This is a genomic window from Thioclava dalianensis, assembly GCF_000715505.1.
Lineage (GTDB): Bacteria > Pseudomonadota > Alphaproteobacteria > Rhodobacterales > Rhodobacteraceae > Thioclava > Thioclava dalianensis.
Genome location: NZ_JHEH01000025.1, coordinates 1 through 43,432, shown reverse-complemented (window position 1 = coordinate 43,432; position 43,432 = coordinate 1). Strand labels below are relative to the sequence as shown.

At 64.5% G+C, this 43,432-nt stretch carries 42 protein-coding genes; 26 read left to right on the top strand and 16 right to left on the bottom strand.

The window, feature by feature from the left end; translation table 11 throughout:
- Both DL1_RS15830 and DL1_RS15825 read left to right on the top strand, forming a co-directional pair.
- Nucleotides 1-1,031: Hint domain-containing protein (locus tag DL1_RS15830; protein WP_038068170.1), on the top strand; the 1,031-nt coding region annotated here is incomplete at its 5' end.
- A 199-nt stretch (nucleotides 1,032-1,230) separates the two neighbouring features.
- A complete protein-coding gene (locus DL1_RS15825) occupies nucleotides 1,231-1,989 on the top strand; it encodes a Hint domain-containing protein (RefSeq protein WP_162178766.1) in 759 nt (252 codons plus the stop codon).
- A 171-nt stretch (nucleotides 1,990-2,160) separates the two neighbouring features.
- Here DL1_RS15825 and DL1_RS21680 read toward each other — a convergent pair whose 3' ends face one another.
- On the bottom strand, nucleotides 2,161-2,349 hold the full coding sequence (locus DL1_RS21680; protein WP_038068169.1) for a DUF1127 domain-containing protein: 189 nt from the start codon (nucleotides 2,347-2,349) through the stop codon (nucleotides 2,161-2,163).
- Between the two features lie 89 nt (nucleotides 2,350-2,438).
- On the opposite strand from DL1_RS21680, the gene DL1_RS15815 reads away from it, so the two are divergent.
- Nucleotides 2,439-3,851 carry an aminotransferase-like domain-containing protein gene (locus tag DL1_RS15815; protein ID WP_038068167.1) on the top strand — a complete coding sequence of 471 codons (1,413 nt, stop codon included), beginning with the start codon at nucleotides 2,439-2,441 and terminating at the stop codon, nucleotides 3,849-3,851.
- 2 nt (nucleotides 3,852-3,853) lie between these two features.
- Here the strand turns inward: DL1_RS15815 and DL1_RS15810 are convergent, their stop codons facing one another.
- Entirely contained in the window at nucleotides 3,854-4,357 is a 504-nt protein-coding gene (locus DL1_RS15810) for a hypothetical protein (protein WP_038068165.1), read from the bottom strand.
- Nucleotides 4,358-4,598: 241 nt separating this feature from the next.
- Here DL1_RS15810 and DL1_RS15805 point away from each other — a divergent pair, with 241 nt between their 5' ends.
- Nucleotides 4,599-4,859, top strand: coding sequence for a hypothetical protein (locus tag DL1_RS15805; protein WP_038068164.1), 261 nt, complete (start codon nucleotides 4,599-4,601; stop codon nucleotides 4,857-4,859).
- Between the two features lie 52 nt (nucleotides 4,860-4,911).
- Here the strand turns inward: DL1_RS15805 and DL1_RS15800 are convergent, their stop codons facing one another.
- The 4 genes from DL1_RS15800 to DL1_RS15785 are packed head-to-tail and all read right to left on the bottom strand — an operon-like array spanning nucleotide 4,912 to nucleotide 9,766.
- On the bottom strand, nucleotides 4,912-6,270 hold the full coding sequence (locus DL1_RS15800) for a polysaccharide biosynthesis/export family protein (protein ID WP_081856370.1): 1,359 nt from the start codon (nucleotides 6,268-6,270) through the stop codon (nucleotides 4,912-4,914).
- Nucleotides 6,271-6,283: 13 nt separating this feature from the next.
- Entirely contained in the window at nucleotides 6,284-6,955 is a 672-nt protein-coding gene (locus DL1_RS15795; protein ID WP_038068162.1) for a YjbF family lipoprotein, read from the bottom strand.
- On the bottom strand, nucleotides 6,934-9,033 hold the full coding sequence (locus DL1_RS15790) for a YjbH domain-containing protein (protein ID WP_081856369.1): 2,100 nt from the start codon (nucleotides 9,031-9,033) through the stop codon (nucleotides 6,934-6,936). Before DL1_RS15790 ends, DL1_RS15795 begins: the two co-directional genes overlap by 22 nt.
- A 37-nt stretch (nucleotides 9,034-9,070) precedes the next feature.
- The gene (locus DL1_RS15785) at nucleotides 9,071-9,766 is read right to left on the bottom strand and encodes a sugar transferase (RefSeq protein ID WP_038068161.1); all 696 of its coding nucleotides are present in this window, start codon (nucleotides 9,764-9,766) and stop codon (nucleotides 9,071-9,073) included.
- A 444-nt stretch (nucleotides 9,767-10,210) separates the two neighbouring features.
- Here DL1_RS15785 and DL1_RS15780 point away from each other — a divergent pair, with 444 nt between their 5' ends.
- The 11 genes from DL1_RS15780 to DL1_RS15730 all read left to right on the top strand — a co-directional run bounded on the left by DL1_RS15780 (nucleotide 10,211) and on the right by DL1_RS15730 (nucleotide 22,207).
- Complete coding sequence (locus DL1_RS15780) at nucleotides 10,211-12,292, top strand: GumC family protein (protein ID WP_162178765.1); 2,082 nt, start codon at nucleotides 10,211-10,213, stop codon at nucleotides 12,290-12,292.
- Between the two features lie 53 nt (nucleotides 12,293-12,345).
- The gene (locus tag DL1_RS15775) at nucleotides 12,346-13,467 is read left to right on the top strand and encodes a glycosyltransferase (protein ID WP_038068158.1); all 1,122 of its coding nucleotides are present in this window, start codon (nucleotides 12,346-12,348) and stop codon (nucleotides 13,465-13,467) included.
- Nucleotides 13,468-13,511: 44 nt separating this feature from the next.
- Entirely contained in the window at nucleotides 13,512-13,778 is a 267-nt protein-coding gene (locus DL1_RS15770; protein WP_051693620.1) for a spike base protein, RCAP_Rcc01079 family, read from the top strand.
- Nucleotides 13,778-14,734, top strand: a complete 957-nt coding sequence (locus tag DL1_RS15765) for a phage head spike fiber domain-containing protein (protein WP_038068156.1) — start codon at nucleotides 13,778-13,780, stop codon at nucleotides 14,732-14,734. The genes DL1_RS15770 and DL1_RS15765 overlap by 1 nt, the downstream gene beginning before the upstream one ends.
- 207 nt (nucleotides 14,735-14,941) lie before the next feature.
- Complete coding sequence (locus DL1_RS15760) at nucleotides 14,942-15,874, top strand: sulfotransferase family protein (protein ID WP_081856368.1); 933 nt, start codon at nucleotides 14,942-14,944, stop codon at nucleotides 15,872-15,874.
- A gap of 4 nt (nucleotides 15,875-15,878) precedes the next feature.
- The gene (locus DL1_RS15755; protein WP_038068152.1) at nucleotides 15,879-16,673 is read left to right on the top strand and encodes a sulfotransferase family 2 domain-containing protein; all 795 of its coding nucleotides are present in this window, start codon (nucleotides 15,879-15,881) and stop codon (nucleotides 16,671-16,673) included.
- Complete coding sequence (locus tag DL1_RS15750) at nucleotides 16,666-17,934, top strand: lipopolysaccharide biosynthesis protein (protein WP_143081731.1); 1,269 nt, start codon at nucleotides 16,666-16,668, stop codon at nucleotides 17,932-17,934. Before DL1_RS15755 ends, DL1_RS15750 begins: the two co-directional genes overlap by 8 nt.
- Nucleotides 17,931-19,043, top strand: a complete 1,113-nt coding sequence (locus DL1_RS15745) for a glycosyltransferase family 4 protein (RefSeq protein WP_038068149.1) — start codon at nucleotides 17,931-17,933, stop codon at nucleotides 19,041-19,043. The genes DL1_RS15750 and DL1_RS15745 overlap by 4 nt, the downstream gene beginning before the upstream one ends.
- A complete protein-coding gene (locus tag DL1_RS15740) occupies nucleotides 19,040-19,741 on the top strand; it encodes a sulfotransferase family 2 domain-containing protein (RefSeq protein ID WP_038068147.1) in 702 nt (233 codons plus the stop codon). Before DL1_RS15745 ends, DL1_RS15740 begins: the two co-directional genes overlap by 4 nt.
- On the top strand, nucleotides 19,695-20,963 hold the full coding sequence (locus DL1_RS15735; RefSeq protein ID WP_162178764.1) for a glycosyltransferase: 1,269 nt from the start codon (nucleotides 19,695-19,697) through the stop codon (nucleotides 20,961-20,963). Before DL1_RS15740 ends, DL1_RS15735 begins: the two co-directional genes overlap by 47 nt.
- On the top strand, nucleotides 20,960-22,207 hold the full coding sequence (locus tag DL1_RS15730; RefSeq protein WP_038068145.1) for an O-antigen ligase family protein: 1,248 nt from the start codon (nucleotides 20,960-20,962) through the stop codon (nucleotides 22,205-22,207). The genes DL1_RS15735 and DL1_RS15730 overlap by 4 nt, the downstream gene beginning before the upstream one ends.
- On the opposite strand, the gene DL1_RS15725 is transcribed toward DL1_RS15730, so the two are convergent.
- From DL1_RS15725 to DL1_RS15700, 6 genes are all read right to left on the bottom strand, one after another.
- Nucleotides 22,186-23,556, bottom strand: coding sequence for a cytochrome-c peroxidase (locus tag DL1_RS15725; RefSeq protein ID WP_038068143.1), 1,371 nt, complete (start codon nucleotides 23,554-23,556; stop codon nucleotides 22,186-22,188). The two genes, DL1_RS15730 and DL1_RS15725, sit on opposite strands and share 22 nt — an antisense overlap.
- An 11-nt stretch (nucleotides 23,557-23,567) precedes the next feature.
- Entirely contained in the window at nucleotides 23,568-25,196 is a 1,629-nt protein-coding gene (locus DL1_RS15720; protein ID WP_038068141.1) for a phospholipase C, read from the bottom strand.
- Between the two features lie 194 nt (nucleotides 25,197-25,390).
- Nucleotides 25,391-26,278: an energy transducer TonB family protein gene (locus DL1_RS15715; RefSeq protein ID WP_038068139.1), complete on the bottom strand. Its 888-nt coding sequence runs from the start codon at nucleotides 26,276-26,278 to the stop codon at nucleotides 25,391-25,393.
- A complete protein-coding gene (locus DL1_RS15710; protein ID WP_051693619.1) occupies nucleotides 26,275-26,718 on the bottom strand; it encodes an ExbD/TolR family protein in 444 nt (147 codons plus the stop codon). Before DL1_RS15710 ends, DL1_RS15715 begins: the two co-directional genes overlap by 4 nt.
- A 4-nt stretch (nucleotides 26,719-26,722) precedes the next feature.
- Nucleotides 26,723-27,100, bottom strand: a complete 378-nt coding sequence (locus DL1_RS15705; RefSeq protein WP_038068137.1) for an ExbD/TolR family protein — start codon at nucleotides 27,098-27,100, stop codon at nucleotides 26,723-26,725.
- A 5-nt stretch (nucleotides 27,101-27,105) separates the two neighbouring features.
- Complete coding sequence (locus tag DL1_RS15700; protein ID WP_245739645.1) at nucleotides 27,106-27,792, bottom strand: MotA/TolQ/ExbB proton channel family protein; 687 nt, start codon at nucleotides 27,790-27,792, stop codon at nucleotides 27,106-27,108.
- Nucleotides 27,793-27,971: 179 nt separating this feature from the next.
- Between DL1_RS15700 and DL1_RS15695 the strand changes: the two genes are divergently transcribed.
- Nucleotides 27,972-28,343: a hypothetical protein gene (locus DL1_RS15695; RefSeq protein WP_143081729.1), complete on the top strand. Its 372-nt coding sequence runs from the start codon at nucleotides 27,972-27,974 to the stop codon at nucleotides 28,341-28,343.
- Between the two features lie 99 nt (nucleotides 28,344-28,442).
- Nucleotides 28,443-29,804, top strand: coding sequence for a PepSY-associated TM helix domain-containing protein (locus tag DL1_RS15690; RefSeq protein ID WP_177195344.1), 1,362 nt, complete (start codon nucleotides 28,443-28,445; stop codon nucleotides 29,802-29,804).
- A gap of 46 nt (nucleotides 29,805-29,850) precedes the next feature.
- Here DL1_RS15690 and DL1_RS15685 read toward each other — a convergent pair whose 3' ends face one another.
- Nucleotides 29,851-31,518 carry an ArnT family glycosyltransferase gene (locus tag DL1_RS15685; protein ID WP_051693618.1) on the bottom strand — a complete coding sequence of 556 codons (1,668 nt, stop codon included), beginning with the start codon at nucleotides 31,516-31,518 and terminating at the stop codon, nucleotides 29,851-29,853.
- 185 nt (nucleotides 31,519-31,703) lie between these two features.
- Here DL1_RS15685 and DL1_RS15680 point away from each other — a divergent pair, with 185 nt between their 5' ends.
- Together DL1_RS15680 and DL1_RS15675 are read left to right on the top strand one after the other, a co-directional pair.
- A complete protein-coding gene (locus DL1_RS15680; protein WP_038068130.1) occupies nucleotides 31,704-32,363 on the top strand; it encodes a response regulator in 660 nt (219 codons plus the stop codon).
- The gene (locus DL1_RS15675; protein ID WP_081856366.1) at nucleotides 32,360-33,685 is read left to right on the top strand and encodes a sensor histidine kinase; all 1,326 of its coding nucleotides are present in this window, start codon (nucleotides 32,360-32,362) and stop codon (nucleotides 33,683-33,685) included. The genes DL1_RS15680 and DL1_RS15675 overlap by 4 nt, the downstream gene beginning before the upstream one ends.
- A 10-nt stretch (nucleotides 33,686-33,695) precedes the next feature.
- Here DL1_RS15675 and DL1_RS15670 read toward each other — a convergent pair whose 3' ends face one another.
- From DL1_RS15670 to DL1_RS15660, 3 genes are all read right to left on the bottom strand, one after another.
- Nucleotides 33,696-34,673, bottom strand: coding sequence for an Lnb N-terminal periplasmic domain-containing protein (locus DL1_RS15670; protein ID WP_038068128.1), 978 nt, complete (start codon nucleotides 34,671-34,673; stop codon nucleotides 33,696-33,698).
- Nucleotides 34,674-34,748: 75 nt separating this feature from the next.
- Nucleotides 34,749-35,030, bottom strand: a complete 282-nt coding sequence (locus DL1_RS15665) for a YiaA/YiaB family inner membrane protein (protein ID WP_038068126.1) — start codon at nucleotides 35,028-35,030, stop codon at nucleotides 34,749-34,751.
- Nucleotides 35,031-35,152: 122 nt separating this feature from the next.
- Nucleotides 35,153-35,830, bottom strand: coding sequence for a PspA/IM30 family protein (locus tag DL1_RS15660; RefSeq protein ID WP_038068124.1), 678 nt, complete (start codon nucleotides 35,828-35,830; stop codon nucleotides 35,153-35,155).
- 106 nt (nucleotides 35,831-35,936) lie between these two features.
- Here DL1_RS15660 and DL1_RS15655 point away from each other — a divergent pair, with 106 nt between their 5' ends.
- From DL1_RS15655 to DL1_RS15620, 7 genes are all read left to right on the top strand, one after another.
- The gene (locus tag DL1_RS15655; protein ID WP_038068122.1) at nucleotides 35,937-36,560 is read left to right on the top strand and encodes a TetR/AcrR family transcriptional regulator; all 624 of its coding nucleotides are present in this window, start codon (nucleotides 35,937-35,939) and stop codon (nucleotides 36,558-36,560) included.
- Nucleotides 36,561-36,863: 303 nt separating this feature from the next.
- The gene (locus tag DL1_RS15650; protein WP_038068121.1) at nucleotides 36,864-37,859 is read left to right on the top strand and encodes an ABC transporter substrate-binding protein; all 996 of its coding nucleotides are present in this window, start codon (nucleotides 36,864-36,866) and stop codon (nucleotides 37,857-37,859) included.
- 115 nt (nucleotides 37,860-37,974) lie between these two features.
- Nucleotides 37,975-39,018 carry an ABC transporter permease gene (locus tag DL1_RS15645; protein ID WP_038068119.1) on the top strand — a complete coding sequence of 348 codons (1,044 nt, stop codon included), beginning with the start codon at nucleotides 37,975-37,977 and terminating at the stop codon, nucleotides 39,016-39,018.
- A gap of 10 nt (nucleotides 39,019-39,028) precedes the next feature.
- Nucleotides 39,029-40,078 (top strand): quaternary amine ABC transporter ATP-binding protein, encoded by a 1,050-nt coding sequence (locus DL1_RS15640; RefSeq protein WP_038068117.1) that lies wholly within the window; start codon nucleotides 39,029-39,031, stop codon nucleotides 40,076-40,078.
- Between the two features lie 672 nt (nucleotides 40,079-40,750).
- Nucleotides 40,751-41,266: an ImuA family protein gene (locus DL1_RS15630; protein WP_245739643.1), complete on the top strand. Its 516-nt coding sequence runs from the start codon at nucleotides 40,751-40,753 to the stop codon at nucleotides 41,264-41,266.
- On the top strand, nucleotides 41,181-42,650 hold the full coding sequence (locus DL1_RS15625; RefSeq protein WP_038068111.1) for a Y-family DNA polymerase: 1,470 nt from the start codon (nucleotides 41,181-41,183) through the stop codon (nucleotides 42,648-42,650). The genes DL1_RS15630 and DL1_RS15625 overlap by 86 nt, the downstream gene beginning before the upstream one ends.
- On the top strand, nucleotides 42,647-43,432 hold a 786-nt coding region (locus DL1_RS15620; RefSeq protein WP_038068109.1), incomplete at its 3' end, for a PHP domain-containing protein. The genes DL1_RS15625 and DL1_RS15620, both read left to right, overlap by 4 nt.

Genomic DNA, 43,432 nt, shown 5'->3' with positions numbered 1-43,432 from the left:
ATGGCGATGATGGCGACGATCTGCTGCTGGGAGGCCCGCGCGAAGACCTGCTTGATGGTGGCGATGGCAACGACACGATCCTCGGCGGGAATGCCGCGGATGAGATGTTCGGCGGCAAGGGCGACGACTCCATCAAAGGCGAAAGCGGTAACGACACCTTCGTCGGCGGTGAGGGTTCGGATACGATGATCGGCGGCGATGATCGTGACCTGTTCCTCGTGGGCTCTGCCGCTGATGGGAATGGCGACTCGATTGACGGCTCGGAGGGCGGCGACGATTACGATACGCTCGATCTGACCGGGGCGGGGCCGCTGCGCATCGACCAGCATGTCACCGATATCGATACCGATGGCACCAAGACCTATGCGGGCACCGTGACTTTCCTTGATGGCGCGGGTAATCCCGATGGCACGCTCAGCTTCGTGAATATCGAGCATGTGATCCCCTGCTTCACGCCGGGCACGCTGATTGCGACGCCTAAGGGAGAGATGCCAGCTGAGACGCTCAAAGTCGGCGACAAGGTGCTCACCCGTGACAACGGCATCCAAGAGATCCGCTGGGCCGGGCGTTGCGATCTGACCTACGACGATCTTATAGCATCAGCGCATCTGCGTCCGATCCTGATCAAGGCCGGCTCGCTGGGCAATGATCTGCCCGAGCGCGATATGATGGTTTCGCCCAACCACCGGATGCTGGTGGCCAATGACAAGACGGCGCTCTATTTCGAAGAGCACGAGGTTCTGGTCTCGGCCAAACATCTTGTTGGCAATCCGGGTATCAGCACCGTCGACGCTTTGGGCACCAGCTATCTGCACTTCATGTTCGACCAGCACGAGGTGGTTCTGGGCAACGGATCTTGGACCGAGAGCTTCCAACCCGGCGATCAGACGCTCGGCGGTATGGGCAATGCCCAGCGTCAGGAAATCTTCGATCTCTTCCCCGAGCTGAAAACCGGGGAAGGCCGCGACGAGTATCAGGCGGCCCGCAAGACGCTCAAAAAGCACGAAGCCGCCGTCCTGTTGAACGGCTAAGCCATATAGGACGCCCGATCCTTCGCGGTTGGGCGTCCGAAATTCTCAGGTTTCGGCTTTGTTGCTGAGACGGAAACGCTCAATTTCGCCATAATTGGCGAGATCTGGGCTTTTTTGCGTTTTTTTAAGAAGTATTCTGGCATAACATTCTCATGGGGGCCCAAGACTGTTCGGTAATGCCGTAAACATGGGGCTGAGTATGAGTGCTGCTGATCCACGTATCGCATTGACGGGCGCCTTGACCGGGACGCCCGGTTTCGCTGCGAGTGTTTTTCAAGATATGGGGTGCGTCTCGACGCGCAGTCTGCGTCTGGAATTCGACGGCAATGACAAAGAGCGGGGCGTGCTGCACGGCTATGACGGGCAGGGCTGCAAGCTCTATTCCGGTTCGATTGCCGAGGCGCTGAACGTCATTCCCTGTTTCACGCAAGACGCGAGAATTGCTACGGAAACGGGCGATATGCCGGTCTCTCGGCTGCGGGCGGGCATGCGTGTGATGACGCGCGACAATGGGTTGCAGGTGCTGCGCTGGAGCGGGACGCGCAGCTTCGATTGGCGCGCGCTCGGGCTCAATCCATTTCTGCGCCCGGTGCGGCTGCAGGCTTCGGTGCTGGGCGCCGATCTGCCCGATGCCGAGATCACCGTGTCGCCCAATCATCGTCTCCTGACCCAAGCGCCCGCGCGCGCGCAGACAGGCGAATGTCTGGTCATGGCGCGTGATCTGGTGGGCTTGGACGGGGTGGAGCTTTGCGCCTGCACCTCCATCACCTATTATCAGCTGTTGTTCGACAGGCACGAGCTGATCATGGCCAATGGGATCTGGTCCGAGAGCTTCCGGCCGACGGCAGATGCGTTGGCAGCGCTGCGTCCGCAGACCCTGAGCGAGCTCCACGATATCCTGCCGGGACGCGATGTCGAGGCGCTTTATGCTCCGGTGCGGCCCGATGCGCGGGGGTAGATTGCGCTATTTCTAGTTTCGGGCTGTTCTGAGATCTGAGGCGGCTTGTGATTGGACCGGGCGGGCACTCGTCCGGTCTTTTTCTGTCTGTGCGGGGATTGGACAAAAAAAGGCCGGACACAAGGCCCGGCCAGAGATCGACACGTCCGGGGACCAGACGGGCCGAGTGCGTCACAGGAAGCGGCGCGTTTCGTGATCCGCGATGACGCGGTCAATACCGATATCTCTCAACAAACGATCATCGAGCTTGCCCAATGCCTTGCGCGACCGGCGGGCTTCCAGCACGCGAACTACGCGCGCGAACAGGCCGGTCGTGGCGCTGTGGGCGAGGGTCGGGCGGTTCCGCGAGACGGTCAGCATCGGATGATCCTTTCGTGTATTGATACAATACGTCGTGTTCTGGTATGACGTTGGTACAAATGAAATATTGAGTCGGCCAGAGAAACATTGTGACTGATACAAACTGGACTGCGGATCTGACGCGCCATAGCGGACCGAAATATCTCGCCCTTGTGCGCGCATTGCGCGAAGGCATCCGAAACGGTGCGCTGCTGCCCGGCGCAAAATTGCCTACTGTCAGGGACTTGGCCTATAGTCTTGGGGTGACGCCCGGGACCGTTGCGCGGGGCTATCAGATTGCCACGCAAGAGGGGCTTTTGGAGGCGGTTGTGGGGCGGGGTACATTTGTATCGTCACAATCTCGCAGGCTCGGCCCGACCGAGGCGATCTACAATCTGCCGACGCGCGATCCCGATCTCGATGATGCGATTGTCGACCTGCGCTCGCCACAGCTTCCCGATATCGGCCAGACCGAGGCTTTGGCGCGGGCGATGATGAAGGCCGCCGAAGGGATCGGTCGGCAATATCTCGAATATCCGGGCCTCAAGCGCGACGAATATTGTCGCCGCGCGGCGCTCAACTGGTTCTCGGAATATACGGATTTCGACACGGTGACGCCTGATGATCTGGTGCTGACCCATGGCGGGCAGAACGGGATCATGATGGTGATGCAATGTTGCCTGCGCGGCGAGCGTCCGGTGATCTATGCCGAGGCGCTGGCCTATCCCGGGTTTCGCCATGCCGCGCGGCTCAACCGCGCCGAGATCCGGGGCATTGCGATTGATGATGAAGGGATGGTGCCCGAGGCGCTGGATGCTGCGTGCCGACGCTATGGCGGGCAGTTGATCTGCGTCACCCCCGATGCGCAGAACCCGACCGCCGGTCGGATGGGGATCGAGCGGCGTCATGCGCTGATTGCGGTGGCGCGGCGTCATGATCTGCAGATCATCGAAGATGATTGCTACACCGCGCCGGTCACTGGCCTGCCCAGTCTGCGCTCGCTTGCGCCTGAACGGTGCTGGCATGTGACGTCGCTCTCCAAGTCGATCTCGGCGGGGATGCGGTTTGGCATTGTCGTGGCACCTGATGGTATGGGTGAGGCCGGGCGGCTGACCGCGCAGCACAGCTATTTCGGCCTGTCGCGGCCCGTGACCGATATGATGGCGCATCTCTTCGAGACCGGCGAGGCGCTGGATCTCAAGGCACGCGCGCAGGCCGAGATGGGGCGGCGCTTGCAGATGCTGCTTCAGGCGCTTGGCGATCAGGAGCTGGGCTGGCAATCGGGGCTGAGCTTCGTCTGGCTAACTTTGCCGCTGGGCTGGCGCGCCTCCGCCTTTGCGCGCATGGCCGAGGCCGAGGGCGTGCTGTTGCGGGCCGCCGATGAATATGCGCTGCAAGATGGGCAGGCGCCCAATGCGGTGCGGATCGCGCTGGCCGGTGGGGTCAGCGAGGATCGGTTCCGTCAGGCCATCGAGACGCTCAAGCGCCTGTTGGAGCGGATGCCGGACGAGCTTTTGGTCTGAGTTTAACCGCAGGCCGGGATGCCCAGCCGGATCAGCTCGCTGCCCCGGATCTTGATCAGCGCGCGGCTGTGGCGCCCGGTCTTGAGGTACCAGCGTTGCAGCGGTTGGGGGTAGTGGGCCGCGATGATGCGGGACCAGAACTCGAATTGTTCGGGTGCGAGCGCGAGGCCGTAGAAGCTCGGGCCATGAAAGCCGAAACGCGTGTTGGGCTGAACACAGGTGCCGGGCAGCGAGAGGTACATTGTGCAGGCTGAATAGCACAATCTTCCGCGGATCTCTGCATGTTGCCCGGCCTTGCGCATCGCTGCGATCTTGTTGGCCCGTGCCCCGACATCGCCGCCATAATCGCTGCCGACCACCAGCGGCGCGCGGGCGGCCACGGGCTGTTGTGCGAGCGCCGCCGCTGCATGGCCAAGCAACAGCCCGACAAGCGCCGCCCGGGCCCCAAGACGCGCCACATAGCGGCGGCCCCGCGCAAGGCGCGGCGCCAAATGATCAATGGTCATAGTGTTTCACCCCGTTTGCATCGCTTTGCAGCGACGGTCCGGCCACCCCTGGCCGATAGCGCCATTCAACAGGAGGGCGTTTAAAGAAAGCTTATGGCTGCGGTGCGAAATCATCGGGATTTTAGCAAAAACCGATGGGCCATTAACCCATTGGCAGGGGATCGCATGCTACGCTCGGGCAATGGACTGATGCGGCGCGAGGTATGTGATGCGGAAAAGTCGGATTTGTGTTGTGGCCTGTATGGCTGCTCTTTTGGGGCTGCCGTCTTATGCGCAGGCGGTGCCCTCGGCACCGGGCGCGGCGGGCGGTGCATCTGGCGGTGCTGCGGCGGCAACGCCCAGCGTCGCGCTGCCCGCAGGGGCGCTGCCCGTCGGGGTTGCGACGAACTTCGTGATCATTGCCCCTGTTGTGGGCGCTTTGGGCGGGCTCGCAGCTGTGGCCGCCGCAGGTGGCGGTGGCGGGAGTGCCAGCACCACAAGTGCGACGAACTCCACCAATTGAGCCGCGCGCGGCCCGGCATCCCGGGCCTGCGCTCTCGCGTGGTTGCTCTGGCTTAATTTGTCGCGGCGCGCAGTGAGCTGTTGAGCAGCGAGGGCGTCAGCCCGTCGATCACGTTGCTCCAATTCGCGACTGGCTGGGCGGCCACGAAGATGACGTCGCCGGGGCGCAGTTCGAAGCGGGTGGCCAGAACCAAAGCTGCGGCATTGCGCGCATCGAGATGCCAAGCGGTGACGGCGTCATATTCCATCGGATGGTCGGAGCCGCGCAGGACGTAGATCTCTTTGGGATTGGCGCGGGCGACTGGAATGCCGCCGCCCGCATCATAAAGCGCATCGGCCAGACTGGCGGTCTGCTCGAAGGGCAAAGGATAGCGCGCGGGGGTGCGAACCTCGCCCGTCAGATAGACATAATCGCGCGCCTCTGCACCCAATGTCAGGCGGGTTGCGAATGTCTCGCGCGCTTCGGTCAGCTCGGCCCGGCGCAGTGCGACGGCTTGGCTCAGCGCATCAAGCCGCGCGCCGCGTTCGCTTTGCTTGAACTGGGCCAGCGTGATCTGTTGGCGAAAATAGGCCTCTGCGCGGTCGAGATCAAAGCCCGCATCGACAAACAGGCTGTCGCCCGGCGCGAGTTGAAGACGCGCCGCGCCCCGGTTCTGATACACATCGCTCAGCGGTACCTGATAGAGCGTGCCATCGCGGTAAAGCCGCACGCTGGCAGAGGCGGGGTCGACCGCGCCGGTGCCGCCCACTGCGGCCAAAGCCGCATCGAGATAGAGCGGTTGCAGCGTTACGGGCACCACCGAGGGCGCACCCACAGCCCCGCCGATCGTGACCTTGCGGGCGTTGAACTCTGCGATTTCAAGCGAAAAGGCAGGGTCGATCTGGGTGTCGAGAAAGCTCTTGAAGACGCGTGCCTCGGCATCGCCGACCGTCAGCCCCGCAATCGCGATGCGTCCGACATTCGGGATCGAGATCGTACCGTCATCCTGTACCCGGTAGCCCTGCCGGGACGTCCGCGCAGCCCCCGCGCTGGCGGGATCGGCGGTCGGGCTTGATGCGGGGGTGGCGAGAAGCACGACATCTCCGACCCCGATCTTATAGGGCCGGGCGGGCAACGGCGGGGGCAAATGGCGCGCCGGGGTCTCGGGGCGGGTGGGCCGCTCCAGCGCGGCAACGGGCGGTGCGATCGCTGCAATTGAGCCTGCGCCCAATCCGGCGGTGCGGTTGAACGCGGCGGGCAACCGGCGCGGCGTATAGGGCGCGGCATTGGCGGCCATCAGCGTGTTGGCGGTGATCGGCTCGATGCGCACCTTGGCCTGCTGCGAGACGCCCGGTCGGACCGCGCTTGGGTGATAGACCACGCCGCAGCCGGTCAGAGACAGAGAGATCACAGCGATCACAAGATGCCGCATGAGGGGGTTCCTTTTATCGGGGCTGCAGCGCGGTTGATGGCAAAACCAGTTTGCGCAGCGAGATTTTTCCGGTGGGGCGCCCGGCCCATTGGCTGGACTGGACGATCTCGCCCCCGTGCAGGGCGACCCAGTAGAAATTGATGAAGCTGTTCTGCGCGCCCCGGCACTGCTCGACCATCGTCTGTGTGGGGATGTCGGTCGCGCCGATGCGCACGGGCTCGCGCCGGTCGGGGCGGATCGCGCAGCGAAACGCTTGGGGTCGTGCGCGGTCTTCACCATTGAGCGAGGTCATCAGCCGGGTTGCGCCGCCCGTGCCGCGGGCATGGATCAGCCGGGCGCTCTCATCGAGTTTGGAGGCGAGAATGTCGCCACCAAAGCCGCGCGTGCCCACCAGCAACCCGCGATCAAAGATCAGTTGCGCGCCGCTTGGGCCGGTGAAGGTTGCGATGGGTTTGTGCGCGTCGGTGATGCGGGCGAAGACGGTGATCGCCTCGGGCCGGGTCTCGATGGCGGCGGCCATCATCGGGGCGCCCGAGAGGCTCGCGCGGGCGAATTCCGGCGCGGGCTTGGGCGGGCTGGCGCGAAACTGGCCAAGGAGGGCGCGGGCCTGCGGATCGGTCGAGCAGCTCGCAAGTGTCAGCATCGCAATCAGGGCAAAGCGGATCATCGCCAGAATTTCCCCCATTGTGTCATCATGACCTGCGCATTGGCGCCGAGCACCTCGTCATAGAGCCGGTTTGCGATCTCAAGCCGGGCGCCGCCGTCGCGCTGGATCGGGCGCAGGGTCTGGCTGATGGCCATCGTGCCGGGCTGTCCGGTGAGCCAACTCACTGGCACCGAGACGCGGATGCCCTTGTCGAATGCGCCCTCGCCGAAGCGATCAAAGGAGACATCGGTCAGGGTGAAGAAGGCGCCGATGCGAATGCCATTGGCAAATTCGCGATCCAGCGCGAAGCGTGCGCCCCAGTCGCCTGCGAGGAAACGCCCGGCATTGATTTGCCCGAGATAGCCGCCTCCGAGATCGGAATAGGCTGAGAGTGTGCCGCTCGCTATGCGGTAATCGCGCAGGCCGAAGCGCGATTGCGGCGCGCGTTGGGCGGTGTAATTCAGCTCCGCCCCCCAAGCGATCCGGCTGGTTTGAGGGTACCAAAGCAGCTCGCCCGAGACGCCCGCAAACATCCGCTCCAGATAGCCCAGAGAGAGCCGCGCATAGAGATCGGAGCCGGGGCGGAACAGGTAATCTGCCATCAAACGGTGCACGACCGGGCCATCCGCCTTATCGTAGAGCCATTGATCGGAGCGCACATGCGGCAGCGTCGAGTTCGACGCCCGAGTGCTTTGATCGAGCGTGCCGAGCGCTTTTTGGCGGATCACCGTGCTCAGAGAGAGGCCCGGCGCGAGGGCGAGCTTGCCTGCGACCTGCACGCCCAGATCGTAGCGCGTGGGGGCGTCGGGATCGAAATAGGCGGCCGCGAAGTAGGGCGTGATCGCCCCGGTCAGCCGGGGATAGCGGCCCGCAAGCGGGGGCGGACGGTTGGGCGCGTCGGTGATCTTGGCGCGCGCAAAGCTGCGCCAGCTGCCATCCCAGTCATGCTCCAGCGCGACCAGATCGCGGCGTCTAAACTCGCTGCGCGAAACTGGCATGCCGTCGCGCTCCAGCGTGATCGCATAATCGGTGATCTCGGGCGGCAAGTTGTTGGCCATCGCCCGTGCCGCGCGCCCCAAAGCCTCGGGGGCCGCGCCATAGCGCGCATTGCCCAGCACGATGCGCGCCTCATGGCCGCTTTGCGCATAGCCCTCCAGCGCGAGCCCCTGTGCCGCCAGCGCCTTGGAGAGCCGCGTTTCGTTGCTTGAGATGTCATCCCCCCGCCAGCCAAGTGCTGCGAGATCGGCTTGGGGCAGGATCGGCGGGCCGCCGCGCTCGATCCCGCCCGGATATTTCGGCGCGCGCGGATCGATCACATAGTTGAGCTTGACGCCCAGCTCCGTGCCGCCCAGCAGATAGCCGCCCAGGGTGAGGTTCGGACGCGCGCGGTAATCGACGCCAAGATTGAGCGCGGTCTCGCGCGACAGGCCGGTGCGTTTGGCTTCAGCGCGGTAGGCATCGGAAGAATATTCGATCATGAGCCGACTGCGCGGCGTGATCTGATATTCCAGCCCGCCAAAAAGCGCTGCATCGCCGCGAAAGAAATTACCAAAGGCGAGGCGTCCCGTGCCGACACTGCCCGAGCGTCGCGATTTGAAGCGATCCGAGAGCACGCCCAGCGGGTTGGAAAACCCGTTATGGCTGCCCAGCCGTCCCCAACCCAAGCCTGCGCTCAGCGTCAGGCGCGGGGTGATATGTTTGCTGGCGACAAGATACTCGCTGCCATAGATCCCGGTGCCGCCAAAATCGCGCAACCCGAGCGCAAAGGCGGGCAGGGCTGGGCTTTCTTCGCGCAGCAACACATGCAGATCGAAACTGCGGTCGAACAAATCGGGGCGGCGTCCGGGATCCGAGAAGAAATCGCGCAGCACCGCATAGCGAAACAGCCCCGATATCCGCGGCGTGATCTGGAACTGTCCCTGAAGCCGGGTCTCGCCGTGGCGCGCATCCGCGCTCAGCGCGACCGTGCCGTCGGGCATGGTTGTGGCGCTTGGGGTGTCGATCAGGCCGGGCATGCCGTAGCGCGACAGCCCTTGGGCACGGGCCGTGCTGCCCGCGCAGATCAACGCGAGACACAGGCAGGGGGTAAGAAATCCGCAGGACGGGGAGGAATGCATGAGGCCAAAATGCGAAATTTAAACAAAGATTTGACGGTCAGTGCCCGGTGCGCCGCAGCACGCAAAACACGGTGCGCAGCAAGATCGTGAGATCGCGGCGCAAAGAGCAGCTTTGGCAATAGGTCACATCGAAGACGACCCGTTCGCGATAGCTGACGGAGTTGCGCCCCGAGATCTGCCAGAGCCCGGTCACGCCCGGGCGCATCGACAGATAGGCGCCGCAATGGGTGCCGTAGCGAACCAGCTCTGCCATCACGACGGGACGCGGTCCCACCAGGCTCATCTCGCCGCGCAGCACGTTCCAGATTTGCGGCAGTTCATCAAGGCTGGTACGGCGCAGGAAATGGCCCCAGCGGGTGATCCGGGGGTCGCAGCTCAGTTTGCGTTCGCGGCGCCATTCGGCTGCGGCATCTGGGGTGTCGCGCAGGTAGCGGTGCAGGAGTTCCTCGGCATCGGGGGCCATGGTGCGGATTTTCCAGCACCGGAAAGGGGTGCCGTCACGCCCGATGCGCGCATGGCCGAAAAAACCCGGCCCGCCGTCGCGCCGCGCCGCCCGCCACAACAGCGCAATGACGGGTGCCAAGAGTGGCAATAGGATCATCGCCACAGCAAGATCGAAGCCACGTTTGCCATAGGAGATGTAGAGCTTTCGCCCAGGGTCTCGTCGCTGTGGAAGGCTGACTTCGTCGTAATGCGTTTGATCTACAAAGGCTCTGAAATTGTGAACCGTCATTGCACCCTCCAAAGTGGTACAGTCGCGAAATATGCGGGCGGTCTGAATCACGCCGGATCGAAAAATACTCCGGGTGGAAACGCCCATCCGTTAAAATCTAGGCCGTGACGAGTCAGGCCCCGTCAGGCGGTTGGTCTCTGAATGATCTCACTAGATATCAATTTTTCGAGATTTCAATGAAAACTTATCAGAATATTTATTCTGCTCAGATTTTTCGGTAACCTTTTGTTAACATTTACATGAAATTACGGGATGGGCATCAAGTTAACTAAGTGGTTTTATTGCGTGATTATTTGAATAAAGCGCCTCGTATTTTTCGAAATATATATTCAAAATTTATATTTTAAAACGGGGGCGTGATGAGGTTTTGCATCACGCCCCCGTGCCTTTTTTGGAGGTGTTCAAACCTTTGAAGACAACCAAACTTAGGCAGGAGATTGTCTTTTGACACAGGCTAGATCCCCGTCCTTTTTCAGTGCAATGCCGGTTCAGAGCGAGGATGTGATCGACTTCTCGCGCCTAGCTCATGTGGTTATCGCGGGTTGGCGAGTCATCCTTGGGGTGCTGCTGGTCTGCCTGTTGGCCGGCGCGCTTTATGTCGGCTGGCTCGCTTGTCCGATCTACACTGCGGTCGCCTCTGTCGTGCTCGACACGCGGGAGGCTCAGATCGTCGATCTCGACGGCATGATGAGCGGGCTGCGCGGCGACAGCGACACGCTCAATACCGAGGTTCAGGTGCTGCGCTCGCGCGAATTGGCGGGCACGGTGGTGGAGGCGCTGGATCTGCAAGCGGATCCGGAGTTCAACGCGGCGCTGCGCGCCCCGTCGGTTTTTGCGCGGATCAAGCAATTGGTCTGGGGCAAGCCGCCGCCCGCGCCGCCTGCGCAGATCCGCGCGATGGTCGAAAGCGCGTTGCTTGATCGGATGAGCGTGCGTGCGGTTCCCTCCAGCTACGTCATTGATATCTCAGTCAGATCGGAGAGCGCGGCGAAGGCCGCCCAGATCGCGAATGAGGTCGCGCAGCGCTATATTTTCAACCAGATCGATTTGAAATTTCGCGCGACAGAGCAGGCGACGACTTGGCTTGCGCAGCGCGTGAGCGCGCTGAAATCCGATCTGGCGCGCGACGAGGCTGCGGTGAAGCGCTTTACGGCCCAAACCACGCTTGTTTCGGTCGAGGGGCTGCAATCGCTCGAGATCCAGCTCAAGGATATCCGTGCCCGGATCGTGCAAAGCCGCGCCGCCGTGGCTGCGGCCAAGGCGCAGCTTGCCCGATTGAGTTCAGCCACGCGCATTGAGGAGCGGCGTGCGCTGGCGGAGGACGCGGAATTGTCGAACCTGTCGGGCGACGCGGCGGCCTTTGCGCGCCGCTATGCGCAGGTGGTCACCCGCGCCCGGCAGGAGGTGGCGCGTCTGGAAGGCCAGCTTGGCGCGCTGGAGCGCTCGGAGGCGCAGTTCGACGCGCAGATCGCGCGCCAGAGCGATGACATGATCGCGCTGCAAGAGCTGTCGCGCGAGGCCGAGGCCAGCCGCACGCTCTATGCCTATTTCCTCTCGCGGCTGAAAGAGACCTCGGCTCAGCAGGGCATTCATCAGGCCGACAGCCGGATCTTGTCGCGCGCCATCGTGCCGCTCGCGCCGAGCACACCGCGGGTGGGGCTCATATTGGGGCTTGCGGCGGTGCTGGGGGTGTTGGCGGGCGTGGCGCTTGTGCTGATCCGCGAGGCCACCGCACGCGGCTTTTGGACCGCGCAGGATCTGGAAGCCGAGACCGGGATTGCGGTGCTGGGGCAGATCCCGGTGATCGCCGGGCGCACCCGGCGCGCGGTTCTCGATTATCTCGCCAGTCATCCCTCTTCGGCGCCGATGGAGGCTATTCGCAATTTGCGAACCTCCGTCCTGATGTCGGATGCAGAGACAAAACCGCAGGTGATCTTGTCGACCTCGGCGCTGCCGGAGGAGGGAAAAACCACGAATTCTCTGGGGCTTGCGATGAATCTCGCAGGGCTCGGAAAATCGGTTTTGCTGATTGAGGGCGATATCCGGCGCAATATGCTGGGGGCGTATTTCCCCGATGCGGTCGGCGCCTGCGGGTTGGTTTCGGTGCTCAAGGGCGTGGCCGAGATCGAAGACTGCCTGATCCGTGATCCAGACCTCGGCATCTCGGCACTCATGGGGGAGAGCGCACCGGTCAATGCCGCCGATCTGTTCATGTCTGAGGCGTTTCACGCCTTCATGGCGCAGATGCGCGCGCGGTTCGATTACATCGTGATCGACACGCCGCCGGTGCTGGTTGTGCCGGACGCTCGGATCATCGCACGCCATGCCGATGCGGTGCTGTTCTCGGTGCGGTGGCACGCGACGGGCAAGGCGCAGGTGCAACAGGCGTTGCAATTGTTCGAGGCGGTACACAGGCCGGTGACCGGTCTGATCCTGAGCCGGATCGATCCCCGCCGGATGCGGCGGCGCGGCTATGGCGCGGCTTTGGGAGGCTACGGCGCATACGGCGCAAATTACTACGAGTGAGCGCGAAGGCTGTGCCGCGACGGCCAGCGCAACACGACCTTGGGGAGAGGACGATGTCACAGCGGATGAAAATCGTGCATAGTTGCGAGACGGCGATGGGGGGCGTTGGCGTCTATCAAAAGACCCTCTCGCGGATGGATCCTGCGCGGTTCGAGCAGATTTTTCATCTCCCCGCACCGCATGCGGAGATCATGGGCGGGGATCCTCGGGTCGTGACCTTCCCGATGCGAGGCCGTGGGCTGCGCGCGATCTTCGAGCAGACCCGTTCGCTGCGCAGGCTGCTGCGCGCCGAGCGCCCCGATGTCTTGTTCTTGCACTCGAGTTTTTCACTTTTGCCGCTCTTGGCGCTGCGTCTGACGGGCGACTTGCCGCGCACGCTTTACTGCGCGCATGGCTGGGCTTCGGTGCAGTATAAGGGGCTCAAGGGGCGGCTTGTTCGCGCGGCCGAGGGGCGGCTGTGCGGTCTGGCCGATCTGGTGGTCAATGTCTCGGTCAATGATCTCGAACTGGCGCGCAGCGCGCGGTTTTGCGGCGCGCATGTGATGATCGAGAATGGCGTGCCGGATCGGACCGCGGGACCACGGCGCGATCTGTTCGCGCGCGATGATGGCAAGCTGAACCTGCTGTTTGTCGGGCGGTTTGATCGACAAAAGGGCGTGGATATTCTGGCCGCCGCCTGTGCGCGGCTGGGCGCAAGGCGGCCCGATCTCAAGCTGCATGTGATCGGCGCTGCGGTGCGCGGGGATGATGTGCCCGATTTGCCCAAAGATGTGCATTGCGCAGGCTGGGTCGGGGGCGACGAGATCGACGACTGGTATGCCTCGGCGGATGCGGTCGTCGTGCCATCGCGCTGGGAGGGCTTGCCGCTGGTGATTCCGGAGGCGCTGCGCAACGGCACGCCGGTGATCGTGTCGCGCCGCAGCGGCATGGCGGGGCTGATCGAGGAGGGGCGCACGGGCCTGTCCTTCCCGCTGGAGACCGAGGCGCTCGCGCAGTGTCTGGAGGGGCTTGATCGCGCCCAGTTGCGCGCGATGCGCCCGGCCTGCCGTGCGCTTTACGAGCGGCGCTACTCGATGCGGCGCATGTTCGACGAGATCGCAAAGGCCTATGTCGCACCGGTCGCGCTTGCGCGGGCGGTGCGCCGGGGACCGAACGGTGTGGCAATCGGGGATTAATCTTGCGCCGCTAGACCTTGGGCCATTCGAAACGGAGGCCCGAGATGTCTGCAAAGAACGACTTTCACAACCGACCGGGGACGCGCGCAGGCGGTCCCTCCAACCTCGCGCGTGTTACCCCCGATGACAGTGCGGATCTGAGCCATGTCAGCCAGTGGATCTTCCTTGGCACGGGCGGCGCGCTGAAGGTGACCACCGCAGGCGGGCAGACGCTGACCACGCCAGAGCTTCCGCCAGGCTGGCATCTGATGGAGCTGAGCCGGATCCACGCGACCGGTACGACGGCGGGCGCAATTATGGTGGGTTGGTGATGCAGGCCGCCGCTCGCTATCTGATGATGATCGGAGCGCGTTCTGCGGGCTCGCCCTATGAGATTGGGGGCATTGAGCCCGTGGCGGTCTGGGATTTCGACGCTGGTGTCTTTAGCGCGGCCCCGAGTGTGAGCCGTGCCGCCCCGACCTATGGGTTCGACGCGGCGGGGCGGTTCGTTTTGTCTCCGGCAGACAGTCTGCGGCTGGATGCGAGGGGGGCGCTGAGCTGCGCGGTGATCGAGGACGCGGCGACCAATCTGCTGCGCTATGCGGTGGCCGATCTTGGCGCGGGCTGGAGTGCCAATGGGGCGAGCACCTCGCCGCGCGTGCTGGGCGCTTTGGGGCTGTTTCCAGGTGTGGGGGTCCGCTCGAACGGGGCGATCTGGCATCGGCTGATCCATAGCGATGAGCCCGCAGTTCAGGTGGGCGCGACCTATCATCTGAGCGCGTTTGTCTGTCTGGATGCGGTGGGCAAGGTGCTTGTGACTTTGCGCAACATGGCCGCCGGGGTGGAAAGCCGGGTCGAGCTGGTCCCGGGCAGCACACAGATGCTGGGCACCGGGGCGGGGAGTCTGAGTGGCGCGGGGCTGCGTGATCTGGAGGTCGACGGGGTGCACCGCGTCGATCTTGATTTCACGGCAAATTTCAACGGCACCCTCTCGGTGGGGTTTGGGCCGGGAAGCGCGGTTTCGGGCGACGAGATCACGATGCTCGGGGCGCAAATCGAGGTGGGGCCGGCGCGGTCCAGCTTCATTGCGAGCGCAGGTGCGGCCATGTACCGCCCGCCCGATCTTATGGATTGGAAAGCGCCGGCAGGGATCTGGGATATGCGGGTCGTGGGCGCGGATGGCGCGGTGAGCGATACGCCCGCGATCAGCGTCACCGATGGGCAGATCCCGCATGGCTTGCCCTTCGCCCCGGCGCGCGTGCTGCTCTATCCTGCGGGCACTCTCTAAAGGCGATTAGTTCGAGGGTTTGCGGGCGGGCAGAGACGAGCGCGCCTGTGCCCATGTTTTATTCCAGAGTTGAAAAAATCGTCGACCCACAAGGATTTGTGGGTCGCGTTTCTATGCGAATCGAAAAATATCAAGTAAATGTGAAGTAACCTTTAGGTTGTTGGGTGGCTCTGCCGTCCGGGCTATTTTTTGATTGAGCATTTTCTTATGACTGATTTAAGTCTGTGTCGGAGTCCGTCTGGGCTCGTCTTGCCTGATCTCGTGATCTGCGGGGTGCCGAAAGCCGGAACGAGCTCTTTGTTCGACTGGTTGGCTGCACATCCCGATGTCGAGGCCACGCGAGAAAAGGAAGCCCGGTTTTTCGTGGATCGCGGCTCTCACATGTATCGTGCGGAATGCCATGTGTCGGGCGGGCTTGCGGGCTATGCGCGGCTATTTGCGCCGCGTCCCTCGGGTGCGCCGGACCCTGTGCTGCGATGTGAAGCGACGCCCGGCTACATCTACGCGCGCACTGCGCTCGCCGAGATCCCCGATCTGCCCAATGCGCCGCGTTGCCTCTTCGTGCTGCGTGAGCCTTCGGCGCAGATCCTCTCGCTGTTTCGCTATTTTCAGGGCAATTGGGACTGGATCGCGCCGGATCTGAGCTTTGCCGATTACGTCGCGGCCCTGTCCTCGGGACGCGCCGATTTCAGGGGAAACGAGCTGGCCGCGCGCGCGCTCGAGCATGCCCGCTATATCGACTACCTGCGCCCGTGGCAGGCGCGGTTGGGAGCGGAGCGGATGCGGGTGGTGCTGTTTGATCAGCTCGCCGCCGATCCGCGCAGGCTTATGCGCGACCTTGCGATTTGGCTTGGGCTTGATCCGGAGTTTTACGGAGAGGCGCATTTTGCGCCGCGCAATCAAAGCTATAGACCCCGGTCTCGGCTGGTGCATGCCGCCAATCTGCGGCTGCGGGGGCGGTTGCCGCAGGGGCGTTTCTATCGCGGGATGCGCCGGATCTACCGCCGCCTCAACACCGCCCCGCCGCCAGGGCTGAGCGCGCGCGACAGGCAGGCTTTGGCGGGGCTGCGCCAGAGCTTTGCGCCAGCCAACCGGGCGCTTGCGCAGAGCTTCGATCTTGATCTCGACGGATGGGCCTAGCGCGATGGGATGGGTCGATCATGCCAAGCGCGTCCATCTTCGTCTGGCCGAGGCGAGCACGCCCACGCGGTTCGTCTTTCACCACGTCCCCAAATGCGGCGGCACCTCGGTGGGTCGGGCGCTGCGCAAGCGCTATCTGCTCTCGCAGGCGACAGTGAAGCCCGAGGCGAGTTTCGGGGCCTTTGCGCTTTATACCGGGCGTCAGGATCATGCGGCGATGTTGGTCGATGTCGCGGCCCTGCGCGAGCAGATTATGCTCTATCATATGTGCGACGGGGTGCGGGGCCTGTCGCTCCATGTGCCGTTTTCCGAGCCCGCGCATGCACGCTTCGCCCAGCACTATCGCTTCATCACGATTTTGCGCGATCCCGTCGCGCGGTTCGTGTCGCATTTCCGCTGGAGCCATGGCCGCAGCGCCGATCATGCAGCGATCTCGGAAGACCTCGTGGCCTTTCTTGAGACCGATCGCGCCCGACGCCTTGGGGCTAGTTATGTCGAGTATTTCGCAGGCGCTCCGATGGCCCGCGAACTGGGCGATCCGGCATTGATCGCGCGCGCGATTGCCAATCTCAATACGAAATTCGACGTGGTCGGGCGGCTCGATGATCTGGGCGGCTTTATCGCGCAGATTCAAAAGGTTCTGGGCGTTCGGTTGCGTGTCGGCCACGAAAATAAAGCGCGCGCGCGGGCCGGGTGCGCGATCCTCTCGCCGGAGTTGGAGGCGCAGGTTCGGGCGATCTGTGCGCCCGATATTGCCGTTTGGGAGAGCTGCTTTGGGAGGGGGGCTCATGATGACTGAGCGCAGGCAGGAGACACAGCGCCCCGTCGGTCTGCGCCGTCTGATGGGCTTGGGGATGCTGGGCCAGCTGTCCTTTGTGGCCAGTCAGTTCTTGCTGCTGGCCGGGCTTGCACGATTTGGCCAGCTCGAGGATGTCGGGCAGTTCGGGCTCGTCTCGGCGATCATCTTGCCGATCTACTGGTTTTTCAATCTTGGCATCCGGGCCAATCAGGCGACCGATCACCGCGTGGAATACGGGTTTGCCTGTTTTCTGGCGCTGCGCATTCCCGCAAGCCTGCTGGCCTATGCGATCATCGTGGGCATTGCATTTCTCTGGCTCGATCCCTTAGCGCGGCAGGTGATGCTGGGCTTTGGCGCAGCCAAGGGGATCGAGACGCTCTCGGAGCTGTGCTACGGCGCGTTTCAGCGTGCTGACCGGATGGCGGATGTGGCGCGCTCGCTGGCGCTGCGCGGGATGGGCGGGGCGGCTCTCTTCTGGGCGATGCTGGGCGCGGGCGCGACACCGGCTGCGGGCTTTGGAGCCCTTGCCTGTCTTTGGGCCGTGGTGGCGCTGGGGCTCGATCTGCCGCGCGCGTGGCGTTTGGCGCAAAGGGACACGTCTGCCCAACCGCGCCCCAGCCTCCGTCAGGTGGCGGATCTTGCGCGCGCCTCGTTGCCGCTGGGGATCACCGGCGCGCTGGCCGCTCTGCAAGGGGCCACGCCGCGCTATGTGATTGCCCATGTGCTGGGGCTGGCCGCGCTCGGTCAGTTCATGCTTGTGGGCTATGCGATGCAGGCGGTGACGACGCTGTCCAACGCGCTTGGCCAGTCGATCATGGCGCGGCTCGCCTATTACGACATGAGGGGCGACCGCGCGGCCTTTGTGCGGGTATTGGCCCGCGTTCTGGGGGTGATTGCGCTGGCCAGTCTGGGCGCGGCTCTTGGGGCGGCACTCTGGGGCGATCTGGTGTTGGCGGCGCTGTTTGGCGCGGGCTACGGCGCGCTGGGCGATCTGCTGGCGCTGGTCTTCGGAGCGGCCGGGATCTCGGCGGCAGCCACGATCTTGCAAACCGGGCTGCTCGCGCGGCGCCGCTTCTCCACGATCTTGCGTCTGCGCGCGCTCAGCGTGATCAGCGTTGTCTGTCTGGCAGGCGCGGGTGCGCTTTGGCTGGGGCTCGCTGGTGTGGTGTGCGGCATCGCGCTTGCTGCGGCCCTGCACGCGCTGATGCTGTGGCGCGCGCTGCAAGAGCCGCGCCATTTCACCGAGGAGATTGCGATATGACCTGCCCGAGGATCGCCTTCGTGCTGCAAGATATGCTGGGCTGGCGCAGCTACCGGACGCGGCTTGAGCGGGTGATCACCACGCGCCATGATCTGACGCCGCTGATCATTCCGGTGGAGGGCTCGCGCCGTATGAGCCTCTTTCACAAACGCAATACGATGCGCGGCACCGATCCGATGTTTCGCATTGTCGACCCGATCGAGGCCTATGAGGGCGTACGCGGCGATGCCATTCGGGCCACCTTGGCGCGGTTTCGCCCGCATGCGGTGCATTTTGCGGGGCATTGGCCCGCCGGGGCGCTCGCGGGGTTGGCCGAGCCGCCGCCCTTCACGGTGACGCTCGATGCGACCCGCGCGGCGGTGAACCGCGACCTGCCCGGCGGGCGCTGGGCCCCGCAGGAGATCGTGCGCGAGGCGGCATTGGTGCGCGCGGCAGCCCAGCTCTACCCGATGAGCGCGTGGGTCGCCAAATCCTTGCGGCGCGATTGCGGCGTGGCCCCGGGCGCGATCACCTGCATACCGCCCTCGGTTGATCTGACGCGGATCGGTGCGCGCCCGGAGCGCAGGGCCGAGGGGCCTCTGCGGGTGCTGTTCGTGGGCAATGATCTGCGGCGCAAAGGGGCCCCGCGCCTGATCGACTGGGTGCGCGGTCCCCTGCGCGGGCAAATCGCGCTGGAGATCGTCTCGGGCGATCCGGCGGCTTTTCGCTATCGCGACGTGGCGCGGGTGCATGGTGCGGTGGCCAATGACACTTTGCTGGGGCAGGTGATGCCGCAGGTCGATGTGCTGTGCCTGCCCACGCTCTCGGATATGTCGCCGCAGGTGATCGTGGAGGCGCATGCGGCGGGGCTGGCGGTTGTGGCGAGTGACGTGGGCGGGATTGCGGGGCTCGTGTCGCAGGGAGAGACCGGCTGGGTCATACCGCCGGGGGATGATGCGGGGTTTGTCGCAGCGCTGCAGCGCCTTGCGCGCGATCCTGCGCTTTGTGCCGCGATGGGGCAGGCGGCGCAGGCCCGGGCGCGTGCGCAGTTCGATGCGACGCGCAATTTCGACAGGATGCTGGATCATCTTGTGGATCTGGCCGGGCGCAGGCAGGAGGAGTGCGCATGATGAGGCCTCGGATCGCGGCACATCTTCTGGGGCTGGGGCGTTGGTATTTCCACCTCTATTGGCGCATCCGGGGTGCACGCGGCCGGGTGGCGTTCAAACCCGCCGAAGAGGCGCGAGCGGCGGTGTTCATCCATATCCCCAAAGCCGCTGGGATGAGCATTCAGCAGGCGCTTTTTGGCACGCGGGCGCTGCATGGTCATGTCCCGGCAATTGCCTATGCGGCACGGGACCGCGCGAAATTTGCGCGCTCCTTTAGCTTTTCTGTGATGCGCGATCCGACAGAGCGCTTCATCTCGGCCTTCTATTTCCTCAAGAGTGGCGGGCTGACCGGGCGCGACCGCGCTTGGGCCGAGGCTGTGCTGCGCCCTTTTGAGAGCCCCGAGGCGCTGCTATGCGCGATGGAGCATGACGCGATGTTGCGCGCGCAGATCCGCAGCTGGGTCCATTTCACGCCGCAAAGCTGGTATCTGACGGATAGGCGCGGGGCGCTGATCGTCGATTATATCGGGCAGATGGAGCGGTTCGACACCAGTCTGGGTGCGATCGCGCAGAGGCTTGGCCTGCCTTATACGCCGGTGCATGCCAACCGCTCCGAGCGCCCGGCGCAGCCCGAGCTGTCGCTCACCGCCCGGCGCGTCTTGTGCAGGCTTTATGGCGAGGATTTCGCGCTCTATCGCAAATCCGGCGGGGCCGCCTAGGGTGGCGCGGCTTGAGACGATCGTGCTGGTGAGCGACAGCGCGCGGCTCAACGGTGGCACCGCGCAGGTCGTCTTGAGCCAGGCCCGTGGGCTGGTCGCGCTGGGCTACCGGGTGATCGTGTTTACCGCCTGCGGGCCGGTCGATCCGGCGTTGGCCAGCTCTGGCGCCGAGGTGATCTGTCTCGATCAGCCCGATCTGCTTGAGGACCCGGCGCGGGGGCGCGCGGCATGGCGCGGCCTTTGGAACGGGGAGGCGGCGCGGCGACTCAGTGCGGTGCTGGCCAATCTCGATCCCGCGCGCACGGCATTGCATGCGCATAGCTTTTCGCGCGCGCTCTCGCCCGCGCTGGGCCCGGTTCTGAGCGGGGCCGGGATCCGCGCCCTGTTCACGATGCATGATTATTTTCTCGCCTGTCCCAATGGCGGGTTTTACGACTATCCGCGCGCGCAGATCTGCACCCGCCGTCCGCTGGGCCTTGGCTGTCTGAGCACGCAATGCGATGCGCGCTCCCGCCTGCATAAGGGCTGGCGGGTGGCCCGTCAGGCGGCACTTTGGGGGCCGGGCGGGCTGCCGCGGAGGCTGCGCGATATCGGGTATCTGTCGCAGACCCAACTGGCCGCGATGCGCCCCTACCTGCCGCAAGGGGCGCGGCTGCATCATATCCACAACCCGGTCGAACAGCCCGTGGACGCCCGCCGGGTGCGGGCCGAAGAGAACGACGTACTTCTCTTCATCGGGCGGCTGATGCCCGAAAAGGGGGCGCTGGATTTTGCCCGCGCCGCCGAGGCGCGCGGGCTGCGCGCAGTGTTCGTGGGCGCAGGCCCCGAGGAGGCCGCGATCCGGGCCGCCTGTCCGCGCGCCGAGCTGACCGGCTGGCTGGAGCCGGAGGGTGTCGCGCATTGGCTGGAGCGCGCGCGCGCGCTGGTCTTTCCCTCCGTCTGGCCAGAGCCCTTCGGTCTGGTCGCAGCGCAGGCGCTGGCGCGCGGCGCGCCGGTTGTGGCCGGGCGCTGGACGGCGGCGGCCGAGATGATCGCGCATGACCGCACGGGGCTGATCTATGCGCAGCGCGACGATCTGGGCGCGGCGCTGGACCAGCTTGATCCCGCCCGCACGCAGGCACTTTCGCGGGCGGCGTTCGCGGCGCGCGCAGGCTATGGCGCGAGCCCGCGGGCACATTGTGCGCAGGTGGCGGGCATTCTCGAAGAGATCGTGGCGCGATGAGTGGCGCTGTCGCTTTGCCAACCCGCGCCCTGACGCGCGACGGGCTCGCATTGGCGGTGTTTTGCGCCGCGATAAGCTGTCTTTTCGTGGTGATCGTGCAGCCCGCGCCCAGCGATCTGCTCTTTGTCGTGGCGCTTGGCGTGATCTTATCGGGCGGGCGGATGGAGCTGTCGCAGCACCTGCGCGGGGTCTTTGTGCTGCTTGCGGTGTTTCTCCTGAGCAATCTGGTGTCTGGGCTGGCGTGGCGCAGCGTGGGGTTTGGCGCGCAATATCTTGGCATCACGCTTTACATGCTGGCGATCCCGCTGGTGATGGCGCATCTGGGCGCGCGCGGCGGGGCGCGTGCCTGCGACCGGATCTATGGCGCGTTCTTCTGGGCGGCGAGCCTCTCTGCGCTGTTGGGCGCGCTGGCGCTGACCCATCTCGCGCCGGGGCCGGTGGATCTCTATTTCCGTTCGGATGAGGGGCTGCGCCTGTCGCCTTTGTTCAAGGATCCCAATGTGTTTGGCCCGTTCATGGGGGCGGCGGGGCTGCTGCTGGCGGGGCATGCGATGCGCGCCAGTACCCGGCGCCGGGGGCTCCGGCTCGTGCAGGCGGTGGTCTTGATGGCGATGATGGTGCTGAGCTTTTCGCGCGGGGCGTGGCTGGGCACAGCGGTGGCTGCTGCCTGCTTTGGCGTGCTCATGATCTGCCTGACGCGTAACCGGCGCAGCTTTGTCGTCTTTGCGCTTTCGGCCACGCTGGGCTTGGGGCTGGCCGTACTGGCGGCGGCGCTCATGTTGCGCGAGCTGGGACTGTCGGAGTTCCTGATGCATCGGCTGGCACTGCAATCCTATGATGCGCATCGCTTTGCCAATTGGAGCCAAGCGCTGGAGGTGATTGCGCAGCGCCCCTTTGGCGTGGGGCCGGGTCATTATGTCGGGCGCACCCATTTCGCGCAAAGCGAGTTCGGGCTGGCCACGCATAACCTCTATCTCAAGGTCGCGGTGGAAAACGGCTGGCTCGGCTGGCTTTCCTTCTTTGGTGCCATCGCGCTGCTCTGCACGCAGCTATTGCGCAGGCTTGCGATCTGCGATGATCGCCAGCCGCTGCGCATTGCGCTGCTGTCCGTCATTCTGGGCCAGCTTGCCAATAGTGTCGTGGTGGATTCGCTGCATTGGCGGCATCTGTTTGTGCTTTTGGGCTTTGCCTGCTGTGAGGTGGTGGTTGCTGCGCGCGCACGTCAGGGTGGCCCGGGTGTGTAGCCATCGGTCAGGGTCTTGAGGAAGGCCACGATGTCGTCTTCCTCGCGTGGGCTGAGCGCCGGACCCTCCGCGGGGCTGCGATCAAAGGGCGCATCGGCGTAATCGATATTGCCGCGATAGCGCGCCGGTAGATCGTTGAAAACCTGGAGCTTTCCATTTTTCATCGGGTAGATCGCCTCGGGCGTGCTGTCGCGCTTGGCGTAGAAATCCACCACCTCCTTTAGAGAATGGTAGACGCCGTTGTGAAAGAAGCTTTTGCGCGCCGCGACATTGCGCAGGCTCGGCGTCTTGAACATCCCGCAATAGGCCGGGTCATGGGCCGTGACATCGGTGCGCAGCGGCCCGCACAGGCCCAGATCGAACCAGTTCGGATCGCGGGTCTGGGGCAGGGCCGGATTGCGCGGCACGCCCAGGGCCTCAAATTCGAAATCGGTGAACAGAGGCGCCGAGCCGTCCGTCGCGGGCGTGTCGAGATGGCAGGCCGCGCAATTGCCTTTCTTCGGATCGTTGAACAGTGCAAGCCCGCGCGCCTCGGCAGGGCTGAGTGTGGCCTTGCCCGCAAGATAGGCGTCGTATTTGCTTGAGAACGGATGGAAGGAGGGATCTTCAACCTGATAGCGCGCCAGCGCGAAGGTCGCCTCCGAGATCAGCATCTGGTCATCGTCGAGGATCGAGGGGCCAAACAGCGCCGCGAGCCGCGCGCCGTACCGCGTGCGCAGCGTCTGGGCGAGATGGGGCACGGTATTGGCCATCTCGAAACGGGTGAGCAACGGCCCGCGTGCCTGATCGGCCAGCGTATCGGCGCGGCCATCCCAGAACTGCCCGCCGCGCGGCACGGGGGCCGACAGCGTGGTTTGCCCCGCGATCTTTTGCGGCGCGGGGCCTGTTGGCGCTTGCGACGGGGCTGCCGTGGTTTGGGCGGATGGGCCGGTATGGGCGGCCACGGCCTGCGGCGAGGCCTCGTTGGCCTCCAGAGACGGGTCGAGCGGGCCGACGGTGAAGGCCGGTGTGAGCGCATCATAGGTCAGCATGGGCACGGCGCGCAGCCCGGAGCGGCTCAGATCCGGGCCGCCCATCGCGACAGGCGCGCGCCCATCCGGCCCGTAGTGATTGGCCGGATCGTGGCAGGTCGCGCAAGACATCTGCCCATTGCCCGAAAGCGTGGTGTCGGTGAACATCTCGCGCCCGATCTGCGCCACGGCACTGAGGGGCGTCGCGGGCGGGGCAGGCGCTGGACCGGAGGCCGCGCCTGTCGGGGGAAACAAGACGCTGGTCAGCGAGAGGCCGACCAGCGCTGAGGTGAGGATGCGTCTTTGTGCAAAGACACTGGGAGAGATCTTCAAACGCATCCCTGATCTCCTTACGAATGGGCCGGCTCGCCGGTCTTGGGATCGAGGAGCAGCGGTTTGGCCGGAGCCTGCGCCCAGTCGAACATGCCGTTGATCGGCCCCGAGATCGCATCGAAGGAGCCATGCCCCAGACGCGCGCCGCCCATCCAGTTATCCTCGATGAAGCGCATAACCGAGCTTTGGTCGGTCAGCGTGTGATCGACATGGTTGGCCTTGGCATAGGGCGAGATCACAAGGAAAGGCTGGCGGGTGCCGTAGCCACAGCGCCCCTGCGCCGGGAGCCCATCAACGCCCGGAAGCGCCACGCCGCCCGTGCCGCAGACATCGCCATTGAGCACATCATAGCCTTTGACGGGGATGTTCGAGGGGTTCACCACCGCATGGGCATGGTCATACCAGCCATCGGAATCGTCGTAGAGCACGATGATCGCCGTGTCGTTCCAGAATTTCGACTTGCCGATCGCATTGACCGCTTTGACGATGAAATCCTGCCCATCGAGCGGGTCGGAATAGCCCGCATGGCCGTCTTGGTATCCCGCCGCCTTGAGGAAGCTCACCGAAGGCAGGTTGCCTTGCTTGAGCGCGGCATACCAGTCGGTCATGTCATATTGATGGTTCGCACCGCCATCCTGCGCAGTGCCGATTGCCGCGACCGAGGAGGGGCGCTTATGGGTCGGGTTCGCGGTTGAGGGGTAGTACTGGAAGGGCTCGTGATGGGGGATGTAATCGACGATGCTGACACTGGTGACATCCGATGTGGTCTTGCGATCACAGCCGGTCGTGCCATTGGGGTTGGTCTGGCTCAGATCGAAGCCGCCCTCGAACCAGCCCCAGGTGATATGGCGCGCGTTGAGCATATCGCCGATATTGGGCCCGGTCATCGATGCGGTCTTGCCCTGTGAGCAGACATCGCCCGTCGGATCGAGATCCGAGATCATCGTCCAGCCGCCATTGCCATCAGGCACGACGCGGCCTTTGTCATAGGTGCCATCGGCTTCCAGATCGTAGCCCACGGGCAGGGTCACGCCATTGGTCTGGCCTGAGACCAGGTTGATCGCGCCCGGCGTCGAGGGGCCGAAGGTCGAGGAAAAGGCACGGTCGCTCATCGCATAGGCCTGCGCGTAGTTCCACAGCGCCGTGACGGTGTTGCCGTCGTAATAACCCATCACCTGACCTTTGGTGCCAAACGTGCCCGCACCGCCCTTGCTGGCGCGCCCGGTATTGGCCGGGAAGAGGTCCATCTTGCCCGCATCGAAGGCGGCCTGCTCGGCGGTATAGCCGTGGTTTTGATCGGCAGAGGCGGCCTGCGTGCGGTCCATGCGGAACGGCGCTGCGGCATCTGCGCCATTGGCAGGGTTGGTCTTGTTGCCATTGTCGCGCAGCAGGCCTGCCGCGGCGAGCGTGTCGGCTTTGGGCGTGTCCGGCTTTGCGTGGAAGGCGGGCTCGCCCTCGGGGTTGGCCGCGTTGGGATAGGTGCCGAAGTAATGATCGAAGGAGACGTTCTCCTGAAAGATCACCACGACATGTTTGATCGGAGTGGCGGTATTGGGCTTGGGCGCGTCTTGCGCCTGCGCGGCGATGCCGGTGCCCACAAGCGCCAGCGCGCCTGCTGCGACCGAACCGTAGAGCATCTTGGTCATGTCTGTTCCCTCATTTTGCCTGACGCGCCGATCCGGCGCTTGGGTGAGGGTTCGCTAGGGGGGCTATCTGACAGTTCGGTGACGGATCTCATCACCAAAGATCACCGCTGAGTGAGCCGCGCGCGAGTACACGCAAACGCGTTCGGTACGTGAGGATTGCGTGAGATGGCTCGCTCGGATCTGCGGTCTGCGGCTCAGCGGGCAAAGCGCAGGGGCAGCCGGAAGTTATACTGAGGCGCGGTGAGGCCATCGGGGGCTTTGGGAAACGCGCGGGCGCGGCTCACGGCCTCCAGCGCTGCGCGGTCGAGCGCTGCATCGCCCGAGCTATTGGCGACCGACACGCCGATCAACGCGCCCGAGCGCGCGATGCGCACCAGGAGCGTGACGGTTCCGGTGTCGCTGTCGCGCGGGGCGCGTTTGGCGCGGTCGATCTGCTCGCGCACCTGAGCGCCCCATTGCGCGATCAGCGCGGTTTGCGCAGTCTGGCTGAGTGTTGCGGCCTTAGCACTACGCGCGCCGCCTGCCTGCGCGCCGCCGCCGGACCCTGCGGCGGTGCTGGCAGGTGCTGCAGCCCGCGCGGAGGAGGATGTCCGGGCCGGGCGCGCGGACGGGTCTTTGGGTGCGGGTCTCGGGGGGGTAGGCTTTGGCGGTGTCGGTTTGGGCTCGGGTTTGTGACGCGCCAGCTCTGGATCGACGGGCGGGGCGGGCGCGGGCGGCGGCGCGCCCAGCTCGGGCGCAGGCGGGCTGTCGGGCGCCTGCGGTGCCGCAGGCTCAAGGGCGGCAGTTTGGGGTGGATCGGGGCGAGAGGTCTCGGCGCTGGGCTGTCTTGGCGGCGCGCTGGGCGTGGCGGGGCTGGTGGGCGCAGCCATATCGGGCGCGTCCTGCGCAACCTCGGGCGGGGTCTCCCATTGCGCGACCATCCGGGCATAGCTTGCAGGTGCTGCCTTGAGCGAGATCACATCCGCGCCGCCACTGCCCGCCGATTGCGCGCCCTGAGGTTCGGAAAACCGCAGAAAGACCGCTACATGCACCGCCACGGCCAGCGCGGTGAAGACGATCACATTGCGCGCGACGCGGATCATTGCGCAGCTGGTTCCGGTTGGGTGGCCCCCGGCTGGGTGGCCAAGGCGATATCGGTGATCTGGCGGGCGGCCAGCGCGCGCAGGATCGGGGGCAGGGCGCGGGCTGCGAGGGCGGCATCGGCGCGGATCACAAGCTGTGGCGGCGTCGCGCAGGCGGCTTGCGGGCAAAGCGCGCGATAGGCCACCTCAAGCGCGTCGAGCGCCTGCGGATCGCCCGTTACATCGCGAAAGGCCAGTGTGCCATCTGCCCCGACATAAAGCGTCAGATCGCTGTCGCCGGTCGCTGCGCGCTCGGCCTTGGGCAGGGTCAGATCAAGGCTGTCGGGCGGCGCGATCTGGGCGGTCATCAAAAAGAAGATCAGCAGCAGGAAGACCACATTGATCATCGGGATCACGTTGTCTTCGCTGTTGCGCCGGGCGTGGGGGGCGGGGATCTTCATCGGCTCACTCGACCTGTACCAGCTTGTCCAGCCCGGCGCGCCGCAGCACGCCCATCACCGTGACCAGCTCTTGCAGGCTCGCCTCACCGCGTGCGCGCAAGATCACCGTGTCCTTGGGCGAGGTCATCAGCGGCGCAAGCTGACCTGCCAGCGCGTCGAGCGGCACCGCAACCCCGTTGAGCCGGACGCCTTCGGGGGTGACATCGACCAGCCGGGGCGGGCCTTGATAAGCGCCGCCCGGACCGCCCGCCTGTTGCAGCGGCACCTGCATATCGACGCCAAAACGCGAGGCCAGCATGAAGAAGACCAGCAACAGGAACACCACGTCGATCATCGGCGTGAGCGAGATCCTGCGGGGGCGGCGTTGCGGGGCGATCTGCATCGGGCTCAGGCCGCTTTTGCCGGGTCAGGCTGGGGGATCGGGCTTTGACCCACGGGCTGCAAGATCCGGGTCGCGGCGTCTTCCATCTCCAGCCGCAACCGGTCGGTGACGCTTTCAAACCAGCTCAGCGCGATCGAGGCCGGGATTGCGACCGCCATGCCCGCAGCCGTCGTCAAAAGCGCCTCCCAGATCCCGCCTGCGAGCATCGCGGGATCGGCCCGCGCGCCGGCCTCTTGCAGCGTCTGGAAGGCCGAGATCATGCCCAGAACGGTGCCCAGCAGGCCCAGCAGCGGCGCGATGGTTGCGATCAGCTCCAGCGGGCGCAGCCCGGCCCGCGCGCGGGTCAGCAGATGGGTCGCCACGCGCAGGGTTTCCTCCTGAGCGGTGGATTTGTCGAAGCGCTCATCGGCCACAGCCGTCATGCAGGCCCGCGCCAGCCGCGCCCGGATCGTGTGGCGGTCGCGCAGCTCGGCGCGCGCGGCCTCGGCATCTCCGGCCTGCCAATAGGCCACGGCGCGGCGCACATGCGGCCCGCCATTCCACGCCCCAAGGCTCAGCAGATCCCAGATCTTCCACAGCACCAGCGCAAGCCCCGCCACCGACAAAAGCGCAATCGCCCAGATCGAGGGGCCACCGCTTGCCAGAAAGGTCTGCGCCGAGGAGAGCGCCTGCGAAATGCCAGATAGAGCCATGAGCGAAGATCCCGAAATCATCCCGTGGGCCAAGGCGCAAAGCCCAGCCATTGTGCCCGTGCTATGGGGAGTGGCTGCAAAAATCAATCTTTCCGGCAGGGGGCGCGAGCGTGCCCGCCTTGGGTGCGACATTTTGTCAAGCGGGCCGAAACCGCGCCTCACGCGGCTTTCCCCGTTTCGTGATCCGTGCAACATCGACGCCCATGCGGATCTCGATTGCCTGGCCCTTCATCATGATCCTGGCTGTGCTCGTTGCACAGGCCAGCGTGATTTCGGCCGCTCGGATGGCGCCGGACCGGCAAGAGGCCGCGTGGGAGGCCTATGTGCTCGCCCATGCCACAACGGGCGACGATCTGTGTGGTGCAGGCCATAAGGGGCCGCATCACTGCCCGTTTTGCCACAGCTTGCCCGAGGCTCCGCATTGCGCCCATGACGCGCCGGTGCAGCGCCTTGTGCCCGCGATCGGCTGGCGGCAGCGCGCCGATCTGCACAGGCGCGCGCAGGGCCGCAATATCAACCACTCCCCAAGGGCACCCCCTCTGATTGCCTGACGGCCCGCGCGCCGTCTCAGCCGTCATCGATCCGGCCTGCGGGCCGGGTTTGCCTATTTTCGCCACCTCGTAAGGGGCTGGCTTCTCAGGAGTGGCTTCATGGCCAATATACCCCAATCCCCAACGCAGACCTCAGCCCGCGCCGCGCTCTATCGCGCGGTTTGGCGCTGGCATTTCGTGGCCGGACTTTTCGTCTTGCCTTTCGTGCTTATCCTCGCCGTCACGGGCGGGATTTATCTCTTCAAGGATGAGATCAACAACACCGCCTATCACAAGCTGCGCTTTGTCGCGCCCGAAGGCAGCGCGCAGCTTGCCTCGCAGATCACAGGGGCGGCGCTCGAAGCCTATCCCGGCAAGCTCGTGTCTTACGCGCCTGCGCCGGCACCCGATCGCAGCGCCGAGGTCGATATTCTCGGGGCCGATGGGCTCAAGGACACGATTTACGTCAACCCCTATACGGGCAAGGTACTGGGCCATCTTTGGGATGGTGGCGCGGCGGGCAGCCCTGCGATGTATGTGGTGCGCAAGCTGCATTCGCTCGAATATGTCGGCTGGTTCGGCAATCGGCTGATCGAGGCCGCCGCAGGCTGGCTGGTGCTTCTGGTGGGCAGCGGGATTTACCTCTGGTGGCCGCGCGGGCGCAAGCTGGGGACGTGGCGCGTCAAGGCCGCGAAGGGGCGGCCATGGTGGCGAGATTTGCACGCAGTGACAGGTATTTACGTGGCGTTCTTCATCGTCTTTCTGGCGATGACCGGTCTGCCGTGGTCCGCGGTCTGGGGTGGTAAGTTCTATCAATATGCCTATGCGCTGGGGCTTGGCATGCCCGATGGCTACTGGTCGAAGATCCCGGTCTCAAAAGAGCCGGTCTCGGAGGCGGTCGACCGTGCGCCGTGGATCATGGAGCACCAGCCCGTGCCGCTCTCGCAAAGCGCGCCGGGCGTGCCGCAAACGCTTGATGCAGTCGTGGCAAAAGTGGAGCAGTTGGGCCTCGTTGCGGGCTATGCGATCTCGATGCCCAAGGGGCCGACGGGGGTGTTCACGGCCTCTGTTTATCCCGATGACATCAGCAATGAGCGGGTGATCCATCTCGATCAATATAGCGGCAAGGTGCTTTATGATGCGGGGCTCGCGGATCTCGGGACGCTGGGCCGTTGGGCCGAATGGGGGATCTCGGTGCATATGGGGCAGGAATTTGGGCTGATGAACCAGATCGTCCTGCTGATCGCCTGTCTCGCAATGATCCTGCTGAGCGTGTCGGGCGCGATGATGTGGTGGAAGCGCCGCCCGAGCCGCGCGCTTGGCGTACCGCCTTTGCCTGCGGATGGGCGGATCGCACGTGGGTTGCTGGTGCTGGCCGTGGCGGCGGGCATCTTCTTTCCGATGGTCGGGCTGTCGATGCTGGTGCTGGTCGCGGTCGAGCTTGCAGCCTTTGCCTGGGCGCGCAGGCCCCGGATCGCGTGAGGCACCGCGCCCCCCGGTCGATTGCTGATCGGGGGGCGTCTTTGCGTTATTGTACCGGTGCGGGTGCGGGGGCTGGAACCGCCGTGACCGGCTGCGCGCTTGGGGCCTGAGGGGTGGCCGGACGGTCCGAGATCCGCCAGATCTCGTAGGTTTTGCCGCGATAGGGCACCTGCCAATGCGCCGCCCATCCGGGATCGAAGCGATCGCTGCGCGCGATCACCACGCCATCGGGATGCGCCTTGGCCCAAGCGGGCAAGGCTGCGGCGTCGATCTCGCTCACCGGTTGGGTCATGCGGCCCGCGAAGTTGAACTCCGCATTGTAGCTGTGCCCCGCAAAGGCGATGCCCTTGCCCTCAAAGGGTTCGATGATCTCGCTGATCGCGTGGGCCGAGAAGCCGCGATGGGCATGCGACAGGCCGATCGCGAGGTTGAGGATCGTGATCATCCCAAGCCCGAGGATCAGCGCGCCCACGATCCCCGAACGCAGCAGCGCCCACCAGATCAGCGCGGCGAGCGCGAGGGCGGCGGCCAGCGGCACCGCCCGCGGGGTAAGCAGGTCAGCCCCCTCCGCAGGCGAGATGAGCCCGGCCCCTGCGATCAGCGCCACCAAGGCGAGAATGCCCGGAATGATCGCGGCGATTCCAAGCGAGACCGGGCTGTTGCGCAGCAGCCGCTGTGCCAGCAGCGCCATCGCGGGCAGCTCGGGCACAAGGTAATGCGGCTGTTTGCCCGAGATGAGCGAAAAGATCACGAAGGCCGTCGCGCCCCAGACCGCAAGCAGGCGCAGCGCCGGATCGTCAAGCGCGCCGCGCAGCCGGGTCCAGAACTGCGGCACCAACAGCCACGGGAACATGAGCACCGGCAAAAGCGGCAGATACCACCAGAAGGGGCGTGCATGGGCAAAGCTCGACGCGATCCGGCCCGCGCTTTGGGTCCAGAAGATCTCGTGCCGATAGGCCGGGCCGCCGAGGATCGCCGCCGGAATGAGCCACAGCGCGAGCAGACCAAGCGCCACGGCCAGACCAAGGCCGACCCCGCGTATCGTCTCGCGCAGGCCGGGGCGGCTTGGATGCCACAGGCCCACGGCCAGAGCGGCGGGCATGAGATGCAGCAAGATCACCGGCCCCTTGGCCATCACACCCAGCCCGAGCGCCACGCCGAACCACAGCCAGCCCGCGCGCTTGCCCTCTCCGGTATGGGTCAGCGCGATCAACCCGCCCAGAGTGCAGGATGTAAGCAGCATGTCGAACATCGTGAGCGCGCCGTTGATCTCGAAGAACGGCATCGCGATCAGCGCGAGCATCGCGCGCGGTGCCGCGCCCGTATCATCAGGCCAGAGCCGCGTGGCCAGCTTGCCGGTCAGCGCCACCACCAGCAGCGCGATTGCAGGCCCCACAAGACGGCCCAGAAAATCCGACACGCCCCCGATGGCCCAAGCGACATTGATCAGCCAGAACAAAAGCGGCGGCTTGTCGGTGTAGAGCTCGAAATTCTTGGTCGGGACGAACCAGTTATGGTTGAGATGCATCTCCCAAGCGACGGCAAGATAGCGGGTCTCGTCAATCGGCAGCAGCGGGCGCAGCAGCAGGCCCGCGATCTGGGCTGCGACAAAGCAAGCGATCGCGATCAGCACAAGCTGCCAGAGGCGTTTATCGGTGGCAGGCCATGCAGGCGCTGGGGCCGTGTTCGCGCTGCGGGCAAAAAAGCGGGTCATCGGTCGGCCTCGCCTTTGTGCATGTATCCGGGCGCTGCAAAAACTGCATCTCCGATCAACTCGTTAAACCACTGACTCTTGTCTTGCATGACCTACCCTCGTTATCTGTGGGGCTTGTGTCACGCGATGCTTACGAAAACCTGACGAAGCGCGCAGGTCCTGACGCAGAACGGAGCGACCCCGGCATGCGGCTTTTACTGATCGAGGATGAAGCAGACCTCGCCTCGGCGGTGGGGGCGCATCTGCGCGCGCAGGGCCATGCGGTCGATCTTGCGCCCGATCTGGAAATGGCGCGGATTTCAACTCGGATGGCGGAGTTTGACCTGATCTTGCTCGATCTCGGGCTGCCCGATGGCAACGGGTTGGATTTTCTGCGCGAACTGCGCCAGTCGGGCCACCGCACGCCGGTTTTGATCACCACCGCGCGCGATCAGATCATGGAGCGCATCGCGGGGCTTGAGGCGGGGGCGGATGATTACCTGCTCAAACCCTATGATCTGGGCGAGCTGGTGGCGCGGGTCACGGCGATCCATCGGCGCGCTGAGGGTCTGGCCGAGACCGACCGCCGCTTTGGCGCTCTGCGGATCGTGCCACAGACTCGCGCGGTTTATCTGGAGGACGCGCAGGTTCATCTGACGCGCAAGGAATGGGCGGTGCTGGAGCGGCTGAGCCGTCGCGCCGATGTGACGGTGAGCCGCGAGCAGCTGGAAGGCGCGCTCTACGCCTTTGACGACGAGATCGCGAGCAATGCGCTTGAGGCCCATATCAGCCGTTTGCGCGCAAAGCTCGGGCGCGCTGCCATCGAGACCGAGCGTGGCTTTGGTTACCGGATGGGGCGGGCATGAGATTGCGCGCGCCGCCGTCGCTCGCCCGTCGCTTCGCCGTGCTGGTGAGCCTTGCACTTTTTGGGGTCTGGGCGCTGTCGGTTCTTGCGATGGGGATCGTTCTGCAAGGCGAGGAGACCGAGTTCTACGACGAGCATCTTGCGGCTTCCGCGCGCGCCTTTCTGTCCGTGGTCGATGTGCCGGACGATGCGGATCTGCTTGCGCCGCCCGGCGCTGCGGCCCCGGATGAGCCAACCAATCCGAATACGGAGGTGATCTACCGGCTGGTGGATCGCTCGGGCCGGGTGCTGTCGGTGTCGGAGGGGGCCGAGCACGCGCAGTTTCCCGCGCAGCTTCGGCCAGCCAGCTTTCAGCGCACCGCGACGCATATGGTCTACACCTCGGGTTTCAATGATCGTGGCCATGCGGTGCAATTTGCCGATCCGCTGGTCGAGCGCCGCGAGGCGTGGCGCGAGAGTTTCCTGGCCTTCATGCTGCCAATGTTGATGATCCTGCCGCTCGGCTTTCTGGCGATGCGCTGGGTCACTGGCTTGGCGCTGCGCCCACTCGATGCGGTGCGCGCCGAGATGGCCGCGCGCGATGCGCAGGATCTGACGCCGATTGAGCCGCAGACCCGCCCCGTCGAGCTGGCCGATATGATCGCTACGCTCAACGGGTTCATGGGGCGGCTCTCGCAGGCGCTGGATGGCGAGCGCGCCTTTGCCTCCAATGCCGCGCATGAATTGCGCACGCCGGTGGCGGTGGCGCTTGCGCAGGTGCAGCGGTTGGAGACAGAGGCGCGCTCGCAAAGTGAGCGCGACAGTCTGCACGCGGTGCATACGGCGCTTTTGCGGATGTCGCGGCTGGTGGCGCGGCTGTTGCAACTGGCGCGCGCCGATGCCGGGATCGGGCCTGCGGCCGCTCCCGTCGATCTGACCCGCGTGCTGCCCCATGTGCTGCACGAGATCGAGGCCGAGGCGCGGGCTCGGCTGCACACAGAGCTGCCCGAGACGCCGCTACTGGTGGCGCTGGATGCGGATGCATTCGCGATTATCGCGGGCAATCTGATCGAAAACGCCTTGCAGCATAGCCCGCCCCTCAGCCCCGTCACGCTCCGCCTGTCGGCGCAAGAGGGGCTGGTGGTGCGCAATGAGGGCGCGCCGCTCGCACTGGAGACGCTGGCCAAGCTCACATCGCGATTTGCGCGACGCGACAGTGGCGGGTTTGGTCTGGGTCTGCATATCGCCTCGCAGATTGCGCGGCAGGCGGGCATGGCGCTGGAGATCCGCTCGCCTGTGCCGGGACGCGACAGTGGCATCGAGGCGCGGCTCCGTCTGCCCTGAGACCCGGCGCTTATCTGACCCGGATTGCCTGAGAATAGCTCAGCCCGGGATGGGCGCTTTGCGCATGGGCGGGCAGAAGTGCTGCCTCCCGGCGCGCGGGCAGGGGGCCGGTGCCGCCCAACACGCCCAGCCCGTCGAGATATTCGGGCAGACGGCCCGACAGGATCAGGCTGACATTGATCGGCAGGTCCGATTTGAGCCCCCGCGCGAGCCCGTAGACCACGGTGGTGCAATTGGCCGAGATCGTGTTGTAAAATTCCGGGCGCGCCTCAAGCCGCTGGGCCAGTGTCACATAGGACATGAACATCGTCCGGCGTTGCTCAGGATTGAGGGTGACCGGATACATCCGCACCTGCTCGGCACGGTAATCGGTGCGCAGGCGGACGATGTCGCGCTCGGTCGCGCCGATCAGCACCAGCTCGAACTGGCGAAAGAAACCGCCGATTTCGCTGAACTTTTCACCCTTTTCGCGGCGGATCTCGACCGAGAAGACGACATGCTCGCCGGTGGTGAAGCCGAAACTTACCAGCAAATGCGCGATATTGGGATTATCCCAGACCGAGGTCAGCATCTCGACACTGCTCAACTGATCCAGATCGTAGCGTTCGGTGATCCAGCGCTGCGTGGCGCGGTCCTTGGTATGCCAGTCGAAATCGCGCAGATTGGCCAGCGTCACCTTGTTGCCGTCGACCTGTGCGTGCAGCCCGTGGGCAACATCATCGGCCCAGATCCGATCAGCGCGCGGGGTGATCGTCTGATACCACCCGGCCACTGCTACCCCCGCAATCGCCAGCATCACCCAGCCCAGACGCCTGCGCCGAGTGCGGGCCACAGCGATGGCTACCATGCCGAGCGCCAGCAGCGCGAGACCGAGAAATCGCATGCCGCCTGCGGTGTTGAGCCAGAGCGCAGTGGCCGACCATGCCCCGCCCGCAAGCAGGAGAAGGGCAAATATCACGTGAAAGGAGATTTTGGAAAAGCGGCGCATAGCAAAACCTTTGAGGACAAGCCGAAGGGGAAAGGCAGGGGCCGCACGGCGCGCAGCCCCTGAAAAGAGCGTGGATCAGTTGGTGTCCTTGGCGGAAACTTCCGCCAGCATACGCTCGGTGCGGGCATCTTCGAGCTTGTTATAAAGCCGGTCGCCTTCTTCGCGGTCGCGCAGAGCCTTGGTGATTGCGGCGGTGGTATAGACCAGCATCAAGGCCGACATCGCGTAATAGCCTTTCGCGGTGAAGCTGGCCTGAAGCGACCAGATGCCGCCCGCCATCATCAGAACGGCGATGCCGAACATGAAATAGGTGAAGGTGTTCCAGGCTTTCGAGACTTTCGGGGTGTAGGTCGTCATGAGGGTTCTCCTAAAATAAGGGCGCAGGGCCGTAATTGGTTTTGGCGTCTCCCGCCGCGATCATCGCGGCGCAGTAGGGCCGGGTGTTGACGGGTTCGTGGCGAGATCAGGTCACGCTCGCGTTACTGCGACTGGGCGCGCAATCGTGCCAGCACATCGGCTGCATCGCGGCGCAGGGGGGCGCCGCAACCCGCGGCGGCAAGCCGGGCACAGGTCGCCTCGGCGCTGGAGCCTGCATTGATCTCGACCATCGCGATCTCGACCTCTTCGGCATGGGATTGGCGCGATTGCAGCCGGGTGAGGGTGGCCTCGGCCTCCTTGAGGCTGGCCATCACGCCATCGGGCATCGTGCCGCGCAGCTTTTGCGTGCGGTTGGCGGCATCCGCGATCTGCTTGCCGCGTTGCAGGCAGCGCAGGCGTTGCTCTGCGAGGCTGACCTGTTCGCGCAGCTTGGCGATCTCGCGGTCGTAATGGGCAAGTGAGCTTTGGCTGGCGCTGCGTTCGGCCTCCAGCTCGGCAATCGCCGAGGCCGCCTCGACCGCCAGATCCTCGCGCTCCTTACGGATCGCCTCCAAGGCGCGGGCTTCGAGATCGGCCAGTTGCGTCTCCAGCCGGAGCGCGGATTTGCGCTCGCGTTCGGCATAGGCCATCACAACCGCCACAGCGCGTTTCGACTTCTCCAGGCCATCTGCGGCATCACGCAATTGTTGGCGCAGGATCGACAGGGCGTTTGCGTCGCCAAAGGCCTCTGCCGCGTCATGGCTCCGGCCGCGAATTAGGGTCGTCATCATCTTGAACATTGGGCTCTCCTTCGTTATGAACGATGTTCATGAGCTCTGTATGCGGCAACTGTGAACGTCGTTCAAGATAAAAATGAACACCGTTCAAGAAATAGTTTGGTGAAAGATGGGAAACACTCGCGATGAGAAGCGCGCGGCACTCCGCAGCCGGTTGATCGAAGCGGCGGAGGATCAGATCGCCCGCCACGGGATTGGCGGGCTGAAGGCGCGGGCGGTCACGACGCAGGCGGGCTGTGCGCTTGGCGCGCTCTATACGGCCTTCGAGGATCTCGACATGCTGATCTTGCATGTGAATGCGCGCACGCTGGAGCGGCTCGGCTCTGCGCTCAAATCGGCGCTGGGGGAGGGGCAGGGCACGCCTGCACAGGCGTTGCAGGCCATGGCGCGGGCCTATGTCGATTTCGCCTGTGCCAATCGCGCGCTCTGGATTGCGCTGTTCGAGCACCGTTTGCCCGAGGGGGTCGAGACGCCCGATTGGCACAAGCAAGACCATGCGGTGCTGATCGAGGTGCTGATCGGTCCGCTTTCGCAGCTGCGCCCCGATCTCGCGCAGGAGGCGCTGGTGCTGCGCGCGCGTACGACCTTTGCGGCGGTTCATGGCGTGGTGCTCTTGGCGCTTCAGGGGCGGTTTGTCGGCGTGCCGATGGCGCAGCTGCACGCAGAGGTCGCAGCGCTCGTCGAGACGATGACGCGCGGCTCAGAACGCGGACAAGCGGAGACGGCGCGTTGATTGGCTGTGGCATGTGAGGGACGTGGATTGCGGCAGGCAAATCTGCGCGGTTCACTAAAATACTGATATTTATAGTCAAAATATTGTGATCGGCAACTGATTGCTGATCGGTGCCAGCATTGTTAGCGTCCGGGCCAATCGTTGAGCGATAGGTTTGCGTGCAGGTAGACGGGTCGTCAGCTACGGCATTGGATCAACGAGGTGCAGGGCTTTGACCCCGCCGACCAAATGCTGCGCACTCCGCGCGCCCCTGAGGGGGTGTGAGTTATAAATCGCCGACATCAACAGTTGAGAGGAATTTACATGCGCAAGTTTACACTTCTGGCGGCAGCCGGTGCGACCGCTATGGTCACCGGCTTTGTCGCGCAAACCGGGACCGCGCGCGCCGCAGATCAATGCGGTGACGTCTCGATCGCGCAAATGAACTGGGCGGCGGCGGAAGTTGCCACCAATATCGCGAAATTCATTCTCGATCAGGGTTATGGCTGTAAAACCAGCCTTGTGAAATCTGACACCATCCCCGCGATCACCTCGATTGCCGAGAATGGGCGCCCCGATGTGGTCACCAACCTGTGGCTGAACTCGGCGGGCGACGCTTACAAAAAGCTCGAAAAAGAAGGCAAGATCAAGCGCGTCGCCAAGACGCTTGAGCCGGGCGGCGTCGAGGGCTGGTGGATCCCCACCTATCTCGCCAAAGAGCATCCCGAACTAACCACGATCAAAGGCGTGATGGAGCATCCTGAATGGGTCGGTAACCGCTTCAACAACTGTCCCGATGGCTGGGGCTGCCGCGTTGTCAGCGACAACCTGATCAAGGCGCTCGATCTTGAGAGCTCGGGCATCAAGGTCTTCAATCACGGCTCGGGCCAGACGCTGGCCTCCTCGATCGGGTCGGCCTTTGCCGATAAAAAACCGTGGTTTGGCTATTACTGGGGTCCGACCGTTGTCATGGGCAACTATGACATGACCCGCGTCAAACTGGGCGATTACGACAAGGCCAAGTTCGACAACCTGCAAAACAAAGGTGCCAAGGATCCGCAGGTTTCCGACTTCCCGGCCGCTCCGGTGCTGACCGCGGTGACCACGAAATTCGCCAAGGATCATCCGACCGAGACCGAGTTCTTCTCCAAGATGAGCTTCAAGACCGACACCATGTCGCAGCTTCTCGCTTGGCAGGACAAGAATAAGGCATCGGCTGAGCAAACGGCAGTGTATTTCCTCCAGACCTATCCTGACACCTGGAAAACCTGGCTGTCGCCGGAAGCCTCGAAGAAGCTTTCCAAGCTTATTGGCGGATAATCCGCTGCGCGTCTGACGCGCATAGTTTCGGACGGGGTCGATTGGCGGCCCCGTCCTTTTTCGATCACGCATGCAACCAGGATAGGCGGGACCGCCTGCGCGGCCCGAAGACAGAATGGCAGCTTACGAGACTCTTTTTAACGCCGTTGGCCTGAAGGATTGGTGCGCCGGAGGTGGCGGCGGTGGCACCAACATGATGTCGATGGCCGATCTCATTGCGAAGGCCGATGGCACCAGCACGCAGGGCCCGACCCTGTGGAACTGGCCCTTTCCCTCGCTTGATGTGTTGCACAAGGCCTGTGCGGCGATCCCGCCCTCGCGCGATGTGACCCAAGGTATCGAGACCGGCTTTCTCGCGATCCGGGGCGGTTTGCGCGACGTCGTCGATCCGCTGACCCAGCCGCTGAGCTGGGCGCTCAATGACATGCTCTGGATCATGACCAACACGCCGTGGTGGCTCATGGTGCCGATCTTGATGCTGATCACCTGGTTTGTGACGCGTTCGTGGCGTCTGGTGGTGTTCGTGCTGATCTCGATCGCGCTTCTGGCCTTCATCAACCACTACACTGCAGCGATGGAGACGCTGGCGATCATCTTTGTCTGCGCCTTCATATGTGTGCTCTTCGGGGTGCCCATAGGCATTGCGATGTCGCGCAGTGACCGGTTGCAGCGCATCGTGATCCCGATCCTCGACATGCTGCAGACGCTGCCGCCCTTTGTCTATCTGATCCCGCTGATCTTCCTGTTCTCGGTGACCGAGCCCAAGCTCTATGGCATTGCGATCATCCTCTACGCCATCGTTCCGGTGGTGCGTCTGACCGATCTCGGGATCCGGCTGGTCGATCCCGACGTGATCGAGGCTGCGGATGCCTTTGGGATGACGAAGCGGCAAAAGCTGTTTGGGGTGCAGATCCCGCTGGCGCTGCCCAACATCATGGCAGGTGTGAACCAGACGATCATGATGAGCCTTGCGATGGTGGTGATCGCCTCGCTGGTTTCGGCCCCGGGCCTTGGTGTGCTCGTGCTGCGCGGCATTCGCTCGCTGGAACTGGGCGTTGGTCTCGTTGCGGGCTTTGGCATCGTGTTGCTCGCGATCTTGCTGGACCGCGTGACGAAAGCGTCGCTCGCACGCATCGACACCAGCAAGAGCCGGAAGTGAGGAGACAGGCATGACCAAGAATATCAAGGTTTCAATTCGTCACCTCTACAAGATCTTCGGGTCCGATCCGCTGACGGCGCTCAAAGACGTCGAGGCGGGCATGGGCAAGCCGGAATTGCTGGAGACGCATAACCACGTGCTCGGGCTCAACGATATCAATGTCGATATGCGAGAGGGCGAGATCACTGTCATCATGGGGCTTTCGGGCTCTGGTAAATCGACGCTGATCCGTCACCTCAACCGGCTGATCGAGCCCACCGCGGGCGAGGTCTGGGTGAATGGTGAGAACATCCTCGGCTATAACGAGGCGCAGCTGCGCAAGCTGCGGCGCGAGAATATGTCGATGGTGTTTCAGAAATTCGCCCTTCTGCCGCATCGCACCGTGGCCGAGAATACCGCGATGGCGCTGGCCACGCGGGGCATCGGACCTTCGGAATACAAATCCGAAGCCGAGAAATGGCTCGCGCGTGTGGGGCTTGGCGGCTACGGCGATCACCACCCGCATCAATTGTCGGGCGGTATGCAGCAGCGTGTGGGGATTGCCCGGGCGCTGGCGTCGAACTCCGACATCATGCTGATGGATGAGGCCTTCTCGGCGCTCGACCCGCTGATCCGCACCGATATGCAAGATCTGCTGCTTGAGCTGCAGGCCGAGCTGCACAAGACCATCATCTTCATCACCCACGATCTCGACGAGGCGCTCAAGCTCGCCGACCATCTGGTGATCCTCAACGATGGTCGCGTGGTGCAGCAAGGCGAGCCGCAGGAAATCCTGCTCAATCCGGCCGATCCCTACATTGAGGACTTCGTGGCCGACATCAATCGCGCGCGTGTTCTGCGGGTGCGCTCGGTGATGGAGAAGGGCGCGCCCCAAGAGGAAATGTCGGGCGATATAGATCTTAACGACAACCTCGAGAGCGTGATTGCCAAGTCGCAAGGCGCGCTGGATCGTCGCTACCGCGTGATGCGCGATGGCGAGCCGGTGGGCAGTCTCTCGATGCCCTCGATCATGCGCGCGCTGGTGCCCGCACAGGCCTCGGGCGAGACCGCCAAGCGCTAAGCGGGCCGCTTCAGGATCACGAACGACGCCGGTTGGGGAGATCCCGACCGGCGTTTTTTTGCTGTAGATGATGTGGGTGAGATGTTGCAGTGGATTCGGTGCGCAATGATCGGTTGGAGGCCGCATCGATGGTTGCTTGCTGAGGAAGCCCCCTTGGCTGACCGCAGCCAGATGAATGCTGGATTTGAATGAAACTGGTAGTTCACTATCCTCTCGTCGTTTTAATCCCGATCCTGGATTCCCTTCTCTTGTTTTATGGTCGCTTCCCTCTCAGAGCAGAGGCCAATCAGATTTCGAACGAATGGTTGAGCCTGGCACTGTCCGCAAACGAGCAAGATAGGGATGCTGCCTTTGCAGCCGATACGATCGCAACCATCTCCCGAGCATATCTTCGGGCGCTGGTGGTGGAGCATCGGGTGGGCTTGAACGGCTCTTGGCTCCGCATCCGCTCATACAAAAGGCTGGCCCGAGCGGCGTCTTTTCATTCGGGGCCGGGCCAGCGGGTGATCCGGGTTGGGGCAGACGGGCAGGGTGCTCTGGTGGAGCGTAGGGCTCGGCTTGGTGTTGGATTTGTGCGCCGATCGGCGTAAATTGGCTGTCATGCAAGATCCGTTTTCTTCCGTTTTCCCTCTGCGCCCGGGGCGTGTGCATGAAGTCTATGGTGCTGGTGCCATGGCTTTTTCCGCGATGGCGGCGGCGGCCGCGTCGGGTCCTGTCTTGTGGATTCGCGAGAGCTGGCAGGAGGGCGGGCTTCACCCGGTGGGCTTTGCGCAGTTCCTTGATCCCGCGCGGGTGCTGCTGGCGCGGAGCGCGCATCAGATCGACAGTCTTGCCGTGGCCGAGGAGGCCTTGCGCGATGGGGTCGTGCCATGCGTCTTGATCGAGGTCACACGCCCGCTCAACCTGCGCGAGGGGCGGCGGCTGCAACTGGCCGCCAAGGCGGGCCGCGCGACGGGGCTGTGTCTGATCCCCGAGGGGATGGGCTCCAATGCCGCCGAGACCCGCTGGCATGCCCGTCCGAAATTCGATCCCGAGAGCGAAGACTCGACTCTGATGTGCTGGGAGATTAAAAAGAACAAATCGGGAACGATTGGGGCCTGGGATGTTCGATGGTCACACCAAGCGCGTCGTGTGCATGTGGTTTCCCCGGTTCGCCTCGGACCGGGTTCTCAGGACGCGCTCGGTTGAGGCGGGGTTTGCGCTCACGCTGAGCGAGCAGAACACCGAGCGGCTTTACTGTCTGAGCCCACAGGCCGAGGCGCTTGGCCTGCATCGTGGCATGAGCCTTGCCGATGCCCGCGCCTTTTGCCCGAGTTTGATCACCCAGCCCGCGCGCCCCGATCTTGATGCGCGGTTCTTGCGCGTCTTGCGGCGGTGGGCGCTGCGCTATTGCCCCTGGGTCGGGCTGGAGGGGCCGGACGGGCTGGTGCTCGACATCACAGGCTCGGCCCATCTGCTGGGCGGGGAGGCGGCGCTTTTGAAGGATATGCGCGCCCGGCTTGTGCGCGCGGGGATCTCGGTGCGGCTTGGGCTGGGCGATACGCGCGGGGCGGCTTGGGCCTATGCGCATTTCGGCGAGGATAAAGCGCTGAGCGATCTGCCGGTCGCCGCCCTGCGGCTGGAGGAGGCGACGGTGACCGCGCTGCAACGGCTGGGTCTCAGGACAATCGGCGATCTGACGCGCGCCGCGCGGGCGCCTCTGGCCCGCCGGTTCGGGCCGGGGCTGCTGCGCCGTCTCGATCAGGCGCGGGGGGATATGCCCGAAGCCATCAACCCCGAGCCCGAGCCGCCGCATTACGCGACCCGTCTGACCTTGCCCGAGCCGATCGGTCTTTTGCCCGATGTGATGGCCGCCACCGCCCGCCTGCTGGAGCCGCTTTGCTGCAAGCTCAAGCAGCATGAGGCGGGCGCGCGCAAGCTGGTGTTGAGCGTGCAGCGTGTCAATCAGGGCAGCCAGCAGGTGGAGCTGCGGCTGGCCAGTGCGATGCGCGAAGCCGCGCGCATCCTGCCCTTGTTCGAGCGCGGGCTGGCCACGGTGGATGCGGGGTTTGGCATCGACGTGATGCGGCTTGAGGCCGTTCTGGTCGAACCCTTGCCGGTGGCCCAGCTTGGCGCGCCTCGGGCGCCTGCCCAAACCGCGACAGCCTCCGAGCAGTTGAACGATCTGATCACCCGGATCGGGACGCGGATCGGGCTGGAGAATGTCCAGCGCTTCCTGCCCGCCGACAGCCATATCCCCGAGCGCAGTTTCCTGATTGCCCCGGCGGCTTTCAGCACGCCGCAAGGGGGCTGGGCGTGCCATCGTCCGCGCCCGCTGCATCTCTTCGCGCCCGAGCCGATCCTCGCGCGGGGGGGCACGCCGCCCAGTGCTTTTCGTTGGCGGGGTATGGCGTTGCGCACGGGACGCGCGACCGGGCCTGAGCGCATCGCGCCAGAATGGTGGCTGGAGGAAGAGAGCTGGCGCTCGGGGCTGCGCGATTACTGGGTGCTCGACACCCGCGAGGGCCGCAGGCTTTGGGTATTTTTCACGCCGCAATCTCCGGGCTGGTTCGTACATGGAGAGTTCGCATGAGCTATGCCGAGCTGTGCGTGACCTCGAATTTCACCTTTCTGACCGGGGCCTCGCATCCTGAAGAGCTGATGTTGCGCGCAGCCGAGCTGGGTCTGCCCGCGATTGCGATCACCGACCGCAACACGCTTGCGGGCGTGGTGCGGGCCTATAGCGCGTTGAAAACCCTGCGATCCGAGGCAACAGAGGCGTTGCGGATCCGCTCGAGCACGCAGGTTGACGGTGCCTCGCGCCTGCCTGTCGGCACACCGCGCGATCTGCCCTGTCCCACGGGGCGGACGCTGCCCCGGCTGATCGTGGGCACCCGGCTGGTCTTGCGCGATTGTCCGGTCGAATGGCTGGCGCTGCCCACCGATCTGGCCGCCTATCAGCGGCTCTCGCGGCTGCTGACGCTGGGCAAGCGGCGCGCGGGCAAGGCAGAGTGCCATCTGGATCTGCAGGATCTGCAGCAGGGCTGTCAGGGGATGATCCTGATTGCCGTGCCCTGCGCCGATCTGACCCGGAACTTCGCGCCGATCCAGCGGTTGGCGCGGCGCTATCCGGGCTCGGTCTTTGTGGGGGCGGCCCCGCGCTATGACGGCTCGGATCAGGCGTGGTTTCGGGCCTGTGCGGCGCTGGCCTTGCGGACCAGCGCGCCGATGGTGGCCATTGGCGATGTGCTGATGCATCACGGCGCGCGCCGCAAACTGGCCGATGTGCTCAGCTGTCTGCGTGCGGGGATCACCATCGACCAGATCGGCACGCGGGCCTTGCCCAATGCGGAGCGGCGGCTCAAGCCCGCCGCC

Bases quoted from the DNA above. Each gene is read 5' to 3' on its own strand.
- DL1_RS15825 (WP_162178766.1), top strand. From the start codon at position 1,231: ATGAGTGCTGCTGATCCACGTATCGCATTGACGGGCGCCTTGACCGGG.
- DL1_RS21680 (WP_038068169.1), bottom strand. From the start codon at position 2,349: ATGCTGACCGTCTCGCGGAACCGCCCGACCCTCGCCCACAGCGCCACG.
- DL1_RS15810 (WP_038068165.1), bottom strand. From the start codon at position 4,357: ATGACCATTGATCATTTGGCGCCGCGCCTTGCGCGGGGCCGCCGCTAT.
- DL1_RS15805 (WP_038068164.1), top strand. From the start codon at position 4,599: ATGGCTGCTCTTTTGGGGCTGCCGTCTTATGCGCAGGCGGTGCCCTCG.
- DL1_RS15800 (WP_081856370.1), bottom strand. From the start codon at position 6,270: ATGCGGCATCTTGTGATCGCTGTGATCTCTCTGTCTCTGACCGGCTGC.
- DL1_RS15795 (WP_038068162.1), bottom strand. From the start codon at position 6,955: ATGGGGGAAATTCTGGCGATGATCCGCTTTGCCCTGATTGCGATGCTG.
- DL1_RS15790 (WP_081856369.1), bottom strand. From the start codon at position 9,033: ATGCATTCCTCCCCGTCCTGCGGATTTCTTACCCCCTGCCTGTGTCTC.
- DL1_RS15785 (WP_038068161.1), bottom strand. From the start codon at position 9,766: ATGACGGTTCACAATTTCAGAGCCTTTGTAGATCAAACGCATTACGAC.
- DL1_RS15775 (WP_038068158.1), top strand. From the start codon at position 12,346: ATGTCACAGCGGATGAAAATCGTGCATAGTTGCGAGACGGCGATGGGG.
- DL1_RS15770 (WP_051693620.1), top strand. From the start codon at position 13,512: ATGTCTGCAAAGAACGACTTTCACAACCGACCGGGGACGCGCGCAGGC.
- DL1_RS15765 (WP_038068156.1), top strand. From the start codon at position 13,778: ATGCAGGCCGCCGCTCGCTATCTGATGATGATCGGAGCGCGTTCTGCG.
- DL1_RS15760 (WP_081856368.1), top strand. From the start codon at position 14,942: ATGACTGATTTAAGTCTGTGTCGGAGTCCGTCTGGGCTCGTCTTGCCT.
- DL1_RS15755 (WP_038068152.1), top strand. From the start codon at position 15,879: ATGGGATGGGTCGATCATGCCAAGCGCGTCCATCTTCGTCTGGCCGAG.
- DL1_RS15750 (WP_143081731.1), top strand. From the start codon at position 16,666: ATGACTGAGCGCAGGCAGGAGACACAGCGCCCCGTCGGTCTGCGCCGT.
- DL1_RS15745 (WP_038068149.1), top strand. From the start codon at position 17,931: ATGACCTGCCCGAGGATCGCCTTCGTGCTGCAAGATATGCTGGGCTGG.
- DL1_RS15740 (WP_038068147.1), top strand. From the start codon at position 19,040: ATGATGAGGCCTCGGATCGCGGCACATCTTCTGGGGCTGGGGCGTTGG.
- DL1_RS15735 (WP_162178764.1), top strand. From the start codon at position 19,695: ATGGCGAGGATTTCGCGCTCTATCGCAAATCCGGCGGGGCCGCCTAGG.
- DL1_RS15730 (WP_038068145.1), top strand. From the start codon at position 20,960: ATGAGTGGCGCTGTCGCTTTGCCAACCCGCGCCCTGACGCGCGACGGG.
- DL1_RS15725 (WP_038068143.1), bottom strand. From the start codon at position 23,556: ATGCGTTTGAAGATCTCTCCCAGTGTCTTTGCACAAAGACGCATCCTC.
- DL1_RS15720 (WP_038068141.1), bottom strand. From the start codon at position 25,196: ATGACCAAGATGCTCTACGGTTCGGTCGCAGCAGGCGCGCTGGCGCTT.
- DL1_RS15715 (WP_038068139.1), bottom strand. From the start codon at position 26,278: ATGATCCGCGTCGCGCGCAATGTGATCGTCTTCACCGCGCTGGCCGTG.
- DL1_RS15710 (WP_051693619.1), bottom strand. From the start codon at position 26,718: ATGAAGATCCCCGCCCCCCACGCCCGGCGCAACAGCGAAGACAACGTG.
- DL1_RS15705 (WP_038068137.1), bottom strand. From the start codon at position 27,100: ATGCAGATCGCCCCGCAACGCCGCCCCCGCAGGATCTCGCTCACGCCG.
- DL1_RS15700 (WP_245739645.1), bottom strand. From the start codon at position 27,792: ATGGCTCTATCTGGCATTTCGCAGGCGCTCTCCTCGGCGCAGACCTTT.
- DL1_RS15690 (WP_177195344.1), top strand. From the start codon at position 28,443: ATGGCCAATATACCCCAATCCCCAACGCAGACCTCAGCCCGCGCCGCG.
- DL1_RS15685 (WP_051693618.1), bottom strand. From the start codon at position 31,518: ATGACCCGCTTTTTTGCCCGCAGCGCGAACACGGCCCCAGCGCCTGCA.
- DL1_RS15680 (WP_038068130.1), top strand. From the start codon at position 31,704: ATGCGGCTTTTACTGATCGAGGATGAAGCAGACCTCGCCTCGGCGGTG.
- DL1_RS15675 (WP_081856366.1), top strand. From the start codon at position 32,360: ATGAGATTGCGCGCGCCGCCGTCGCTCGCCCGTCGCTTCGCCGTGCTG.
- DL1_RS15670 (WP_038068128.1), bottom strand. From the start codon at position 34,673: ATGCGCCGCTTTTCCAAAATCTCCTTTCACGTGATATTTGCCCTTCTC.
- DL1_RS15665 (WP_038068126.1), bottom strand. From the start codon at position 35,030: ATGACGACCTACACCCCGAAAGTCTCGAAAGCCTGGAACACCTTCACC.
- DL1_RS15660 (WP_038068124.1), bottom strand. From the start codon at position 35,830: ATGTTCAAGATGATGACGACCCTAATTCGCGGCCGGAGCCATGACGCG.
- DL1_RS15655 (WP_038068122.1), top strand. From the start codon at position 35,937: ATGGGAAACACTCGCGATGAGAAGCGCGCGGCACTCCGCAGCCGGTTG.
- DL1_RS15650 (WP_038068121.1), top strand. From the start codon at position 36,864: ATGCGCAAGTTTACACTTCTGGCGGCAGCCGGTGCGACCGCTATGGTC.
- DL1_RS15645 (WP_038068119.1), top strand. From the start codon at position 37,975: ATGGCAGCTTACGAGACTCTTTTTAACGCCGTTGGCCTGAAGGATTGG.
- DL1_RS15640 (WP_038068117.1), top strand. From the start codon at position 39,029: ATGACCAAGAATATCAAGGTTTCAATTCGTCACCTCTACAAGATCTTC.
- DL1_RS15630 (WP_245739643.1), top strand. From the start codon at position 40,751: ATGGCTTTTTCCGCGATGGCGGCGGCGGCCGCGTCGGGTCCTGTCTTG.
- DL1_RS15625 (WP_038068111.1), top strand. From the start codon at position 41,181: ATGTTCGATGGTCACACCAAGCGCGTCGTGTGCATGTGGTTTCCCCGG.